This window comes from Streptodolium elevatio, from assembly GCF_053592165.1.
In genome coordinates, this window is the sequence record NZ_JBSFVE010000004.1 from 1 (window position 1) to 57,671 (window position 57,671).

Here is a 57,671-nt window from a genome sequence, read left to right on the forward strand (position 1 = left end):
CCGCCCGCGATGCGCGGGCGGCCGGGACGGTGAGCAGGACGGCGGGGCGGGCGGATGCCCGCCCCGCCTCGTTCGTGTCACCGGAATTCCACCACCGAGGTGGGGTGTCCGGTCGCTGTGGTGTGCGCCTTTCCGGCGACGGTCGCCGCATGCGCCGAGCGGTACCGCTGACGGTCCCGTGCTCGATTGGCCGTGCAGGACGAGTTCTGACACTTCCAGCCCCAAGTACTCACGGGGACACCTCCGTGTGCGTCGAACGGTGTACCTCTTCCTCACTCGATCGAGGAGGTCGAGATACCGCACACAACATCAGCGGGGGTTCCGGGGTGTCGGTCGCCGGGGGCATCGAGATGGAATACGCACCGAATCAAGACGGAACAGCGAAATTCGCAACCATTCCGTGAGCGACGGAACCTCAGAATATCACGCAGTGCATTCGCGCGACTACACAGCGCGAAATCGGAGGAACCCGGGGGCCTATCCTGCCCCCGGGCTCCGGAGTGCCACCGAATTGCACATCCCGATACGTTTAAGAAGGCGGGTCATCCTGAGGTCGCCGTGTCTTCCCTTTGGACCATCCCCGCACGGAGAGCGGGGAACGGGAATCGAACCCGTATCCGACGATGACCGCCCGCCCCCGGTCGACCCGGGAATCGGTGGCGAATACTCAAACTGGAGCAGGACGTTGAGGCTGACCGCGGCTGCCTCTGCCATTTGGGCCACCCCGGCACGGAATGCCGGGGGAGGGACTCGAACCCCCACTTGACCGCGTCGTCACGACGAGTCTCAGATTGAGCTTGTGCTCCCGGCCCGCCTTTCGGCAGGGCCGGCGCGTCCCCCCGGACGTCGCCGGGGGGAGATTCGGAGACTACCCGAGCAGGTAGTCGAACACCACGGCGCCGATGGTGCGGTCGGTCACCTCCGCGCTGTTGGCCTCTTCCCGCGCGAACTTCACCGCGGTCTGCAACTTCTCGACGCGGCCCAGGAGTTCGTTGATGCGCCGGGCGGGCAGCGCGCCGGAGAACTTGACGGTGGTCCAGTAGCCGACCGGCACGTCCTCGAAGTACATCTCGACCTGCGCCGGGTGCTCGGCGGTGGCCTCGGCCTTCACGTGGTTGCGCGGCACCTTCTTGGTGCGCACGGTACGCACGGGCTCGGTGCGCCAGGTGTCCGTCGACGGGTCCTGCGACCACGACTCGGCGGCGTCGAGCACCGGGAGCTTGCGGATGAAGGTCGCGAGGTCGACCAACTGCTTCTCCAGGAACAGCAGGTACGACACCGGCACGTCGCGCAGCAGCGTGGTCCCCGCGACCACGACGTCCGCGTGGGCCTCGGTGTTCGCCCAGTCCTTCGTGGCGGTCACGTCGAAGAGCCTCGTCAGCGTCGCCGCGGTGGAACGCAGCACCTCCTCGGCGTTGACCTGCACCCGGGTGGACTCGGGCGGCAGTTGCTCGCCCTCCTCGTCCTTGGGCTGGTAGGTCCGGGCGATACCGGACAGCAGGGCCGACTTCTGGAGGTCCTGGTGAGCCTGCGTCAACTCCTGGAAAGCCTTGGACTTGACGCCCTTCTCGACGGCGATGATCTGATTCAGCTTGGTCACACGGAAACCCTAGGTGCGGTACGACGAACCGACCTAATGGTTTTCGGAAATTCCGCGCGCCGGGGTTCAGGCGCGTACCCGTTCCCCGCTCGGGTCGTAAAGGACGCGGGCCCCGACTTCTGCCGCGTACCGCTCGCCGAACAGCTCGACCTCGACGGGCGTCCCGGCCGTCGCGCGGTCGGCGGGCAGGTAGGCGTACGCGATCGACCGGCCGACGGTGTGCCCGAAGCCGCCCGAGGTCACCCCCGAGACCACCGCGCCGTCCAGCCACACCGGCTCGCTCCCCAGGCACACCGCCCGCGGATCCGCGAGGACCAGGCAGGCGAGCCGCCGGGTCACCCCTTCCGCGCACACCCGCAGCAGCGCGTCGCGGCCGAGGAACCCGCCGGGCTTGTCCGCCTCGTCGAGCCGCACGCAGAAGCCGAGGCCGGCCTCGAACGGGTTCACCTCCGGCGTCAGGTCGCTCCCCCACACCCGGTAGCCCTTCTCCAGGCGCAGCGACTCGATCGCGCGGTATCCGCCGGGCGTCACCCCGGGCAGTTCGGCGAGCGTCCGCCACAGCGCCGCGCCGTACTCGGCCGAACACGCGATCTCCCAGCCGAGCTCGCCGACGAACGTGACGCGGCTCGCCCGCACCGGGACGTCCCCGACGGTGGTCTCACGCGACGTCAGATAGGGAAACGCCGAGTTGCCGAGGTCGTCCGGGGTGAGCGGGGCGAGCAGGTCCCGGGCGCGCGGCCCCCACAGCGCGAAGCACGCGTACGCCCCCGACACGTCGGCGATCCGGACCGATCCGTCGCGCGGCGCGTGCCGCCTGAGCCACGCCAGGTCACGGGTCCCGCACGCGGTGCCGGTGTAGACGAGGAAGGCGTCCTCGGCGGTGCGGGTGACGGTCACGTCCGCCTCGATCCCGCCGCGCGCGTTGAGCATCTGGGTGTACGTCACGTCCCCGACGCCGCGGGCGACCCGGTTGTCGCACAGCCACTCGACGAGCCGCGCCGCGCCGGGCCCCGAGACCTCGATCTTGGCGAACGACGACTCGTCGAACAGCCCGGCCGAGGTGCGGGTCGCGGCGTGCTCCGCCGCGACGGCGGGCGCGTGGTCCCGCCCGGCCCAGCCCCTCGGGCGTCCTTCATCCGCTTCTCCTTCCGCACCCTTCCTCGCTCCGTCTGCCGCCCCCGGGGCAGCGCCGTGGGCCGGAGAAGGCTCCGGCCCGGCGGTGCCGGCATAGAAGTTCACTCTCTCCCACCCGGCCTTCTCACCGAGCACCGCGCCGTGTGAGACGTGCCACGCGTAGGCCGGCGAGAGCCGCAGCGGGCGGCCCGCGCGGCGTTCCCGGCCGGGGTACGGAATGTCGTAGTAGCTCTCGTAGTTCTCGACGGTCCGCTTGCGGGTGTAGCCGGGAGAGCGGTAGTGCGCGGCGAAGCGGCGGATGTCCATGTGGTGGACGTCGAGGCCGGGTTCGCCGTCCAGGATCCAGTCGGCCATGACGCGGCCGATGCCGCCCGCACCCGCGATGCCGTGCGCGCAGAAGCCGGCCGCGACGAAGAACCCGCCCACCTCGCTCTCGCCGAGGCAGAACTCGTTGTCGGGGGTGAACGCCTCGGGTCCGTTGACGAGTTTGCGCAGCCCGGCGTCCGCCACCACCGGCACGCGGCGCACGGAGTTGGCGGTGATCTCCTCGAAGCGCGGCCAGTCCTCAGGCAGCAGACGGCCGTTGAAGTCGGCGGGCACCGCGTCGCGGTCGCCGCGGACCAGCGCCCAGGGCGCGGAGGTGCGCTCGTAGCCGCCCATCAGCAGGCCGTCGACCTCTTCCCGGAAGTACACGAGGTTGTCGGGGTCGCGCAGGGTGGGCAGGCGGGTGCCGTCGCGCGGGCGGAGCGGCTCGGTGACGACGTACTGGTGGGACATCGGCACGAGCGGTACGCGTACGCCGACCATGCGGGCGATCTCCGCGGCGAACATCCCGCCGCAGTCGACGACCACTTCGCACTCGACGTCGCCCCGGTCGGTGCGGACCCGGGCGACCCGGCCCTCCGCGGTGTCGATGCCGACGACGCGGGTGTGGGTCGCGACGGCCACACCGCCCGCGCGGGCGCCGGCGGCGAGCGAATAGGTCAGTTGGGACGGGTCGACGTACCCGTCGGTCGGCAGGTACGTCGCGCCGAGCACGCCTTCCGTGCTCACCAGGGGAAACAGGTCGCGTACTTCGGCCGGCGAGATCTCGGTGAGCGGCAGGCCGACGGTACGCGCCCAGCCGATCTGGCGGCGGATCTCCAGGACCCGGTCCGGCGTGCAGGCCAGGCGGATGCCGCCGCACTCCACGAACCCGGGCGGGTGGTCGCCCTGTTGGAGTTCGCGGTACAGCTCGACGGAGTAGGTGTTCATGCGGGTGAGCGTCGGGTCGGCGCGCAACTGGCCGACCAGGCCCGCGGAGTGGAAGGTGGAGCCGCTGGTGAGGTCGGCGCGGTCCACCAGGAGCACGTCGCGCTCGCCGCGGGCGGCGAGATGGTAGGCGACGCTTGTACCGCCGACACCTCCCCCGATGACGACGATCCGGGCACGGGACGGGAGTTCACGGGTCACGGGGTGGTTCCCTCCGATGCGTGGCCGGTCCACACGACGACGCGGGTGCGGTCGCCGCGGAAGAGGTCGTCGGCGTGCTCGACCGGCGTCCCGGACGCGTCATAGGCGACACGTTCGACGGCCAGCAGGGGTGTTCCGTAGGGGATTTCCAGGAGTGCGGCGATCTCGTCGTCGGCGGCCACCGGCTCGATCCGCTCGGCCGCGCGCTCCGGCGCGCGTCCGTACCGGGTGCGCAGCAGGTCGTAGACCGAGCCGCCGAGGGCCTGTTCGGCGAGGTCGGGGAACAGCCCGGCGGGGAAGCGCGAGCGCTCCAGCGCGATGGGTTCGCCGTCCGCCAGGCGGACCCGGGTGACGTGGACGGCGAGTTCCGCGGGTCCGATGCCGAGCGCCGCGGCGGCGCGCGGGCCGGCGGGGGCGAGTGCGACCGCGAGGATGCGGGCGCCGGCCTCCAGCCCCTGGCGGCGTATGTAGTCGGCGAGTCCGCCGAAGGCACCGAGGTCGCGCTCGACCTTGGGGGACGCCACGAACGTGCCGCCGCCGCGTCCCGGACGGCGCACCACGAACCCGGACTGCTCCAGGTCGTGCAGGGCCAGGCGCAGGGTGGAGCGGCTGACCCCGAGCCGGTCGGCGAGTTCGCGTTCCGACGGCAGCCGGTCGCCGGGCCGGTAGCCGCCCGCCCGGATGGTGTCGGCGACACCGCGCCAGGCGCGGCCGCGCAGCGACGGATCGGCCGTACGGGTGGGCTCGCGGTCTCGGTCGACGGGCATGCGCCGTTTCCTACCACCACAACGCCTCTGAAGGACATACCAATTGGTGAATCGGACGGACCGAAAACTTCTCGGCGCCCTCTTGACGCCACCGGCCGGGACTCGCAGACTTCCGGAGCACCGCACGTCAGCACTCTGCCCACCCGCCCCGCGAATCACCTTGACCGCGCCCGTGTTTCAAATGGGTTAAGGGCAACCCATTGAGTGGCTCCGACTGCTTGGACACACCGTGACGGCTGCTCCCGACGCATCCGGGAACCCGGAAGACCTGTTCGCCGACCTCCTTGTCCGTGCGGGGATCGACCCCGGCCCGGACGCCGTCTACACGCCCCTGACCGGCGGTCTGAGCCACCGCGTCGTGCGGGTCGACGCGGGGGCGGACCGGCGCTGGATCCTGCGCGTGCTGGACCCGGCGGTCAACGCGGCGGGACTCGGCGTGCCGGCGTGGCAGGAGATCGACAACACGGTCCTCGCGGCGCGTACCGGCGTCGGCCCGCGCGTGCTGGGCACGGTCGGGCAACCGGCGGCCATGGTCCTGGAGTTCATCAACGGCACCACGCTCACCGCGGACGACCTGGGACGGCCCGCGACGCTGGTGCGGGTCGCCACGGCGTGCCGTCGTCTGCACGGGCGGTCCCCACGCTTCGCCAACGACTTCGACATCTTCCGCAAAGCCGAGGAACTCCTCGGCCTGTGTCTGCGGCACGGGTTGCCGATCCCGGCGGACTACACGGACCGCCTCCCCGACCTGGACGACCTCGAACGGGCCCTGGCTTGCCACCCGTTGCCGGCCCGGCCCTGCCACAACGACCTGCTGCCGGCCAACCTGGTGGACGACGGCCGTGCCGTACGCATCATCGACTACCAGCTCTCCGGCATGAACGACCCCGCGTTCGACCTCGGAGACATCGCCGCCGAGGCAGAACTGCCGCCCGACGCCGTGGAGATCCTCGCGTCCGCCTACTTCGGCCGCGAGATGACCGCACGCCACCTCGCCCGGGTCCGGCTGCACCGCATCGCCTCCGACATCGCCTGGACCCTGTGGTTCTCGGTCCACCACGGACTGCTCGCGGACTCCGCCGCCTCACCCGGGTTCGACTACCGGGCCGAGGCCGCGGGCAAGTGGGCACGGGCCGTACGCGCCTTGGACGCCGACGACTTCGGCCGGCTCCTGGACCGTGCGGCGGGACGTACCGCACCACCGGCCGGACCTGCCGGGGCCCGGTCGACCGGCCCCTGACCAGTTCACCCCACCGCCACTGGAGGTGTCATGGCGACCACCGTGCCCGACGAGGCCCCGCAGGCCGCACCCGAGCCGCACGACGCGGACGCGGAACGGCTCGCGCAGCTCGGCTACAAGCAGGAGCTGTCGCGGACGTGGAGCGGGTTCTCCAACTTCGCGATCTCGTTCTCCATCATCTCGATCCTGTCCGGCTGCTTCACCACGTTCGGCCAGGCGTGGAACAACGGCGGGCCGGTCGCGATCGCGTGGGGCTGGCCGATCATCTCGCTGTTCATCCTGGTCATCGGGTTCTGCATGGCGGAGCTGGTGTCCGCGTACCCGACGGCGGGCGGCATCTACTGGTGGGCCGCGAAACTCGGCAGACCGGTGCACGGGTGGTTCACCGGATGGCTCAACCTCATCGGCCTGATCGCGGTCACCGCGTCGGTGGACTACGGCTGCGCGACGTTCCTCAACATCCTCATCAAGATGTACGCGCCGGGCTGGGACGGCGACCTCAACACCGTCTTCCTGCTGTTCCTCGGCATCCTCGCGCTGCACGCCGTCATCAACATCTTCGGGCACGGCCTCATCGCGATGCTCCAGAACATCTCGGTGTACTGGCACGTGTTCGGGGTCGCGGCCGTCGTGCTGATCCTGGTGTTCGGGCCCGACTCGCACCAGGACGCCGGGTTCGTGTTCACCGAGCAGATCAACAACTCCGGCTTCGGCGACGGGATTTACTGGTTCTACGTACTGCCGCTGGGCTTCCTCCTGACGCAGTACACGATCACCGGCTTCGACGCGTGCGCGCACGTGTCCGAGGAGACGAAGGACGCCTCGGTCAGCGCCGCCAAGGGGCTGTGGCGGTCGATCTTCTACTCCGCGATCGGCGGCTGGATCCTGCTGCTGGCCTTCCTGTTCGCGGCCGACGACGTCGAGGCGGTGAACGAGGGCGCCGGGGCCATCGACGCGCTGCTCACGTCGGCGCTCAGCAGCGAACTCGCCAAAGCCGTGGTCCTGATCTCGGTCGCCGGACAGTTCCTGTGCGGCATGAGCTGCGTCACCAGCCTGTCGCGCATGGGCTACGCGTTCAGCCGGGACGGCGGCATACCGGGCTCGCGGATCTGGGCGCGGGTCGACGCCAACCGTACGCCGGTCAACGCGGTCCTCGGCGGCTGCACGGTCGCCGCGCTCATCACGCTGCCCGCGCTGTACAAGAGTTCGACCGGTGCGCCGACCGCGTTCTACGCCGTGACGTCGGTGGCGGTGATCGGCCTGTACCTCGCCTTCCTGATCCCGATCTGGCTGCGGCTGCGGCAGGGCGAGGCGTTCCAGACCGGGCCGTGGAACCTCGGCGCCCGCTACAAGTGGATGTGCTGGGTCGCGGTCGTCGAAATCGCGGTGATCTCGGTGTACTTCGTCATGCCGTTCACCCCCTCGGCCATCCCGTGGAACGACGACTTCGAGTGGACGTCGGTGAACTACGCGCCGATCGCGGTCGGCGGCGTGCTCCTCGCGATCACCGCCTGGTGGTACCTCGGGGCCCGCACCTGGTTCACCGGCCCGCGCCGCAACATCGACGAACCGGCGGCCGGCGAACCGGCCGTCGGGGCCGGGGAGAAGACCGCCGCCGCCGACTGACGCCGGGCGGGACGGAATCCGGACCGGGTCAGAACCGAGTCGGGACCGGGTCAGGACGTCGCCGCCCGTGCGGTGGCGAACAGTTCGGGCAGCGTGCCGGAGAAGTCCCGGAACATGCGCACCGCCACGACCCACGCCTCCGGTTCGTCCCCGAGCAGGTCCGCCGCCAGCGCCCGGGCCGCCTCGCACGGCTCCACGACCGCGGAGCGCGACGGGGCGGCTTGCGGGGTGCGGGCGATCAGGTCCAGGAACGCCACGGGAGACGTGCCGTACGCGAGCAGGTCCTCAGAGGTGAGGACGCCCGCGCGCAGCATCCGTTCCAGGACGGTGCGCTTCGGCGGCGTGACGGGGCGGCCGTGCCGGGCCCCCGCACCGAGCACCGCCATCGCGAACTCGCGTGTGCATCCCGGCTGCTCGCACAGGAGACCGGCCATCTGCCCGTCCAGGCGCCCGTCGAGCACCGCGTCGGTGAGCTCGGGCCAGGGCAGCGGTACGCCTTCCTGGACCGCCCTGCGCAGGTTCTCCTCGGCCGGTCCGCCCTTCTTCGCGAGGTACGCCACCACCTGCCCGGGCGCCATTGCCGCTGCCTGACGCTCGCGCAGCCGCGCGAGGCCGTCCTCGGCGGGGAGCAGGGCCCGCACGGTCTTGACCGTCGCGGCGGGCAGGCGCCCGAGATCGAGCAACTCCTCGACCTCGGTGGGGCCGTACCGCTCCCACACGGACACGAGCAGGAGCAGACGGCCGGCCTCGGTGCCCAGGCGCAGGCGCCGCAGGATCACCGCGGCCACCCCCGGGTCACCGCCGCCGAGCCCCGCGGTCAGGCGGGCGCGGTAGTGGCCGAGGTTGATGTCCTCCAGAACGTCAAGGACTTCGGGCGCGACACGCCCGCGGCTGCCGTCGGTGCGCACCCCGGCCAGGATGCGCACGCGCTCCTCGTCGGGCACCTGGGCGTGGGCGAACAGCGAGGCGTCGATGGCAGGTTCGTCGTACGCGAGCAACTCGGCCACCTCCTCCTTGGACAACCAGCCGCTCGCGGCGCGGGACGCCAGCGCGGGCACCCCGTGCTCGTCGACGAGAGCCTTGCGCACCTGCGGCGACAGCGCCTGGTAGTGGAAGACCAACAGGTGCTGAACCGCGCGGGCGTCGAAGTACGGGGCAAGCGCGACGGTCACCGAATCCGGCAGCAGGCGCAGCAGGTTCAGGAACAGGGCACGGGTGTTCTCCGGCTCCGTCGCCGGGAAAACCGCGGCGAGCGGCCGGGGCCACGTCGTGCTCCGCTTCGAAACCGGGGACGCGGCGACGCCGGCCACCATGTCCACCACCGAGCCGGCGAAGCGCGGCAGTCGGGCGTAGAACGTCAGCCACAGATGCGGGTCGTCGCCCAGCGGCGCGAACGCCTCGGCCAGCGCGGACCGTACCTCGGGGATGTCCGGCAGGGTCGGCAACATGCGGTTGGCAGGCGCGGCCTCACCCAGAACGCGGTCGAGGGGCATCCAGCCGGCGGCTATGCCGCGGCGCATCGCGTCGTCGAACTCGGCGGCAGCCAAAGCCCCCTGATTGGACACGATGTCGAAGGGCAGCCACACCGCGTGCTTGAGCGCGACGCGCGGGCGCGCCGCCTTCAGCGCCTCGTGCACCAAGTCCTGGGGGCAGCCCTCCCAAGACGTCAGCCAGCCCAGGGCGGTTTCCCCGAGCCGCTTGCGCGCGTGCTCGCGGCGTACCAGGTCCCAGTCGAACTCCGGCCGGTCCTCGAGGCCGCGCGGATTCTCGGTGGACTGCCGCAGATGCAGGAAGGTACGCGCGGCGGCGGGGTCGAGCCATTCCTCGGGCGGGCGGCGGTCGGCCAGATACGCGGACGGGTCCGGCGCCTGGGCGGCCTCGACCAGCATCGCCGCGAGGCCCGGATGGCCGAGCGGCTCCTTGGCGAGGTCCAGGAGGTCGGTACGCGTGCAGCGGTCCGCGACCGCCACGCAGAGGTCGACGGCGACCGCGTACGGCACGTCCGCGCACCGGTCCGCCGCGGCCTGGCGGACGACGACCGAGAAGGGCATCGTCGCCGCGCTCAGCGGGTCGCGGCGTGCGATCTCCCGCAGCGCCTGGACGAGGCCGTACTCGGCGTGCCAGCCCTCGTCCTCCTCGTCGTCGACGTGCGCGAGAACTTCGGCGAACACGGCGGGATCCGCGTGCTTCCGCCGCCGGTACAGGCTCGCCGCGATCGCGGGATCCCCCAGGCGAGCGGCGCGCATCAGGATTTCGTGCGCCTGCGGCCCACCGGACCACCCTTCGGCGAAGAACGCCGCGAGGTCGATGCCGTCGTCCGCGAGCACCCGCTCGACGGCCTCCTTGGGCAAGGCCGCGTAGCCCTCGACCATCGCCATGATCTCGACGCGAAACCGCTCCCGCAGCGCCGCGGCCACGTCGGGCCCGGCCAGACGCAAGGCGGTGGCCAGCTCAATCACGAATGCCCATCCCCGAGATCCGACACCGTTGGAAGGGCTCGATCCTGGCACAACCCGACGACAGCGAGCGGAGACGGTACGGCGGCCGACGTACCGCAAGTACCGCACGCGACGGCCCCGCCCCCGAAAGCACCCGTGCGGGCGTGGACCCGGCGCCGGGCCCCGTCACGCCCCGTCAGGCGCCCTGCTCGGCGCCGCGCTTCTTACGCCAGGCGATCACGCGCCGGATGAGTTCGATCAGCACGGTCATCACGGCGGCGGCCACGAGGCCGGCGATGATGCCCTTGAACGGACTGTCCTTGAACGCCGCGCCGCCCCAATACCCGAGCAGCGTGGCGTACGCCGCCCAGGTGATCGCCCCGATGGCCGACCACTTGCGGAACCGGGACCACGGGTAATCCACGATCCCGGCGGTGAGCGAGATCGCGGTGCGTCCGCCGGGGATGTAGCGGCCCGCGATGATCATCATGCCGCCGTACTCGCTCAGCCAGCGCTCCGCCTGCGCGCGGGCCTTCTTCCCACGCTCACCCGACAGCATCCGACGGGTGGCGAACGGCTCGGCCCAGCGTCCGATGGCGTACGCCGTGTTGTCCCCGGCGAAGGCGCCCACGGCACCGACGAAGATCAACAGGAAGAGGTTCGGCGACCCGGTGGCCGTCGCGAAGACGCCGCAAGCGATGAGCGACGTCTCACTCGGCACGATCGGCAGGATCGCATCGAGGAAGGCCATGACGCCCACGAGCAGATACGACCACGGCGAGTCGGCGAACCGCATGAACGGGTCGAACCAGGCTTCCACGGCGCATCCTCACGGCTGACGGTCACGGCACACACGCCTGTGCTGCTACCCCCGAGGTGGCCATACCTCACGTACCCGGCCCCCCACCTGCACTTTTCCCCCACACAACGTCGCCAGGACCGCCCTTTCGGATCTCGTCCAAAGACCACGTCGCGCCGGCCCTGGACGCCCCCTCCGCCATGCGTCGGCAATCGCAAAGCAAGCCCGCACCTCGCCCCCGCCCGCGCGCGCTCGCCACCGCGCGCACCCATCCCGACGCGACACGCGCGGACAAGGCCTGGTCCTACCGCAAAAGGCCTCGCCTGGAAGACAGCCCTGGCCGACCTCGGCGCCACCGGCAAACTCACCCGCCCACCACCGCCCGCAGGCCAACGGCAAAGTCGAGCGCTTCAACCGCACTCTGCTCGACGAATGGGCCAGCGCCCCTCCACCACCAACCAGAAACGCACCGACCAACTCGGCGCGTTCCTCCACGCCTACAACCACCACCGCTGCCACACCGCACGCCGAGCCAAGCCACCGATATTTCGCGCGAACAACGTGGCACGTCAAAACAGCTAGCCCGCAGGACTCGTGATCGCAGCCGTTCGCATCTGGGCCGCGCGATGATCCGAAGGAAACTGCCTAGTCCCCCTGGCGGGGGGAGGGGGCACGGGGGGCTGGGGGCGGGTCTGCGGAGTAGGGCATGCCGGAGGCGGACGGTGGGGGCGGGGGCGATGGCTGGGAGTCGAGCCAGCGCGGGGAGCGCAGGGCCGGGCCGCCGCCGGAGCCACCGGAACCGCCGCCCGATCCACCGCCGGAACCGCCGCTGGGGGCGGAGTCGTAGCCGTGTGCGGACATCCCGGAGGCGACGCCGCCCGCCGCGCTGCCGGCGCTGGAGGAGCCGGTCGAGGCGGTCGCGGTGGCGGTCGTACCGCGACCGGCGTGCACGCCCATGCCGGCCTTGACGTACGACGCGGTGCCGCCGGTCAGGGCCGCCTTGGACCCCGCCGCCATCTCCATGCGGCCGGCGCGCAACTGGCCGATGTCGTCGCCGAGAGCCGGGATGAAGCGGTAGACCATGACCGACGCGAAGATCGCCAGGAACATGATGGCGAGGCCCGTGAGCACCCCGGCGAGCGCGTCGGAACCACCGCCCGAACTGGCCGCCATGGCCAGGCCGAGCACGATGACGATGATGGGCTTGGCGAGCAGGATCGCCACCATCATGCCGACCCACCTGCGGACATGGCCCCACAGATCGCGGTCGACCACACCGGCGTAGACGATCGTGCCGAGGATCGCCCCGACGTACAGCAGCGCGGCGCGCACCAGGAGTTCGATCCACAGGATCATCGCCGCCAGGATGGCGAACATCGACACGAAGATGAGCGTCACCGGGCCGCCGCCGAGGCTCTGCGGGTCGAGGCCCTTGGAGAAACCCTCCATGAACTGGTCGGTGTCCTGTCTGGTGCCGCTGGCGATGGCCGCGGTGATCGAGTCGACGAGCGACACCGACAGATGCAGGGCCAAAGGAGTGAACGCGGACGCCATGACGGCCAGCCACAGGTAGCCGACCGCTTCACCGATCGCGGTGCCGAGCGGTACGCCGCGCACCGCGCGCTTGGTGACGGCGACCATCCAGACGATCAGGGTGAGGAACGCGGAGGCCGCAAACACGACGGCGTACTGCCGCAGGAACCCGGGATTCGTGAAGTCGACCGCAGTCGTCGCGTTGATGGCCGTCGTCAGTTTGCTGATGAACCACACGGCGGCTTCGGCGGTGGACTTCGCAATCGCCCCGAGCGGGTCCGCCGCGAAACTCAGCGGGCTGCCGGTTCGGGTACGGCACTGCTCCTTCTCAGGACTCGGCAGTTGGTCGCAATACGCCGCATAGTCGCCCCCGTTGGACGTCGAACCGCTGGGGCTTGGTGTCGGGGTCGTCGGTGTAGGTGACGGCGAGGGAGGCTGGGTCGCCCTCGGGTGGAGTCCGACCGCCGCGGGTGCCTCGTACGGGTGCGCGGCCGGCTGGGCGGATGCGCGTTCGCCGGTGAACAGCACTGCGGCGAGCATGCCGACGACGATGGGGACGAGGACCGCAAGGAGGCCCGTGACGGCACGGAGGTGCCTCCGCGGACGGCGGCGGATGCGGCGTACATCGTCCCGGTCGGACGGCGGAACTGCGGAGGGGGTGCGGGCATGCCGCGGAGGGCCCCCGCGGCGGAAGGGGCGTGTGGGTGGCCAGGAGGCCGGGGGTGGGGCGGTCGGGTCGGCGTCGGGGGTGTGGGGGGCGTCTTGCGGGCCGGTTGCCCGGTCCGCGGCCACACCTGTGCGCATGTCCGTCGTCGGGGCCCCGGCCGTCGGCGGCGCCGGGGAGACGCGGACCGCGACACCGCGACGCACCCCGGTCTCCACTGCCGTGCCCGCGTGCGGCACCGCAGCCCGACGGGGTCGAGCGTCCGGCCTTACGGTCATGCGAACTCCTGCGTTGGTGTGGCGCTTCGTCGATCTTTCCGGGCGTCCGGCCCGCTACGCCAGCGGGTTGGCGGACAGTGGCTGAGACTGCGTCGTAGGAGCGGGTTTTGTGGGTGCTGCTGGTACGTCCTGCGAGTCTTGTGCCGCCTGCGGGTCAATCTTCAGGGAGGACGGACCCACCTGGCCCACGATCGTCACGGGCGGGGGTGACGAAGGGGGCTTCTCTTGCGGCGGGTTGGCGGTGGACGGCGGTACGGGGGCGGGCTTGGGCGCCGCCGGCTTGGGGGCGGGCTTGGGCGGCGGAGTCGGGTCCGTGGCGGCCGGGGCGGGGACCGGTTTGACGGGCGGCTTGACCGGTTGCTCGGTCGGTTGTTCGGAGGGCTGCTCTGCGGGCTTTTCGGATGGTGGTGCTGCTGGTGGCTTCGGCTGGGGAGCGGGCTCGGCCGGGGCGGGCGCCGCCTTGCCGGGCTCCGGGGCCTCGGGGGTCTTCGGGATCTCGGGGACCTCGGGCTCGGGCTGCTCGGGCTGCTCCGGGGCGGGCGGCGCGGGCGGCGTCTGCGGGCTCTGCGGCTTCTGCGGCACCGGCGTTGGCGTGCCCGGTGGCGTGCGTGGCGGCGCCTGCGGCGCGGGTGACTCCGGTTCGGGCCGCGGGAGAACCGGGGCAGGAACCGGGACGGGGGCAGGGACGGGATCCGGGGGCGGCGGCGCGGGCTTGGTGACGGCGGGCACGACGGCGGGTTTGGGCGCGACGGGTTTCGGTGCGGACGGCTTGGGTGCCGAGGGCTTCGGCAACGACGGCAGGACCGCGGCGATCACCGGCCGTTCCGGCTTCTTCGGCTCGTCCGGCGGCTTCGGCTTCGTCGACGGCGGCTCCTGAGAGTTGTCGACAGGCGGTACGACCGGGGTGACCGGTGCGGGAAGCGGCTCCACCGGCTTGGGGGCGGGCGGCAGTTCGGGGACCACGGGTACGGACGGACCGCCCGGCTCCCGCGGACCACCGGACGGCAGGTCCGCGGCGGCGGGCGGTAACGGCAGGTCGTACGGGGCGAACGGGCCCATTGCCAGGACGCCTTCGGCAACCGGACCACTCAGCCCGGCAGACCCGCCCGGGCCACCTGAGCCGCCCGGCCCGTCGCTGTCTGTGGCGGCGTCAACCACCGGTACGACGCGCCCGTCGGTTCCGTTGCCGGACGAGGCCGCGGGCGGTGGGAACTCCTGTGCCGGCGGCGGCAACGGCAGGTCGTCCACCGCGACGGGTCCGAGCGCGGCGCTCGGGCCGCCCGTGTCCGGCGCCATGGGGCCGTAGACGCCGGGGAGTTGGCCGCTGGTGGCGCTGACGGGGCGTACTCCACTGTCTCCCGCCGCCGTGTCCGGTACCGCGTCGCGCGCCGCCGGGGCCGGGAGTTCGCGGGCCGGTCGCGGCAGCGGCAGGTCCGCGGGTGCCTCCGGCTCGGACCCGGCACCGCGTGCGGCGACATCGGTGGCGGTGTCGGCGTCCGTGTCCGGCGCGGACGCCGGGGTCCCCCGGCCCGCGGGCTCCCCCGCACCGGCCCCTCGGATCTCCTCCGCGTGCGCCGCGCCCGCCGTCGAGAACGCGGCGACGGTCAGCGATACCGACACCGCTGCCGTGATGAGTTTGCGTCGCAGGTCGTGGTCCATGCGGAGACTCCTTGTGGCTATACCGACCAACCCTCTTACGTCGTCGTTCCGGTGCTGCCTGTGGTGCCGGTGCCCGCCGGTCCCGGGGACGAGCCCTGTCCCGGTGAACCCGGCGGCGTGCCTTCGCGGGTGAGCGCGTACAGGGTCGGTGCGGTCGACGGTGCGGTGTCCAGGATCAGGATGAGCCGTCCGGTCGGGCCGCCCCAGGGCAGGGGTACGCCGGTCCCGAGCGGTACGGGCGCGCTCTTCGGGTCGGTGCCGTCCAGGACTACGGCGGTCTGCGGGTCGGCGGCGGTCTGTCCGTACAGGAGGTTGCCCCAACCGATCACCGGGCCGAACCCCGAACGTACGGCGGCTTTTCCGCCTTTCAGGTCGAACACCAGCGGGCCCAGTGCGGCCACTTGCCCGTCGGTGCCCCACACCCACGCCGTTTTGCGCATCTCCTCGAGCGGCGCGTCCGCGGTGATGCGGGCCTCGCCGGTGGTGGCGTCGTACAGCACGACGGTGACCGTGGCCGCGTCCGGGCCGGTCCACACCACGGCCACGCGGTTGTGTCCGGCGGCGGCGATCCGGAAGAGCGTCGCACCGGGGCGCGGCGGTGCGGGGGTGATCGCGGTGGCCTCCCGGCCCGGTGCGGCGTTCCACCACGGGCCCACCGGGACCGCCGCGATGACGTTCGCGCCGTCGGCCGCCATCGCCGTGGCGCCGGGCGGGAGTTGGACGGCGGCCAGCCTGCCGTCACGCACCACCTGGACGTCGGTGCCGTTGACGACGAGCGGCGAGTCGCCCGCGTAGCTGACGACGGCACCGGCGGGCACGTCGAGGGTCGTGGGGGCGGCGGAGCCGTCGGCGGGGGCGTACGCGAGCACGTCGCCCGCATGCACGAGCACCGACATGGTGCCGTCCACGGCGCCCAGCTTGACGCCGCGGTGTTCGCCCTTGGGCAGGTCGAACGAGCGTCGTACGCGGCCGTCCGCGGGATCCAGGATCGCGACCTGTTTGGCCGGGGTGATGACCGCGACGGCCGTCGTCCCGGAGGCGATGGTGGCCGCCCGGGCCGTCGGCGGGGCGACCACGGCGGTCCAGGCGGCGGTACGCGACCATCCGTTCGGCGCGGCGGCCGGCAGTACCGCGGGGCGCGCGGACGTCGACGCGGCGGGCGGACTGGGCGAGTTCGAGGGCGGCGGCTCCTTGTCGCCGTCGTCGCCGCGCTTGACGAAAGCGAGGACCACGAAAGCCGCGACCAGCACCGCGAACACCACGGTGATGATGACGAGTCGCCGGAACAGCGGGGGTCGCCGCGGGGGTTCGTCCCAGGCGTCCTCGCCCTGGAACCGGATGACGTGTGCGGCACCGGAATCCGCGGGGGGCGCGTCCTGCCGCCAGGGCGCGTCCGGCTGCGGTTGCCACGGGGCGTGGTCCTCGCCCACGTAGGCGGCCGGCGGGAACGGGTCCGGTTCCAGGTCGGGATCCGGTTCGCTGCCGTGGCGCGCGGCCGGTCCCCCGGCGGTGGACGCCGGGTCCGCGGCCGTGTCTCGGCCGGGGACGAAGCCGAACGGCGGTTCGCCCGGCCCTTCCCAGACGGGACGCCGCGGCGGAGGCGGAGGTGACGACGGCGCCGCAGCCGGTTCCGCAGCCGTCTCCGGGGCGGGAGCCGGAGCGGGAGCCGGGATCGGCACCGGCCGGTCGCCCGATGCCGGAGGCGGCAACTGGGCGGTCGCAAGCGGTCGGTCGTCGCGCAGGTCGCGGGGCGGCGGGGCGGGATGCGGCCACGGGTCGCCTTCGGGAGGCGGCGGGCCGGCCGCGGCATCGTTGCGCTGCCACGAAGTCTCCCCGGTACGCGGAGGCCCCAGGTGTGCGGCGGCGACGTCACCGAGCAGCGCGGACACCCCGTGCCCGGGCTCGACAGGCGGCACACGCGGCGCGGGGCGCTCGATATCCGGTGCGGGCACTGCCGGTACGGGCCCCGGACGAACCGGCCCCGGACGTACAGGTCCTGGAGGTACGGGCCCCGGAGGCACGTGCCCCGGCGGAACCGGGCCTTGACGTACGGGTCCTGGAGGCGCCGGGAGCGCGGGCGGAGGGGCGGAGGCCGCCGGGAGCACGGGTGCGGGCCGTTCCACCTGCGGCTGGTGGCCCGACTGCGGAGGCCGTCCGATCTGCGGCGGACGCTCGACGTGCGCGGGCCGGTCGACACGTGGCGGCGGAGTCTCCGCGCGCGGCAACGGTGCGGCGGCGGACGGCGCAACAGGGCCGTCCTTGGGGCGCTGCGGCGGTCCTATCCGCGGCCCGACTCGCGGGGGCACCGAGGGACGCGCGGGCGGCCCTGGGAGGACCGGTCCGGCCGCCTCCGGTCCGGCGGCCAACGCGGGCGGCAGACGGGTCGCGGGCGGCTCGACGCGCGGCGCGGGCCGCTCGACCTCGGGGGCGGGAACGGCGGCTCGCCGGCTCACCGCAGGGGCGGCCGCGGCCTCGTCCGGTACGACCGGTTCATCGGCGACGTCGGACACCCTGGAGGAACCGGGCTCTTCGGGCTCTTCGGACCGATCGAATACACCGGGCAAGTCACGCCCAGGCGGCTCGGGTTGTCCCGATGGCCTCGTCTCCCCCGACGCGCGCCTGTCCGGGAACGCCTGTTCCTCGGCCCGTTCGGGCACCTCGGGTTCACGAACCGGGCCCGAATCCGGGCCCGAAACCGGATGCGGGGCCGGACCCGAAACCGGGCCCGAAACCGGAGCCGAAGGAGGCGCTCCGGCCTCCGCAGGCGTCACGGCCGCCCACTCGCCGGAGTCCTCGACGGTCGGTTCCTGCGGTCCGTCCGCGTCCGGTTCCGACTCCCCGAATGCGTCCGGCTCTTCCGCCGACCCGTCCCGCTCGGCCGTCTGCCCAGTCGCCTCTCCTGTCGCCTCTCCTGTCGTCTCCCCTGCTGTCTCCCCTGCCGTCTCCTCCGGTGCTTCCCCGTCCGCGTCCTCGTCGAGTTCCGCCAGCCAGGCCGGGGTGGGCAGGTCGTCGAGCGGCCCACGGCCGGGATCAGCCGAGGGCTCCGCGTGACCGTACCTCTCGCCGGACAACTGGTGGCCTCCCTCCGCCAAGTCGGTGTCCTCGCCTTCGGCGCCCGTCCCCGCGCCGCCGTACTCCGTGCTTCTTCCCCGCGACACCCGCTCACGACCTCACGAGCATGTCCGAGACACGCCACGGATCCGCCGCGGACTGACGGGTGAGGAGCGCGAAGACCACCACGGTGACCTCGGTCCCCTTCCAACCGTCACGCCCGGTCGGCGTGTAGCGCACGAGCCACTGCCGATACGCGGTCGTCGCGGTGTCGGTCGGCGCCTGGTCCCGCCCGCGTTCCAACACCGGAGCGGTGTACGCCCGATGCTCCGTCCACGTCGTCCAGTCCGCGCCCGGCGGACTGACCGACACGTGTTCCCGCTGTGTGGCCGCGTATTCCTCGGTCAGCCATGGTTGCGCACGCAGCACCGCGTCCTGCGACGTGGTGTCGGTGGTCGTGTCGTACGTGAACATCACGGTGAGCGCCGCCGACGAGACCGCCGACGCGTCGCTCTGCGCGACCTTCGCGGTACTCGGCAGCGGCAGCGTGGGAGTCGCCGTTCCGCGCGGGATCGGCTGCGCGGGAGGCACGGTGGCCGGTGCGGTCCTCGACGGGGAGGACGACGCGGCCGGTGTGTCGTCCCCCGCGCCGGACGTCTTGCCCGCCTTGCCGATGAGGCCGCATCCGCCGAACAGTGCGGCGCCGACGATCAGCGCGAGAAACGTGAGCAATGCCACTGTGCCGCGCAGCCCTTGGGCCGCCCGCATGCCGGGGCCGTCGGAGCTCATCCGAACCTCCGTACCAACCAGGCCGAGTTCGCGTAGTAGGACTCCGACAAGTCGGACACCTTCACCACGTCCCCCGTCTTGGGGGCGTGGACCATCTGCCCGTTGCCGATGTAGATGCCGATGTGGCTGTAGTCGCCATTGCGGTGCGGGTCGAAGCCGATCACGTCGCCGGGCAGCATCACCGCGAAGTCGCGCGGCACCGGCTGACCCACCGTCACCTGCGCCTGGGACACGCGCGGCAGCATGAGTTTGCCTCCCGACGCGTGGTACACCGCGTACTGGACCAGGCTCGAACAGTCGAATCCTTCGACGCCCGCGCCGTTGCCGAAGCCCTCGGACGGCCCCGACGTGTCGCCGCCGCCCCACGAATAGGGCACGCCGCGATGGCGCATGGCGAACTCCACGACCGCCTGGCCGAACGGCGTCCCGGCGGCGATGTCGGGGATGACGTCCTGGTACTTGTCCATGAGGCTGCGGATGACGCGCACATAGTTCTGCGTCTCGGTGTACTGCGGAATGCCCGCGTACTTCAGCACTGCTCCGGGACCCGCGTTGTACGCCGCGAGCATGAGGTCCTGCACGTCGCCGCTCGCCCGTCCCGTCTCGATGTACCCGCGCACCAGCGCGGCGAGCTCGCAGTCGTACCGCGCCGCCGCCATGATCGCGTCACCGGGATGGTACGGGCTCGCGCCGCCGCCGTCCTCGTCTTGGCCGTAGTTCGGCCACGTGCCGGGCATGAACTGGGCGATCCCCATCGCGCCGACGGGGCTGACCGCGTTGGGGTTCCAGCCCGACTCCTGCTCCAACTGCGCGGCGAGCAGCTGCGGGGTGACCTCGGGACACATCTGCCCGGCCCGCGTGACCCACTCGCGGTACTGCGCCGGAACCTGCGCCCCGTTGAAGGTCGCGTTGAGCCGCGCGCCCACCGGCCCCGTCGAAGGCAACCCGCCGGCCAGCGCCGCGATCACCAGCAGTGCCGCCACCATGAGGGCGAACGGCAGGACCAGGAACCCGGCGATCGCCCGCCCGGGCTTCACGCCGCACCTGCTCGGCGGACCCGGTCAACGCGTTCGCTCCGCACGGAACTTGCGCTCGGTGCGCGACGCACCGCACCGCCGTTCGCGCGCGCGACCCGTGCCGCACCCGCCTGTTCGCGGGGATGGACCGGCCCCACCTCGGTACCCGGTCGTCCGACGACCGTCGTCTGCCGCATGGTGCCCCCGATCCCACGGCGGTCCGAACTGGGCGGTGCCCGGGCCACCGAAAAGCGTCGCGCCCGATCTCGGTCATGCCATCCTGCCCCGACGCCACCCCTGCGTGTCCAGCCGCGGCCCCTCCGTAGCCACAACTGCGTCCACAACCACGCATGCGCGTTCGGGACCTAGGGCATTGTCCCTTCTATCCGGCCAACTCGCGCCCACTACCGGAAGGTTGGAAAGCTCCCGCGGTAGGCGTGGGGCGGCCGGGGCATACCGGGTGCATCGGGACGTGCGGTAGGTTCCCGCTGCTGGCCGGAATCGCGTCATCGCGCGGGGGTAGGCATGTCCAGGGAAAGCACGCCGCAACAGGCGAATCAGCCATTCGAACCCATGGAAACCCCGAGGGGGTTCGTACTGCTGGTGGCCGGAGTCGGCCAAGGGCGGCGCAAGAGCCGCGCGTTGGCCGATTCGGAGGCCGCGCTCGCCGGTTGGGTCGGCCTGCCGCCCCAGATCCTGGTCCCGGACGCTCCCGCCGACGTCGTCCAGTTGCCCGCCGGGTCCGGACCGCAGACGGTACGCGGCTACCTCGAGCGCTCGTCGGTCACCCCCGGACCGGTCATCGTCTACCTGACCGGTCATCTGATGCCGGACCGGCGTGGCGAGTTGCATGTCACACTGCGCGACTCGTCGCCGGGCAGCGTGCGGTACGACGGGCTCCCGTGGGCCTGGCTCGCCGAGACCCTGCGGATCCGCGACCCGCGCAACACGCTGGTGATCGTCGACCTGACCGCGTCGGCCGACCTGCGCGCCGAGGTGACCGTCGCCCCCGGGACGCTGGCCGACCGCCTGCCGCTGTGGGGCGTCCTGACCCCGCCGGCCACCCACGACGACCCCGCGCACGCGTTCACCCGGACCCTGACCGTCGCCGCGCGCCGCGGCTTCGCGGGCTGCCCGGCGACCGTCGACCCGGCGACGGTCCACCCGGCGATCTTCGGCCGGGCCCAACTGCCGGAGGGCACGGTGCAGATCGTGCCGCCCGCCGACACGACGCTGCGGCTCGCGAACCGGATGCCCGCCGAGGGCTCGTACGCGATCTCGTACGGCGGCACACGCAGCGAGGCCACCGGCCGGCACCGCGCCGTCCCGGGCCGGGCCCCGCGCGATTCCGCGCCGCCCGCGCCCGAACCCGAAGTCGCGGTGCCCGCACCGGCACCGTTCCTGCAACCGGAACCGGGAGAGGCGCAGGACTGGGGCGCGGGGGTGGCGGCGGGGGTGCCGACCACCGCGCAACTGCGCGTGACCATCCCGCACCTGCTCCCGCAGGCCGCCGAGGAGGAGCGGGCCGCCGGGCCGTACCTGTACCGCGAGCGGGTGGGCAGCCTTCGCGCGGCCGTGGCGGCCGGGGACTTCGACGAGGCACTGGCACTCGCGCGGGCCATCACCCACGACATGGAGACGCGGTACGGCCTCGGCCCGGAACACCGCGACACCCTCGACGCGTTGGAGACGTGGGCCTGGCTGACCGCACGGGCCGGGCGCATCGACGAAGCGGTGACGCTGTACACCGAGACGGCGCGCCGCAGCGCGCGGATCCACGGCCCCGGGCACGCCACCACCCGCGCCGCCGCCGACGCGGCGCACACCCTGTGGCTCGACCTTCCGGACGTCGCACAGGCCCGCGAGCTGGGCCCCGCGGTGGTGGCGCTGCGGGAGTTGGTGCTCGGCAGCGGCGCGCACACGCGTGAAGCCGCGGCCGCGCACCTGGAGGCGCTGTCCGCGCCTCGTGCCCCCTCCGAGCAACCGCTGCCGCCCCCGCCCGAGTTGCGCGAGGCGCTCGCGGACGTCGCGGCCATCGCCGCCGAGGGACGACACGACGAGGCGCTGGGCGCGGCGGACGCCATCGTCGACGCCCTGGTCGCCGACCTGGGTTGGGAGCACGCGCACACCCTCAACGTGCGCGAGGTCCGGGCGTATCTGACCGCGGAGTCCGGACGGTTGGCCGATGCGGTGACGGCCTACCTGGACATTGCCGAGTCCCGGCTCCTCGCACGCGGGCCCGAGCACCCCGACACCATCTCCGCGGCGGACAACGCCCACGCGCTGTGGCTGCGCCTGCCCGACGACGACACCGCGACGGTGTCGACCGGCGTACGCCTCATCGCGGTACGCGAGCACATCCCGGGACCGGGCGGGCGGGCGCTGGTGGGGGCGCGGGCGCGCGTACGGGAGCTGACAGCTCGTCAGGCCGAACCGTACGCCGAGCCCGCGGGCCCGTTTCCGTTCCCGACGCGCGCCGGGGACGCGGGCGACGCCCCCATCGACATCTGGGCCGACCCGCCGACCATCGCCGAGACAGAAGCGGAGATCGGCGCGGAGACCGGGCCGTGGTCCGGTCCTTGGCGGGGACCGACCGAACGGTTCGAACCGGTCGAACCTGTCGAGCCGTTCGAACCCGGCACGCCGACCGATCCGCTCGCCGGCACGGCGCCGACCGGTCCGCCCGGTCAGTCCGAGCCGCCCGGTCAGTCCGAGCCGCCCCGTGCAACCGAGCCGGGCGCTCCGACCGCCCAGGCCGCGCAAACCCCGAAGACCGCGCAGACCCCGCAGACGGCTCCAGTACCCCCAGCACCTCCCGCAGTGGCCCCAGTCGCGGCGAGCGAGCCCCCGGCACCGACATCCGACCCGTCCGGCGAACTGGTGCGTCCGCGCGCGTCGATGCCCGCGCCGATCCCTCCCCCGCCCGTCGCGACCGCCGCCCACCTCGCGCCGCCGCCCCCGCCGGCACCCCCGTCCCCGGCCCCGCCCGGCCACGCCGTCCCGGCCCGGAACGGATCCGCCAACACGACGTCCGCCGTCGCACCCCGCAAAGCGGCCCGGCCACCGGCGGAGCTACGCGCGGCGCTGCACGCCATAAAGGACGCCGCGGCGCACGACAACCACGTGGAAGCCCTCACCCTCGCCGAGGAGTTGATGCGCGGTGTCGAGGCCCGGCACGGTCCCGCCCATCCGTTCACGCTCAACGCGTACGAAGTACGCGCCCATCTGACGGCGTCAGCCGGTCTGTTCGCGACCGCGGCCCGGCAGTACACCACCCTCGCGCACCGGCTCGCCGAGGCCGGGGACCCGGACGACCCGGCGGCCCGCTCCGCGGCGGACGCCGCCCAGGCACTGTGGCTGCGGCTGGGACGTACCGAGGCGGCACGCAACCTGGGACCGGGGATCATCGACCTCCGCCGCCGCGTACCGGGCCCGGACGGCACCGCGCTGCTGGCCGCCCGCGACCACCTCAGCGGCCTGACGACGGAGCCGCGTCCGTGACGGCCCGGGCCGCCGCGAGGGCCGCGACGCCCCGCACCCCGTCGGCGCCCCTGACGGGAACGGGTGCGCGCGGCAACACGCGTCCGCCCCAAGGGCGGACGGATCACCATCGAAATGACACCGAATCAGGTAAGCGGACGTTCGCGTTGCGTGAACCCGCCACGGCTGTCGGATGCGACGGGCATCCTGGAACCGGGCAGGACGATCACGACAGGCTGGAGACCCCGATGCTGGACACACTGGTCGAGCGCTACCGGTGGGCCGAACAGGACGGACTTGTCGCCCTCACCATCTCCGTCGCCACCGGCCGTACGGAGGAGGAGGTCGTCGCGGCTTTCGGCGGAGCCCAGGCGCCGCGCCGGATCATGACGTTCCGTCAGATAGGCGACGTCCTGGCCCTGCCCGAGGCCGGCTCCTTCCACCCCATGCTGATCGTGTCGACCGACTCCTGCGTCGTGACGATCGAGAACACCGGCTACCACGGCAGCATCCCGGAGATCGCCCGGCGCGCGTCGGCGCAGGGCGGCCGGTTCTTCAGCGCGTACTGGGACATGCACGGCGACTGCCAGGTGATGTACGCCGAGGACGGCGACGTCCAGGTGGTCTTCGACCCGGTCGACACCAGACGCGTCCCGGCCGGTCTCGCCGTGCCCCTGCCGCGCTGGGCGGAAGGCGTACGCCCGGACGCCTCGGCCGCCGGCGCCTCGTGCCTGGCCCTCCTGGAACGCGTGATGTGCGTCCGAATCGACCGGGATTGGATGCACAAGCCGCTGAGCGCGGTCATTCTGGCCGACCCGGCTACGATGTTCGACGATCCGGAGGCGGCCTGGCGGCCGTGACCCCAGGCGGTACCTCGGCACCCCGGCAACACCCCGGCGGCATCTCCGCGAACCGCGGTCCGGACGGCGCCGGGACGGGACCGGCGGAAGCAGCGAAGGGCGTGGCGACGTGCAGGCGACCATCGACCACATCGTGATCTGGGTGGAGGACCAGCTCAGGTCACTGGACTTCTACGAGCGAGTGGTCGGGTTCCCCGGCGTACGCGCGCAAGAGTTCCGGGACGGCACGGCCCCGTTCCCCAGCGTCCGCGTGTCCGAGCACGCCATCATCGACCTCGCCGCGAAATCGAGCGCGGCCGGGGTCGACGCGAGCTTCAAGGTGCCGGGTGCCTCCGGACACCGGGTGAACCACATCTGCGTCGCCCTGGCACAGGCCGACTTCGCGGCCCTGCGCGAGCGGGTCGAGGCCGAGGGCGGCGACACGTCGGTGGGCCTGGAGAACTCGTTCGGCGCCCGGGGCTACGCCCCCAGCACGTTCTACTTCACCGACCCGGACGGCAACGTGATCGAGGCGCGGTACTACGAGTAGGCACGTCGCAGGTGGCGCTCGGGCCAGGTCGAGCCGGGTCCGCACGCCGGGGCTGAAGCCACCGCGCGCCTGACCGAAGTCACCCCTTCGGGTCACCGTTCACCCCACCGGCCGATACTCGACGGGCGGGCTCCCGTACCAGGACCAACGCTGGTGCCATGGGCCAGCCGCGTACCGCCGACCGCCGGGGCCGCCGTGCGCCGTGGTGGGGCCCGCCGACCGTCGTGGCCGTGATGGCGCTGCTCGTCGCAGGCTGGCCCTTCCTCGCCTCGCGGCTGTCCGACGACCGGGTGCTGCCCGGCGGAGCCGTCCTGCGGGTGGGTCCGGGCAACGGCGACCACGCGTGGTTCACGGTGGTCGGGGACGGCTGGACCGTGGCCGAGTCGGAGACGGTGCCGTCGCAGGAGTACGTACTGACGCGGGGCGACACCGAACTGACGGTGGCGTACCTGAGCCTGATGTCGTCCGACTACGCGGACCGGCTGTGGGACGGCCTGCGCCGCAGCGCCCGCGTCTCGGCGTCGGACGCGCGCGTCGGCCCGCCGACACCCGTGGTCTCGGCAAGCGGCGCCCGGGGCAGCATCGGCGACCTCACCCAACGCGGCGAGCGCGGCACCGCCGCGATCTACCCGGCGCCGGACGAGAGCTTCGCGATCCGGATGGTCGCACTAGGGCCGACCGACGCCGCGTCCGCTTCCGCATCGACGTCCGATTCCGGTACGCGCGACGACGCGGACCTGGCGGCGGCGCTCTCGGTCATCCGCTCCCTCACCTTCACAAGGCCCGCGTCGTGACGGGGGCGCTTTCCGTCCGGTCCTTCTCCCTGTGGGTCGGCCTTGCCGCGTGCGTCTTCGGGGCGGTCTCGCTCGGCCTCAACTACTTCGACGCCGTCCGGGTGTTCCCCGCCGCGACGTTGCTGGCGGCGGGGCTGCTGGTCCCCACACTGGTGTTCGGGTACGCCCTGGCCCGCCGCGTACGCCCCGTGCGCCCGCCGCCCGGCCCGCCTTCCGTCGCCTGCGTCGTATGGGGCATGACGGCGGCGACCGGCTGCGCGGTCATCGCCAACACCGGTCTCGGCGCCATCTGGGCGCGTACCCGCGGCGTTCAGTTCGCGGACGACTGGAGTGCCGCCCTGACCGCCCCGTGGAACGAGGAGACGCTCAAGCTCTGCGGCGTCGTCATGCTGACCTTCGTGGCGGCGCGTGCGGTACGCGGGCCGGTCGACGGCTGGGTCTACGGCGCGCTCGTCGGCCTCGGCTTCCAGGCGACCGAGAACCTCATGTACGCCCTCAACAACATCCTTCTGCAAGGCGCCACCTCCCCCGGCGGCTCGGTCGTCGGGTCGTTCGTCGTCCGCGTGCTCCTCACCGGCTGGGGCTCACACTGGGCGATGACGGCGGTCGCGGGCACGGGCATCGGCTTCCTGGTGGCCCGGAACGGCACACCGCTCGCCCGCCGCATCGGCATCGCTGTGGTGTTCTGGGCGCTGGCCATGGCAATGCACTGGCAGTTCAACGCGCCGATCCTCGGCTTCCCGGGCGGCATAGTCGTCAAGGTCGCGGTGAACCTGGTCGTCGCGCTCCTGGTCTTCCGGGCGGTGCGGCGGGGCTACCGGGCGAGGCTGCGGGAGGTCGCACAGGAGGAGGCGGCGTACGACACGGTCCGGCCGTCGGAGGCCCGCACCCTGCTGGGCCGCCGAAGCCGCGTGCGGGCCAGACGGATCGCCCGAACCCCCACAGTCCGGGCCCGCATCGCCGACGTACAGGAACGCCAACTAGACCTCCTGGAAGCCCGCCTGCCAACCGCAGACCCGGACACCCCGGAGATCGCCGCCGAACTGCGAGCCGAGGTAGCCGCAGCCCGAGCACGGCTGTAGGCGCGCGGGGCTCGGGGCTCCCGGAAGAATTACCGGTCTGAACAAGCCTTCACGGGCGACCCACCCCACGAATGAGGGCCCCAGTGCGCCTACGCCCGCGTGCCGATCGGCGTCTCCGGGGTGTCGAGCCACTCCGTCTGGCCGGACTTGCGGATGGTGACTCCGAGGCGGGAGCGGGCGGGGGCGCCTGCGGCGTGCCACCAGCGCAGGGCGGCTTCGGCCTCGGCGAGGACGTCGCGGGGGCCGGCCCGCTCGGCGGCGAACTCGGTACGCCCCGGGACGTGTTCGATGCGAGCCCAGGAGCGCGTTTCGGGGTCGGTCAGGTGGAGGGTGAGCGAGTCGAGTGCGGCAACGCCGGACGTGCCGGCCGTGCGGTGGATGTGCGAGCGTACGCCGGGCACCAGCAGGCCCACCGCGAAGGCGGCATCGCGCGAGCCGGAGAGCACGCGGGCGTCCAGCGTCGTGGTCGTGGTCGTGGTCACGATCGTGGGTGTCCCGGCGCCGACTACGCCGAAGCCGAAGTCCGGCGCCGTGCCCTGGCCGCGTTCCCACATGAACGCCGCGTCGCCGACGACGCGGCCGGTGGCGTAGCGTCCGTCGGCGTCCTCCGCGACCTCCAGGTCGAGCAGCACACCGTTGTAGAGCCCCGTGCCCCACGGCGTCAGGACGTGGCCGCCGGGGCGCGTCTGGGCGATCCAGGCCCACGGCACCGTGCGTACCGAGCACGTCGACAACACCCGGTCGAACGGGGCGCGTTCCGGCACGCCGGTCATGCCGTCGCCCACCGCCAGGTACGGGTGCCGCCCCGCTCGGTCGAGTGACCGGCGGGCTCCGGCGGCCACGACCGGGTCGACCTCGATCGAGGTGACGGCCGAGTCGCCGAGCCGCGCGCTCAGCAGCGCCGCGCCGATGCCAACTCCCGTGCCGATTTCCAGGACGCGGTGGCCGTCGGCAACGTCGAGCGCCGCCATCATGCCGGCCACCATGCGCGGCATCATGGCGCTGCTGGTCGGCCACGAGGACACCTCGGGCTCGGTCGCCCCGCCCTCGACCTGCGTGACGAGAACGGTGTCGGAGTAGACCAGGGCGCGCCAGCGGTCCGGGTCGTCGGCACGGTCGAAACGGCGGTACCCCTCGGGGTCGGACACCCACACACGCGCGGGTACGAAGTCGGCGCGGTCCACGGCCCGCCAGGGCTCGACCCAATCTGGGGTGAGGTGGCCGGCGGCGGTCAGTTCGGCGGCCAGCCGCTCGGCACTCGGCTCCCCCACGCGCCTCAGCCTTGCCGGCGGGAGGACGACGAATTCGCCGACGAAGCTGACGATGCCGACGGCGCGGAGGGCACTGTCTCCGTGTCCTGCCCGGCGTCGACGTCGACGTCGGCATCAGTCGCCGCCGCAGGCGTCACGCCGCCGGCCAGTCGGGTCAGGTACGCGTTGTACGCGTCCAGTTCCGCGTCGCCGTCGCGATCCGCGGCGCGGTCCTTGCGGCGGGCGAGGCGTTCCTCCGAGCTCATCCACTGGGAGAAGATCACCAGCAGCACGATGACCGTCGGGACCTCGCCGAAGGCCCACGCGATGCCGCCGCCCATCTGCTGGTCGGCGAGGACGTCCGTGCCCCACGAAGGCGGCGGCTGCTCGAAGGAGTCGACGATCAGCGACGACGACATCATGACCGCGACGCCGAAGAACGCGTGGAAGGGCATGCCCGCGAACAGTTCCAGCATCTTCATGACGTAGCCGTGCTTGCGGGGCGCGGGGTCGATGCCCATGATCGGCCAGAAGAACAGCAGGCCGACGGCCAGGAAGTGGAACGTCATCCAGCGGTGGCCCCACATGTTGCCCATGGCCAGGTCGAACAGCGGGGTGAAGTAGAGGACGTACAGGCTCGCGATGAACAGCGGGAGGGTGACCCCGGGCGACGACATGACCGCCGCGAACCGGCTGTGCAGCACGGTCAGCAGGATCTCGCGCGGCCCGCGCCCCGCCTTGCCGTCCGCGCCCTTGCGGGCGGGCCGGATGGACCGCAGCGCGAGGGTGATGGGCGCGCCGAGCAGCAGCAGGATCGGCGAGAGCATGCTCAGGATCATGTGCTGCACCATGTGCACGCTGAAGAGCGCGGTGCCGTACACCGCCACTCCGCTGGACGTCGACAGCAGCACCGTGCCCACACCCGCGAGCCACGCCAGCGTGCGGCCGATCGGCCACTTGTCGCCTCTGCTGCGCAGCCGCCACACCCCGGCGCCGTAGAACAGGACGGCGGCGATGCTGCCCGCGAGGAACAACGGTTCGGGGTACCAGCCGAACATCCGACCGAACGTCGGCGGGCCCAGCGAGGCGGCCATGTCGGCCATGCCGCTGGTCGATCCGCCGCTGTGGTGGCCGCCGGACCCGTGCAGGTCGTCCATGCTGTCGCCGAGCATCAGCGCGCCGAGGAACAGGGCGATGCCGAGGGCGATCAGCGCGACGGCCCGGAACGCGCCCGGGCCCGGCGTGCGAGGAGATGGAGCCATGGCATCCACTGTGACGTACGGCGCCCGGCGTTCGGGCACCGGGTCGGGCCCGGCTCTGGTGGAGTCGCCCGGACAGGTGATATATCGGCGCGCCTGCGCGGGACGGCTCTGCGCACGGACGCCTGGGGTCGGGCGGGTGCCCACGGGCCCGACCCCGTCCCAGCCCTCAGTGCGCTCCGACGCCCGTGAGGGCGCGTACCTCCAGTTCGTCGAACGCCGCGTCGTCCTCGTCGGTCCGGCGCTTGTCGGTGAGCAGGGTTCCGGCCGCGGCGCACAGGAACCCGACCGGGATCGAGATGAGGCCCGGGTTCTCCAGCGGGATCGGCGCGACGGTGGTGCAGGACACGAGAGCGGTCGGGTTGCCGACGCTCCGCGAACCGTCCGCCACACCGCATTTGTCGGCCTGCGCGGCGGTGAGGGTCACCGCGGGCTTCGTCTCGCTCGCGCCGCCCCACACGATGGGCGACAGCGCCACCACGACGATCGCCGAGATCAGGCCGCCGAAGACACCCGCGATTGCGCCGGCCTTGGTGAAGCGCCGCCAGAACAGCGCGAACACGATGGCGGGCAGGTTCGCCGACGCGGCGATCGCGAAGGCCAGTGCCACGAGGAACGCGACGTTGAGCTCGCGCGCGAAGACGGAAAGGGCGATGGCCACGCCGCCGATGACGATGGCGGCGATCCGCGCGACCCTCACCTCCTCGGCGTCGGTGGTCCCGCCGCGCTTGAGGACCCCGGCGTACAGGTCGTGGGCGAACGACGAGGACGAGGCGAGCGTCAGGCCCGCGACCACGGCGAGGATCGTCGCGAACGCCACGGCGGCGATGAACGCGAGCATCACCGCGCCCCCGGTGCTGCCCGGCCCGCCGCCGAGGTGTTCGGCCAGGCGCGTCGCGGCGGTGTTGCCGGAGGGGTCGGCGCCCCTGATCGTCTTGCTGCCGACCAGCGCGGCCGCGCCGAAGCCGATGACCAGGGTCATCAGGTAGAAGGCGCCGATGATGCCGATCGCCCAGTTGACCGACTTCCGGGCGGCCTTCGCGTCCGGCACGGTGTAGAAGCGTACGAGGATGTGCGGCAGTGCGGCGGTGCCGAGGACCAGGGCGATGCCGAGGCTGATCATGTCCAGCTTGGACCAGCCGTCGGTGGCGCCGTACTTGAGGCCGGGCTGCAGGAACGCGTCGCCCTTGCCGGACTGGCTCGCGGCGGCGCCGAGCAGGTCGGACACCGCGAAGTCGAACTTCGCGAGCACCCACACGGTCATGACGCAGGCCCCGATCATGAGCAGGACCGCCTTGACGATCTGCACCCAGGTGGTGCCCTTCATGCCGCCGACCGTGACGTAGAAGATCATCAGCGCGCCCACCGCGACGATCGTCCAGATCCGCGAGGCGTCCGAGGACACCCCCAGCAGCAGCGAGATCACCGACGCCGCCCCGACCATCTGGGCGAGCAGGTAGAAGATCGACACCACGATGGTGGAGATCCCCGCCGCGACCCGGACCTGCGGCGAGCGGAGGCGCTCCGAGATGGCGTCGGCCATGGTGAACCGCCCGCTGTTGCGCAGCGGTTCGGCGACCAGGAGCAGCGCGACGATCCACGCCACCAGGAAGCCGATGGAGTAGAGGAATCCGTCGTAGCCGGACAGCGCGAGGATGCCCGCGATGCCGAGGAACGACGCGGCGGACATGTAGTCCCCGCCGATCGCGACGCCGTTCTGGAGCGGGGAGAATGATCGGCCGCCCGCGTAGAAGTCGGCCGCGCTGCGGGTGCGGCGGCCGGCGACGACGGTGATGGCGAGTGTCGCGACGATGAAGACGGTGAACAGCGCGACCGTCAGCGTCTTGTGATCACTCATGCCGCCACCTCGCTTCGCTCGGCGGCCGCAATCGCGAAACGCATCCTCTTATTGATTCGCTCGCTCCGCTCGCTCATGCCGCCACCCCGCTTCGCACGGCGGCCGCAATCGCGAAACGCATCCTCTTATTGATTCGCTCGCTCCGCTCGCTCATGCCGCCACCCCGCTTCGCACGGCGGCGGTTGCGCGCAGTTCGGCGGACAGCGGGTCGAGGCGGCGGTCCGCGTACCGGGAGTAGATCCAGGCGGTCAGGAACGTCGCGGCAAACTGGCCGAGTCCGAACACGAGGGCGACGTTGATGTTGCCGGAGATCTTGTGCGCCATGAAGTCGCGGGCGTACGCGCACAGCAGCACGTACAGCAGGTACCAGCCGAGGAAGACCGCGGTGACCGGGAACGCGAACCGGCGGAACCGCCGCTTGAGTTCGCGGAACCGGGGGTCGTCGTGCAGCGTGCTCTCCGTCGGCGCGGCGCCGGGAGCCGGGCCGGCGGTGGTCCCGGCAGTCGTGGTCGGGGGCGTCATCGGCACCCCGCCGAAGACGTGCGGGCAGGGGTCATCATGAAGGGGTACTCCCGGAGACAAACGGAGGAATGCGGCTGTTCAGCCAGACAGCCCAACGACTGCGGGCGGCGATAAACACGCATTGAACGGCGGCACCCGAGCCCTCCGGAAGCCGCCGTACGGCTGACGTTCCGGCGCGTCACCCCTTCGTGGGAACCGCCCGGCCGGACGGTTGGCCCTCTCCGACCAGGGAAGGAGCCGCGGCATGCGACTCGACCACGTCTCCTACGCCGTCTCCCCCGGCGAGTTCGTCTCGACCGTCGGGCGGCTCGGCTCGATGCTCGGCGCGCCGTTCCAGGACGGCGGCGTGCATCCGCGTTTCGGAACACGCAACTTCGTCCTGCCCCTGGCGGGCGGCATGTACATGGAGGTGGTCACGACGCTCGACCACCCCGCGACCGACGCCGCGCCCTTCGGCCGCGCGGTCAAGCGCCGCGCGGAACTGGGCGGCGGCTGGCTCGGCTGGGTCGCGCGCGTCGACGACATCGCGCCGGTCGAGGAGCGCCTCGGGCGCCCGGCCGTGGACGGGCACCGGGTGCGCCCGGACCGGTACGACCTGAAGTGGCGTCAGATCGGCGTCCTGGATCTGATGGACGACCCGCAGCTGCCGTACATCATCCAGTGGCTCGACATGGCGCAGCACCCGTCCGCCGACGTGCGCACGGCGGTACGCATCCGCAGGCTGGCGATCGCCGGCACCCCGTCGACGGTCTCCGGCTGGCTCGGCGAGCCGGAGAACCACCCGCTCGACGACGTGGACGTCGACTGGAGCCCGCCCGGCGAGGACGACGACGCGGGCCTCACCGCGGTGTACTTCGAGACGGACGACGGCACGGTCCGGATCGACTGACCACCCGTGGCGAGCCTGTGTCGATCGACTGGGTTCGGCACGCCTCAGCGCGTGCCGAGCCGCAGTACGAGGGCCGCGACCGCAAGTGCCTCGACGAGGAGCGGCGTGCCGATGGTCCGCAGTACGCCCGCCCGTACGTGCACCGCGACGGCGCCGAGGAAGTAGACCGCCAAGCCCGCGGCCGCCGCGGCCCCCATCGGCCACCAGGCAAGGCCCACGAGCAGCCCGCCCGCGCCCGCGAGGAGCAGGACCGCGAGCTGGTCGAGCCGGTCCTCGGGGACGCCGAGCCGGGCGTACTGCTGCACGATCTCCTGGTTGTGGGTGAGCTTGAACCCCGCCGAGAGCGCGACCACGGCGGCGAGCACACACGAAACGATGACGGTGGCCACGAACACGACGCGCCTCCCACGAGGTGGGGACTCGCATGGTTTTAGCGGGCCATATCCACTTTGCCGCTCCGATGCGGGGGACGCCAGGGTGGGGGCGGGGCGACCCGACGCGGGAGTGGGGGCAGGTGCGGAAGCAGCAGCGGGTGCAGAAGCGGGAGCAGGCGCAGGAACGGGCGCCGGTGCCGGCACCGCCGTCGGCCGTATCCGCTTCGATCCGTGCCGACCGCGAGGGGGCGCGCGTACGGTAGGGACCAAGACACCGGCTCGGGGGCTTCACCTACAGGTGGTGGGGCATGAGCGCACCAGTGCACCGCCCGTCTGACAGGCCCGCGGACAGCACCACTGACAGCACCACGGGCACGACCGCCCGCGACCCGGCCCGCGCGGAGGCGCAGGCGCCGCGTTCCCTCGTGGACTTCGAGGCCGTCTTCGAGGCGCTGCCCGCCGGGGTGGCGCTCCTCACCCCCGATCTGGTGTACATCGAGGCCAACCCCGCCTATCTGCGTCTCGCGCAACGCAGCCGCGACCAGTTGCTGGGCCGCTACATCTTCGATGTGTTCCCCGACAACCCGAACGACCAGACGGCCACCGGCACCCGCAACCTGGAGGCGTCGCTGCGCCGGGTGGCGACCACCGCACAGCGCGACGCCATGGCCGTGCAGCGTTACGACACCCAGCGGCCGAGCCGACCCGGTACGTGGGACGAGCGGTACTGGAGCATCCTGAACACCCCGGTCTTCGACTCCGGCGGCCGGCTGCGCTGGGTGCTGCACCGTGTCGAGGAAGTGACCGAGCTCCTGCGCGCCCAGGCCGGGAGCGGCGACGACCAAGCCCGGTTCCTGCAGGCCGAGGTCTACACGCGGGCCCGGGAACTGCAAGAGGTCAACAATCGCCTGCGCAAGGCGCACGCGCGCGAGCGCGAGGTGGCGCTCGTCCTGCAGGACGCGATGCTGCCCACGCCGGTGCATCGCGCCGGACGGCACGCCGCCGCCGTGCGGTACAGGCCCGCGCTGGGTGCGCTCAACGTCTGCGGCGACTGGTACGACCTGGTCGACCTGCCCGACGGCCGTACCGCGGTCGCGGTCGGCGACGTGGTGGGGCACGGTCTGCGCGCGGCCGCGGTCATGGGCCAGCTGCGGAGCGCGCTCACGGCCGCGGTGCGCATCGCCCAGGGGCCCGCGCACGCGCTGACGGCACTCGGGCTGCACGCCGCCTCCGTATCGGGTGCCGAGTCCGCGACCGCCGCGGTGGTGCTCATCGACCCCGTCCGACGCGTTCTCGACTACAGCAGTGCGGGGCACCTTCCGCCCGTACTGGTCGGCCCGGACGGCACGGTGGCGTACCTGGACCGGGCCACGGACCCGCCGCTCGGCGTCCGGGCCGAGCACGGGAGGTCTCCGCAGGCGAAGCACCCGTACCGCGAGGGCTCGATTCTGACGTTGTACACGGACGGCCTCGTCGAGCGACGCGGGGAAGACATCGACGTCGGTCTGACCCGACTGGCGGACGCCCTCACCCTCCACCGCGACCTGGCCCCCGAGCAGTTGGCCGATGCCGTCCTCGCCGACCTCGTCCCGTCCGACAGCGCCACCGACGACATCGCCCTCGTCGTGTTGGGACTGTGATCGGATTTTTCCGCCGCGGTTGTCGATTTCGGCGGTGCCCGTTCGCCGTCCTGGACGAGGGCGCCGACCGGAGCCCAGGACAACACCCGTGGAGGTACGGCCATGCGCAAGCTCATGGTGATGGCGTTCGTGTCGTTGGACGGCGTCGTGCAGGGCCCCGGCGGCCCCGACGAGGACCGGGAGGGCGGTTTCACCCAGGGAGGCTGGGCCGTGCCGTTCTTCGACGCGGCGATGATGGGCCTGATGGCCGAGGGGGCCGCCCGCATGGGCGCGCTGCTCCTGGGCCGGAAGACGTACGACATGTTCGCCGCCGCGTGGCCGTTGACCACCGCGGACGACCCGATCGGTGCGCGGCTGAACGCGGTCCCCAAGTACGTGGCGTCGCGGACGTCGCCCGCGTTGTCCTGGCGCAATTCCACGCTCCTGGACGGCGACGTCGCGGACGCGGTGCGGAAACTGAGGCAGGAGGAGGGCGGCGAGATCCAGGTGCACGGCAGCGGCGACCTGGTCCAGACCCTGCTTGCCCAGGACCTCGTGGACGAGTTCCACCTGCTGACGTTTCCCGTGCTGGTCGGATCGGGCAAGCGTCTGTTCGGCACCGGGACGACACCCGGCGCCTTCAAGATCACCGGCTCGACGGTGTCGGACACCGGTGTCGTCATCAGCTCCTACGTTCGCGACGGTGCGCTCACCCACGGCCTCCTGGGACCCGAGACCGGGAACTGGTGACCCGCGCCTCGACGGCAGCGGCCGCGCACCCCGCGGGCGCGATGTGCAGAAACGGATCAGCCCATGCCGAACTTCGCAGTGCTCATCTATGAGAAGGAGACGCCCGGAGGCGTCGCCGACATCCCTCCCGACGTCATGGAGGCCAACCTCGCGGCGGGCGAGAAGATCGCCGCCATGGGCGTGCGGGTCGTGCACGAGCACGGCATGCAGCCGAGCCGGACCGCGCGCACCGTCCACAAGGGCGGGATGGTCACCGACGGCCCGTTCCTCGAGAGCAAAGAGGTCATCGCCGGGTTCTTCGTCGTCGACGCCGCCGACCTCGACCAGGCCCTGGCCGTCGCCAAGCTGCTCCCCATCATGGACGGCGCCGTCGAGGTGTGGCCGCTCATGGGGCCATGAACCTGGTACGCGAGGCGATCGCCGACGCGCACCGTCGCGAGTGGGCCATCCTGCTCGCCGCGACGGTGCGCGTCACCCGCGACCTCGACCTGGCCGAGGAATGCGTGCAGGACGCGTACGCCGCCGCGCTCGAATCGTGGGCACGCGACGGCGTACCGGACCGGCCGGGGGCGTGGCTGACCGTCGCGGCGCGGCACAACGCCATCGACGCCCTGCGCCGCGCCAGGACCCTGGAGGCCAAGCTCCCCCTCCTGGTCGAAGGCGAGACCGATGCGCCGCACCCGGAGGCCTTGAGCTCCGACGCCTTGGACTCCGACGCCTTGGACTTCGACGCGGTGAAGCACAGTGCGGTGAACTCCGGTGCGCTGCCCGGTGCCCGAGCGCTATTGGACGACCGACTGCGGCTGATCTTCCTGTGCTGCCACCCGGTGCTCCCTCGTGAGGGGCAGGTCGCGCTCACGCTGCGGCTTGTGTGCGGAGTGCCCACCGGGGACATCGCCCGAATGCTGCTCGTACCCGAACCCACGCTGGCGGCGCGGATCACCCGCGCGAAGAAGAAGCTCCGGGCCGAGCGCGTCGCCTTCCGCCTGCCGAGCCCCGGTGAGCTGCCGGAACGGCTGGACGTCGTGCTGACCGTCGTACATCTGCTCTCCACGGCAGGCCATGCCGCTCCCAGCGGGCCCGAACTGCTCGCCGACGAACCGGCGCAGCGCGCCCTCGATCTCGCCCGGATGCTGCACGCGTCCCTGCCGCAGGAGCCCGAGGCGTCCGGCCTGCTGGCGCTCGTTCTCGCCAACCATGCGCGACGCGCAACGCGCACGGCACCGGACGGACGCCCGTCGACCCTTGCCGAGCAGGACCGCTCGCTCTGGGACCGCACGGTTATCGCAGAGGCCGAGCGCCTGGTCGACGCCGCCCTGCGCGCCGGTCCGGCCGATCGCTTCACCCTGCAGGCGGCCATCGCGACGCTCCACGCCGCGGCACCGACGTACGACGAGACCGATTGGCCGCAGATCCTCGCCGTCTACGACGCGCTGCTCGCCATCTGGCCGTCGCCGGTGGTCGCACTCAACCGGGCGGTGGCCGTCGCCGAAGTCGACGGCCACGCACCCGCACTCGAGGAGATCGCACGGCTCGAACAGGACGGCCGTCTCGCCGCGTACCACTACCTGCCCGCCGTCAAGGCCGAGCTGCTGCGCCGGTCCGGCGACCTCGGAGCCGCCGCGGAGGCCCTTGAATCGGCGATCGCCCTTTCCGGCAACGACGCCGAACGCGCGTTGCTCCGCGCACGCTTGGCGGAACTCCGCGACCCGGCCGCCGGATGACGCCGGGGATTCACAAGAGGGGCCTTACAGTCCCAGACCCTTGCGCACCGCACTCGCGCGCGTGAACACCGAGAGGGGCTGTTCGGCGCCGCAGTACTTGTTGCCGGACGACACGATGCCCACGAGCTTGCCCTTCTCGATCAGCGGGCCGCCGGAGTCGCCGCGGCAGATGCTCGTGCCGGGGTTGTTCGCGGGCGGGAGGCCGCACACCTTGGTCGCGGCGGTGTCCCCGGGGAACGTGTAGGGCTCGCAGGCGGCGATCTTGCCGAGGACGAGCGTGGTGCGCTGGAGACGTGTGGTGGGCTCGCCGCCGTCGCGTTGGCCCCAGCCGTACGCGGTGGCCTTGTTGCCCGTCTTGTAGAGCGCGTTGTCGCGGGCGCCGGCGATGGGCGCGGTGGCGTACGGGAGCGGGCGGTTGAGGACCAGGACGGCGGCGTCGTACGTGAGGGTGCCCTGCTCGAACTGCGGGTGCACACGCGCCCGTGTCACGCGCCGCTCCTGCCCGCCGGTGCCGGTGTAGTCGGTGCGGCCCGCCACCACGCGGATGGCCGTCGGGTCGTCGACCGCGGTGACGCAGTGCGCCGCGGTGAGGACCTTGTTCGGGGCCACGAGGGTTCCGCCGCAGAGGAGTTCCCCGTCGGCGGTGACCAGCGCGACGACGTAGGGGGTACGGCCGACCGGGGTGTCGGTGCCGTTGCGGACGGCGCTCGCGGTCGGAGCGAGAACTCCGACCAGGGCGAGCGCGAGGCCGAACGCGAGCGCGAACGACGTGCGGCGGGTACGGGGCATGGAGGCTCCTCTGCGTACGGGTGGTGTGCCGATACCCGTGCTACGCGTGAGGCGGGCCGCTCGGACGCGCGAATCAGGCGCGGGTTCGCAGAAATTCACCGGTGGGGCGAACACGAGTCGGGAAAAACGGTGATCGCAGGCCCCCTACCCACCCAACGGGCAAGGGGGGATGGGAGGTTCCGGGGAGGGAGGTCGGGGGTCACGAGGGTTCGAGACAGGAACACGAGACCTGCGGACACGAGACCGACAACCGCGAGACCGACAACCGCGAGACCGACAGGCACGAGACCCACAAGCACGAGACCCCAGACGCGAGACTCCACAGCCGACCGATGCCGCGGCGCGCAGGGCGGGCGACGGTCCCGTGCCCGTGCTCAGGCCGTGGTGCCCGACGTGCCCGGCGGGCGCTGCGCGGGCGACGGGTCCGGCGCCGTGGGCGTCCGCTCCTCGGTCCCGCCGGCCCGGCGGCGGAGGCGGGACGCGGCGCGCGGCCAGTCGACGCCGCTCAGCACGCCGAACGCGGCGAGCAGGCAGATCGCCAGTTCGGGCCAGTAGCCGACGCGGTCGGCCAGGGTCGTACCGTCCCGCAGCGGGACGGTCTCGACCAGCACGCCCGGTTCCCACAGGTCGGTCCGCGACAGGACCGATCCGTCCGGTGCGACGACCGCGCTGATGCCGACCGTCGAGACGACGACGGTGGCGCGGTCGTGCTCGACCGCGCGTATGCGGGCCATGTCGAGCTGCTGCTCGCTCTGCCCGAAGCTGATGCCGCGCTCGTACGTCGCGTTGTTGGTCTGCACGACCATCAGGTTCGCGCCGGGCGTCACCGTGCTGCGCACGTTGCCGTCGTAGCCGACCTCGTAGCAGATGGTGTCCGCGAGCACGATCGGCCCGGTGCGGAACAGCACCGGCTTGTCCTGGCCCGGTTCGAAGTCGCGCGGGATCAGCTGGAGGTCGCCGAGGCCGCCCAGCACGTCGCGCATGGGGATGTACTCGCCGAAGGGCACGAGGTGGCGCTTGGCGTACCACTCGCCGGGCCCGGGCTGCGGGTCGGTGCGCGGCCGCCACATCAGGCCGGCGTTGTACGGCCGTCCCTCCGGCCCGCCGTCCAGGATCGCGCCGACCAGCACCGGCACGCCCACGTCGTTGACCGCCTCGTCGACGAGCGCCCCGAGGTACGGGTCGACGCGCGGGTCGTCGTCGGTCGCGTTCTCGGGCCACATGACCAGGTCCGGCTTCGGCACCCGGCCCGCGCGGATGTCGTCGGCGAGTTGGTGGGTGGCCTTGACGTGGTTCTCGGTGACGTTGCGGACGCGCGTCTGCTCTTCGAGATTGCGGGCGCGCGGCACGTTGCCCTGCACGGCGGCCACCGTGACGGTCTGGCCGCCGCCGGTCGGCTCAGGCAGCAGCAGCGGTCCCATGCCGACCAGGGCGAGCGATCCGACGAGGCCGGCGACGGCCGGGCGGCGCCGGCCCGGGCCGGCGAGCACCAGCCACGCGAGGGCGACCGGCACCAGCACCACGACGAGGCTGAGGCCGGGCGCGCCGGCCACGGTCACCCAGCCGAGGGCCGGCGAGTCGGCCTGGCTGAAGGCGAGGCGCCCCCAGGGGAATCCGCCGAGGGGTTCGCGGCCGCGGATCGCCTCGACGGCGATCCACCACGCGGCGATCCACACCGGCCAGGCGCGCCGCCGCAGCAGCGCGGGCACGGGCATGGCGAGCAGGCCGAACAGCGCCGACTCGGCCAGCGTGAGGGCGGCCCAGGGCAGCCAGCCGAGGTTGCTCAGCCACAGCACGAGGGGTGCGAAGAGGGCGACGGCGAAGATGAAGCCGTACCAGAACGCGGTCCGGGGGCGGCGGCCCTTGAGGGCCACGATCAGCAGCGCTGGACCGACGAACGCGAGGGGCCAGAAGTCGACGGGCTCGAACCCGGCGAACAGCAGCACGCCGCCGAGCACCGCGAGCACGGCCCCCCAGCGGCCGGGGACGAAGGGCGGCGCCGCGATGCCTTCGGGCGCGGGCGGTACGGAAGCCTCGGGCGCGCCGCTCACCGGCTCGGCCGCCGGCTCGCCCGCCGCGTCATCCGCGGCCGCGCCGACGGCACCGGCCGCGCTGACTCCCTTGCTCCTCATCCGGGTATCTCACCACACCGTCGTACGACCCCTCCAGTGTCCCCGCGACCGCGCGGCGCGGGCCGCGCTCCCGGGATTCTCCGCAGGTGGCGACATCCGACGCCGGGCGGGCGGGCAGGTCGGGCGCTACCGGTGGTCGGCCTTGACCACCGGCAGGCGCAGGGCGGCCGGGGCTTCGGACGGGACGGCCGGGGTGCGCGGGGCGACGTACGGAATGCGGCGATATCCCCGGCCCAGGGGCGGGCGGCCGTCCGCATCCCCCTTGTTGGGCCACAGGGCCATCGCGCGCTCGGCCTGGGCGGTGATGGTCAGCGACGGATTCACGCCGAGGTTCGCGGACACCGCGGCGCCGTCGACGACGTGGAGGCCGGGGTGGCCGTACAGCCGGTGGTACGGGTCGACCACACCGGTCTGCGGGGAGTCGCCGATCACGCAGCCGCCGAGCATGTGCGCGGTCATGGGCACGTTGAACAGGTCGCCGACCGTGCCGCCCGCCTGACCGCCCAGGCGTTCGGCGAGGATCTCCACGGCCCGGTGGCCCGCCGGGATCCAGGTGGGGTTGGGGTCGCCGTGTCCCTGCCGGGTGGTGATGCGGGTGCGGCCGAACAGCCCGCGCTTGCGGTAGACCGTCAAGGAGTTGTCGAGCGACTGCATGACCAGCGCGATGATCGTGCGCTCCGACCAGTTGCGCACGCTCAGCATGCGGATCTTGCCCGGATTTCGTGCGAGTTGCCCGAACAGCTGGCGCAGGCGCGGCCGGTCGCCGTCGGTGAGCAGGGTCTGCATCAGGCCCATCGCGTTGGAGCCCTTGCCGTAGCGCACGGGTTCGATGTGGGTGTTCGCGTCCGGGTGCCACGACGAGGTGATGGCCACGCCGACCGACGCGTCCACGACGCCGGTCTCGAAGGCGGCGGCGCCGAGCAGGGCCTCGGAGTTCGTGCGGGTCAGCTCGCCGAGGCGCCGCGACAGCCGGGGCAGCGTGCCCTCGGCGACCATGCGGTGCAGCAGGCGCTGGGTGCCGAGCGTGCCGGCCGCGAAGACGACGTGCTCGGCGGTCCAGGTGCGCATTTCGCGGCGGGCCGCGCGCGGGGTGGCGGCGCGGGTCGGCACGGTCTCGACGGCGTACCCGCCGCCCGCGAGCGGCCGTACGCGGCGCACCGTGCGCTCGGCGTGCACCTCGGCGCCGGCCTGCTCGGCGAGGTACAGGTAGTTCTTCAGCAGCGAGTTCTTGGCGCCGACCCGGCAGCCGGTCATGCACGAGCCGCACTGGGTGCAGGTGGTGCGCTCCGGTCCCGCGCCGCCGAAGTACGGGTCGGCGACCCGCTGCCCGGGCCGCTCGCCGTCGCGCGGGAACAGCACGCCGACCGGGGCGAGATGGAAGCTGTCGCCCACGCCCATCTCCTCCGCGACCGCCTTCATGTGCTCGTCGGCGGGCGTGGTGTACGGGTTGACCACGACGCCCAGCATTCTGCGCGCCTGCCGGTAGAACGGCTCCAGCTCGGCCTGCCAGTCGGTGATGTGGCCCCACTGCGGGTCCGCGAAGAACGGGGCGGGCGGCTGGTACAGCGTGTTGGCGTAGTTGAGCGAACCGCCGCCCACGCCGGCGCCGGCCAGGACGACGACGTCCTTGAGCACGTGGACGCGCTGGATGCCGTACAGGCCCAGCCGGGGCGCCCACAGGTAGTCGCGCAGCTGCCACGAGGTCCTGGGCAGGTCGGCGTCGGTGAACCGGCGGCCGGCCTCCATGACGCCGACGCGGTAGCCCTTCTCGGTGAGGCGCAGCGCGGTCACCGACCCGCCGAAGCCGGAACCGATCACGAGGACGTCGTAGTGGTGGCGCGGTCGGCGCCGCCCGGCCGAAGCGCCCGCGGATTTGGCCGCCGAGGCTCGCAAACTGTCCGGAACGGTCCACTGCTCGCTCGTCATGGCGGCACATTACTTTCCGGTAACCCGCGGGGGAAGACCCCGCCCGAACCCGGCCGGCGGCTGCTCCCGGGGGCCGTCTGAACCCGGTGCGGCGCGCGTCCGTGGAGGTGTCCTGGGACCTGGTCCGCGGTGCCCGGTGCGGGCCTACCACGGCTGAATCCGGGTCATGCGATCCAAATGCGTCCAACTTGCGGGTCGCAACTGCCCATATTTGCCGCCGAATTGCCGATCAGGTCACAGTGGGGACACCCTCGGTAATTCACCGGCATAAGAACCTTGCGGGTGGCTTTCGGCCAGGGGTAGATGGTGATGCGGGCCGTGGAATCCATGGTTCGGCGGCTCGGGTGGGAGCCGGGGCAACGTGTCACCGGCTGAGTCGGGACGGAGAAAATAAATGCCGCAATCTGTTCACTTTACGATCCCTTTCGCCTCGCGGGTGAGCCCGGATCTTGACCGGGCCCGGCTGCGCAACCTCGACTGGACGTGGGAGCACGGGCTCGTGCGGGGCGAGGCGGGCCTGCGCGAGTACGCGTCCTGGGACCTCGCCCAGGCGGCTGCCCGGACGTATCCGAACGCGGTCGGCGACGACCTCGAGATGCTGATCAACTGGTTCGGCTTCGCCTTCCTCTTCGACGACCAGTTCGACGCCTCGGGCGACCGCCCGTCGCAGGTGTCGGCGGTCGCGCGCGAGATGATCGCGATCCCGTTCCGGCCGGTCGGCACGGCGCCGGACATCGTCTGCCCGGTGACCCTGGCGTGGGTCGAGATCTGGCCGCAGATGTGCGCCGGGATGTCGGAGACCTGGCAGAACCGGTTCGCGAGCAACTGGGCCCGGTTCATGGCCGCCGCCGTGTGCGAGATCCACTTGGCGGCGCACGGCGAGGTCATGGACCTGGCGGGCTACACGGCGCTGCGCCAGCACACCGTGGGGCTCCAGCACTCGCTGGACGCGGTCGAGCGCATAGGCGGGTTCGAGGTACCGCCGCAGGCGCAGGCCCACCCGGTCATGCGCCGGCTGCGGCACGCGACCACGGACTGCATCGCGTACATGAACGACGTGCACTCGCTCGACCGCGAGGAGTCGCGCGGCGACCGGCACAACCTGGTCACCGTGCTGAAGCGGCACCTGGGCTGCTCGCGGTCGGCGGCGCTCGACGAGGCGATCCGGATGACGTACGGGCTGCTCGACGAGGTCGTCGAACTGCACGCACGGATCCCGGACATGTGCGACGAACTGCAACTCACCGACGAGGAGAGGAAATCCGTTGAACTCGGCGTCGTGGGCACCGGCGACTGGATCCGGGGCAACTACGAGTGGGGCCTCGACAGCGGCAGGTACACGGTCGCCGACACGACTCAGATGACCGGCCCTGCCCCCTACTTGGAGAATTTTGAGGCGCTGCCTCAGGCCGGCTGACCGGAACGTTGGCCACCCCGTGCCGGAGCAGGTCCTCGTACAGCCGGTCGAGGGCCCGCTCCGGCGGCGTTCGCAGGCGCCGCCGGCGGGTCGGTGTCGCCGTCCGGTCGGGGCCACCGATCGGGCGCATCTCCCGAGGCGGTGACCGTGGATGTCCGCGAAACGCGGTCCTACCCTGGGAGTGGCGTACAGCCGCATCGGGATATCGCCGCGGAGCATCGGAGCCTGCCATGGCCGTCCTGCTCGTCGTCCTCATCGTGGGCCTCGTCGCGCTGTTCACGGCCGCGCGCGGCGCGAGGGTCATCCAGCAGTACGAGCGTGGCGTGGTCTTCCGGCTCGGCCGGGTGCAGCCGGAGACGCGACCGCCGGGCTTCACCATGGTCGTTCCGGTCTTCGACCGGGTGCACAAGGTCAACGTGCAGATCGTGACGATGCCGGTCCCCGCCCAGGAGGGCATCACGCGCGACAACGTCACGGTCCGGGTCGACGCGGTCGTCTACTTCAAGGTCCGCGACCCGGTGCGCGCGATCGTCGAGGTGCAGGACTACACGTACGCGATGTCGCAGGTCGCGCAGACCTCGCTGCGCTCCATCATCGGCAAGAGCGACCTGGACGACCTGCTGACCAACCGCGAGCCGCTCAACCAGGGCCTGGCGCTGATGCTCGACTCCCCCGCCGTCGGGTGGGGCATCGAGATCGACCGGGTCGAGCTGAAGGACGTGGCACTGCCCGAGTCGATGAAGCGGTCGATGTCGCGGCAGGCCGAGGCCGAGCGCGAGCGGCGGTCGCGCATCATCACCGCGGACGGCGAGCTCCAGGCGTCCGAGAAGCTGGCGCTCGCGGCCGACGCGATGTCGAAGTCGCCGAGCGCGCTGCAACTGCGGCTGCTGCAGACGATCGTGGAGGTGTCGGCGGAGAAGAACTCGACGCTGATCCTGCCGTTCCCGGTCGAACTGCTGCGGTACCTCGACAACGCGGCCGACGACCTGGCGTCCCGGCGCGGGGTGGCGTCGCGGATCGCCGACGCGATGGAGGCCGCGGCGGACAAGCGGCCCCTCGACGGCGCCGGCGCCGGCGGAACGTCCGCCGGAGGCACGGAACCGGGCACCGCCAGCGGGACCGACACCGGGACCGGCACCGGCGGTACGTCAGCCGACGGACCGGCCTGAGCCCGCGCGCCGGCCCGGGCGTACCGTCGCCAGCGCGCCCGCGATCGCTCCCGCGACCAGCAGCGCGGTGGCCGCGGTCCGCGCCGGGTGGCAGCGCGGCCCCGAGGCGTTCGTGTCCATCCGGCCGCCCGAGGAGCGCCACGACATGATCGACCAGCGCGACTGCGCCGACAGGGCCGAGCCGACGCTGAGCCACGAGCCGATCGACAGCGCGGACAATGCGGAACCGACGGAGGCCACCGAACCGGCCGAGCCGATCGAGCCGATGGACAGCACCGATCCCTCCGAGGCGATCGACAGCACCGAGCCGCGCGACCACAGGGAGAGCACCGAACGGTCCGACCCGACGGACCACTTCGAGGTGGAGCGGCAGTCCGCACGGCCGGAGCCCGCACAGCAGCGGTTCGAGGCGCCGTGCGCGCGGTGCCGGGAGTACGGGGCGGAGGCGGTCATGGCGTCTTCCATGGGGCCATCGTGCCGCACGCGGGCGGCGAGCGTCGGAGCCCGCGGCGCACATCCGGGCGCGGCCACGGGTGTTCGGGACGTGCGACGGCCCCCGCGTCCACGGAAGAATCACGCGGGGGCCGTCGGGTTTCGGGTCATGGCGACCCGAGGTGTCAGCCGTTGTAGCAGAAGTTCCCGAAGGCCGGGTTCAGCGCGCCGATGACGTTGACGCTGTTGCCGCACACGTTGATCGGGACGTGGATCGGCACCTGGATCACGTTGCCGGACAGCACGCCCGGCGAGCCCACGGCGACACCGTTCGCCCACGAGTCCGCCTGCGCGCCGCCCGCACCCAGCGCCAGAACCGCACCGGCCGCGGCGATGGTCACGGCCGTCTTCTTGATCCAGCTGGTCACATGATCTCCCTATGACAGTCGAAGACCGCCGTACGGCGGTCCAGAACCACGGTCGGGCCGCCGCCCCGGTGGTGGCAACCCGCATACGGGTGATTCACGGAGAGTGATGAAAATATGGGCGATTTCGGGCATCTTTCCCCTGAACGGCCCAACACCCCGGGGGACCCGGGGGCGCGGCCATGTGGTCCAGCGCGTGCGCCGGGGAAAGCCGCCCGCGCGGCTCAGAAGCGGTCGACGCCGGTCACCCGGACGACCGCGCGGCCCTCGGCGTCGGACGCGGCGAGGTCGACCTCCGCGCTGATGCCCCAGTCGTGGTCCCGCTCGGGGTCGTCGAAGATCTGGCGCACGCGCCAGCTCCACTCCTCCTCCTCGACCAGCAGCATCTTGGGCCCGCGCGCGTCCGGGCCGGTGCCCAGCTCGTCGTGCTCGGCGTAGTAGCCGCCCATGGCCTCGGCCCAGCGGTCGGCGTTCCAGCCGGACTCCGCGTCCAGCTCGCCGAGGTCGAAGTACTTGCGCAGCGCGGCCAGTTCCACCCGGCGGAACAGCGCGTTGCGGACCAGCACGCGGAACGCGCGGGCGTTGGAGGTGACCGGACGGGTCTTCTCGTCCAGGACGTCCGGACCCTGTGCCACCGCGTCCGGGTTGGCCAGTTGCTCCCACTCGTCGAGCAGGCTGGAGTCCACCTGCCGCACGATCTCGCCCAGCCACTCGATCAGGTCGAGCAGGTCGTCGGTCTTCAGGTCGTCGGGAACGGTCTGCTGCAGGGCCTTGTACGCGCTCGCGAGGTAGCGCAGCACGATGCCCTCGGCCCGGGCCAGCTCGTAGAAGTTCGTGAACTCCACGAACGTCATGGCCTGTTCGTACATCGTGCGGACGATCGACTTCGGGCTCAGCTCGTGGTCGCCGACCCAGGGGTGGCCGGTGCGGTAGACCTCGTAGGCGTGGTCGAGGAGGTCCTCCAGCGGCCGGTCGTACGTGATGTCCTGGATCAGCTCCATGCGCTCCTCGTACTCGATGCCGTCCGCCTTCATCTGCGCGACCGCCTCGCCGCGCGCCTTGTTCTGCTGGGCGGCGAGGATCTGGCGCGGGTCGTCGAGGGTGGCCTCGACGACCGAGACGAGGTCGAGCGCGTACGAGGGCGACTCGCGGTCCAGCAGCTCGAAGGCCGCCAGCGCGAACGTGGACAGCGGCTGGTTGAGCGCGAAGTTGTCCTGGAGGTCGACGGTGAGGCGCACGACGCGGCCCTCGGCGTCCGGGGCCTCCATCCGCTCGACGATCCCGCCGTCCAGCAGCGACCGGTAGATAGCGATCGCGTCGCGGATGTGCCGCCGCTGCGCGGACTTGTCCTCGTGGTTGTCGGTGAGCAGCCGGCGCATCGCGCGGAACGCGTCGCCCGGGCGCCCGATGACCGACAGGAGCATGGCGTGGCTGACCTTGAACCGCGAGGTGAGCGGCTCGGGCTCGGCGGTCTGCAGGCGGTCGAACGTCTCGCCGCTCCACGACACGAAGCCCTCGGGGGCCTTCTTGCGCACGACCTTGCGGCGCTTCTTCGGGTCGTCGCCGGCCTTGGCGAGCGCGCGCAGGTTCTCGATTTCGTGCTCGGGCGCCTGGACGACGACGTGCCCGACGGTGTCGAACCCGGCGCGTCCGGCCCGGCCGGCGATCTGGTGGAACTCCCGGGCCCGCAGGCGGCGCACGCGCACGCCGTCGTACTTGGACAGCGCGGTGAACAGCACCGTGCGGATCGGGACGTTCACGCCGACGCCGAGCGTGTCGGTGCCGCAGATGACCTTCAGCAGCCCGGCCTGTGCCAGCCGTTCCACGAGGCGCCGGTACTTGGGCAGCATGCCGGCGTGGTGCACGCCGATGCCGTGCTTGACCCAGCGCTCCAGGTTGCGGCCGAACTTGGTGGTGAAGCGGAAGTGGCCGATCAGGTCGGCGATCTGCTTCTTCTCCTCCTTGGTGGCCAGATTGATGCTCATGAGCGAGGCGGCGCGCTCGACGGCGGCGGCCTGCGTGAAGTGCACGACGTACACGGGGGCCTGGCCGACCCGCATCAGCTCTTCGAGGGTCTCGTGGATGGGCGTGGTGACGTACTGGTACGTCAGCGGCACCGGACGCACCGCGGACCGCACCACCGCGGTCGGACGGCCGGTGCGGCGCGTCAGGTCCTCCTCGAAGCGCGCGACGTCGCCGAGGGTCGCCGACATCAGCACGAACTGCGCGTGCGGCAGCTCGATGATGGGAATCTGCCAGGCCCAGCCGCGGTCGGGCTCGGCGTAGAAGTGGAACTCGTCCATGACGACCTGGCCGACGTCGGCGTCCTCGCCGTCGCGCAGCGCGATCTGGGCCAGCACCTCGGCGGTGCAGCAGATGATCGGCGCGGTGGCGTTGACGCTGGCGTCGCCGGTCATCATGCCGACGTTGGAGGTGCCGAACGCCTTGACCAGGTCGAAGAACTTCTCCGACACCAGGGCCTTGATGGGCGCGGTGTAGAAGGTGCGCCTGCCGCGCGCGAGGGCGTAGTAGTGCGCGCCGAGCGCGACCATCGACTTGCCGGACCCGGTGGGGGTGCTCAGGATGACGTTCGCACCGGAGACGACCTCGATGAGGGCTTCCTCCTGCGCCGGGTACAGGCTGATCCCGCGCTCCTCCGTCCAGGCGGAGAAGGCCTCGAAGAGGCTGTCGGGGTCTGTGTCGGAGGGGAGCCGGTCGATGAGGTTCACCCCACCATCCTGCCTGCTCGCGGGCCCGGCGTGGGTCAGCGGGTCAGAACAACCACCCGGTCGTCGACGTTGACCACGTGCCCGGCGCCGAGCCGGGCGAGCGGGCGGTCCCAGTGCAGGTGGCCGCACACCGTCAGGGTCGTGCCCGCGTCGAGGAGCCGCTCGCCGATGACGGGGTTGCCGTGCTGCTCGCGGCGCGCGCCGGGCGGCCCCTCGTGCAGCACCAGGACGTCCGGCGCGGCCCGGGCGACCTTGTCGAGCGCGGCCAGAAACTCCTCCTCGGCACGGCGGTCGGTGCGGCGCGGGTCGCCGATCACGCCGCTGACCCCGCCGAAGCGCACCCCGCCGTACTCCACCACGTCGCCGTCGAGCAGCGCCGCGACGCCGCCGAGCCCGGCGACCTCCTCGGCGGTGACGAGGTCGTGGTTGCCCGCGACGCCGACGATCCACGCGCAGCCGGCGGCGGCGAAGGCCAGCCAGACATCGGCGACTTCGCCCGACGCGCCGCGCCGGTTGGCGCGCGGCGCGGAGTAGAGGTCGCCCGCGAGGACGACGCCGACGCGGTCCGGGGCGGGCAGCAGGCCCGCGGCGGCCCACACGGCCATGTGGTCGGCGAGCGCGATGCCGAGCAGGACGTCCTCGCCGCCGTACGGCGACGGCGCGATCCCCTGGAGGTCTCCGGTCAGCACGACCGCGTCGACGCCCTCGGGCAGGGAGTCGACGCGCAATGCCTCGACGGCGAGCAGCGCGGTCTCGGTTCCGCCGCCGCGGCGGGCCCGCCGGTATCTGACCTGGGTGACCGGCTCCACTTTCCCATTGAGAACGCGCATGTCTCCAAAGGTACGGCGTAGCCTCCCGCGGGCGCCCGAGTGGATCTTGCCAAAACGCCGGTCCGCGGGCCGGCCCGACGCGTCGGGATGCCGGTCAGGTGCCGGTCAGGTGCCGTTCGCCCGCGGGTCGCTCACGCAGAGCGATGCATCCGGTGCGCGAAGTGCCGGACCCGGCTCTCGTGGCCGCTGCCGTCCCGTTCGGCCTCCTCGGTGCGGCCGGCGGGGTGGCCCGGGTCGTCGCCGCGGCCGTGGCCGCGCACCCAGGCCAGCAGCATCACGGACGTCACGGCGGCGAGCGCGCACCAGGTCGAGGCGAACTCGCGCGTCCAGATCCACGCGCAGATCGCCGCGCCCACCGCGCCGACGGCGCCGAACCAGACGAGGACGCGTTCGCCGGACGCCAGCAGCGAACCGAGCGTGGCCACCAGGTAGCCGGCGATGACGATCTGGGGGTGGTCGATGCCTATCGCGTACTGGACGGTGTGGCCGCGCACGGTGGCGTTCACCGGACCGGTCGCGAGCGCTTCGCCGAGATAGGCGGCGACCAGGACGCCGATGCCGAACAGCGAGCCCAGCACCACGCGGCGGTTGCGGCCGGCCGCCGGCCAGACGGCCAGCAGCACGCCGAGCGGCACCAGGAAAGGCAGGAGCGGGAAGGCTATGAAGGCCCAGATGCCGCGGGCGAGTTCCGCGGCCTGCTCGGTCGCCTTGCCCTCTTCGCCGCGCCACACGACCGCTTCCACGAGCTGGTGGAAGCCCAGGATCAGCGGTACGGACGCGAGCACGACGTCACGGGGACGGCGTACCGAGACGAGCGTTGCTATCCCGACCGCGCTGATGGCGGTGCCGCCTATGGCGTCGGCAGTGGCGCTCCAACACATACGACCTGTCGCTCCTGTTTCGTTCGTTCCAGCGTGGCACGCCCCGCCGGACCGCGCTCGGGCGGAATGGCGTAGACCTGTCGGTCTGTTGTTACCACCGCCGTAGGACGAACGCATCGACCAGGAGGCCACCGATGGCACCGCACTCCCGCGAACACCGCTACAGCGTCGAGGTCGAGTGGACCGGAAACACCGGCGACGGAACCGCCACCTACCGGGGCTACAGCCGCGACCATGACGTGCGCATTCCCGGCAAGCCCACACTGCTCGGCTCGGCGGACCCCGGGTTCCGCGGCGACGCCGCGCGGTGGAATCCCGAGGACCTGCTCGTCGCGTCGCTCAGCGAGTGCCACATGCTGTGGTACCTGGCGCTCGCGGCCCAGGCGGGCGTGGTGGTGACGGAGTACCGCGACCGCGCCGAGGGCGTGATGGCCACCGAGGCCGACGGCGCCGGGCAGTTCACCGAGGTCGTGCTGCGGCCGACCGTCACCGTCGCGGACGCGTCGATGGCCGCGAAGGCGGAGGCGCTGCACGAGACCGCGCACGCCAAGTGCTTCATCGCGCGGTCGGTGAACTTCCCGGTGCGCAACGCGCCGACCACGCACGCGGCGGTCTGAGCCAGGGGCGTTGCGGCGGCCCGAGCGGCGGTCCGGGTGAGGATCCGGAAGGCTGTACGGGGGGCGGCGAAGGCCACAGGAGGCCGGCGAGGCCGGGGAAGATCCAAGGAAGATCCGGGAAAAGTCCGGGAATAAGGGGCGCGGGCGCACCGGGTGGGGGTGGGTACGCCCGCGCCAAGGGGAGCAAGTCCCCTTGATGGCACAGACCCTGGGGGGTTGGGTCGAGCCTGGGCCGCCGGAGGGGGGGAGCCCCATGTCTTCCGGTCGGCCTGCGGAGCAACGTTAACGAGATCCGGGGCCGTTGAACACCTGATCCGGCCGATTTAAGGAAGGCTTAAGCCGGATGCGGTGACGAATGGGCGCACTATGCCCTTCCTGTGACGGATCGTCAGTCCCAATTGCGGCGCTGTTCAGCGCACATCGGCTGTTCGGCGGCCCTTGCGGGCCCGGCGGCCACGCCGGGATACCGCGACATTTCCGGCACCGAACCGCACCGAGACCTGCGCGCCGCCCAGCACCGAGCGCTCCAGGCGCACTTCCCCGCCGGTCGACTCGGCCACCCTACGCACGATGTCCAGGCCCAGACCGGTGGAGCCGGCGCCGCCGTCGCCGTGCCCGCGGCGCAGCGCGGTCTCCGGGTCGGCGATGCCGGAACCGCCGTCGGCGACCAGCAGGATCACGGTGTCCCCGGCGGCCGGTCCGCCCACGTGCAGGGTGACGGCGAACGGCGTGCCCTCGGCGGTGTGCCGGAAGACGTTGCCGAGCATCGCGTCGACGGCGGCGGCCAGTTCGGCGCGCGGCACGGGTACGCGTACCGGGCCCGCGGCCTCCTCGGCGCCGTCCAACCGCCAGTCGCGGTCCTCGTCCTCGGCCAGCGCGGACCAGAACGCGATGCGGTCGCGCACCACTTCGGCGATGTCGCTGCCGACCGGTTCGACGACGGAGGTCTGCCGCCGCGCGGTCAGGATGATGCGGTCGACCTCGCGTTCCAGTTGCGCGACCGCGTCGCGCGTCTGGTCGGCCACCGAACTGTCGCCCAGCGACGCCGCGTTCAGGCGCAGCGCGGTGAGCGGCGTGCGCAGCCGGTGGGACAGGTCGGCGGCGAGTTCGCGCTCCGCGGCCATCAGCTTCTCGACGTGGTCCGCCATGCTGTTGAAGGCTGCTGCCGCGTCCCGCAGTTCGGTGGGGCCCTCGGGGGTGATGCGCACGGTGAGGTCGCCGCCGCCGAGGGTTCCGGCGGCGCCCGCGAGGCTCTTGGCGGAGCGTACGACGCGCGCGCCGAGCCGGTCGGCGACCACCAGCGATCCGCCCACCAGCAGGACCGCGACGCCGGTGAGCACCAGCCATGCGGTGCCGACGCCGCGCGACGTGTCGCCCTCGGGCACGTAGACCTCGATCACCGTCACCGGGCCGTGCTCCAGCGCGACGGGCTGGAGCAGCGACCAGCCGCCCTTGGTGCGCACCCGGAAGGCCTGCGCCCGGTCGCGCGCCTTCTGCAGCGTCGCCGGGGCGGCGTGCGGGGCGCCGAGCACGCCGCCGTCGGGCAGGTGGACCGCCATGCGCCCGTCGGCGCCGGCCGGGACACTCGCCAGCGCGCGTTCCAGGGCGGACCGGTCGGTGGTGATCACCAGGGCCGGCTGGAGGGCGGCGGCCTGCCGTTCGGCGTCGGAGAACGCCCGGTCGCGGGCGATCTCGCGGACGACCAGGCCGAGGGGTATCAGGAAGGCGAGCGCGACCATGGTCGTCACCGCGAGGGCGACGCGGACCAGGGTGCCTCTCACGCCGGCGCCTCCAGCTTGACCCCCACGCCGCGCACGGTGTGCAGGTAGCGGGGCTGCCGGGCGGTCTCGCCGAGTTTGCGGCGCAGCCAGGACAGGTGCACGTCGATGGTCTGGTCGTCGCCGTAGGCCTGGCCCCAGACCTCGGCCAGGATCTCCCGGCGCGGCACGACGGTCCCCGCGCGCGACGCGAGGAAGGCGAGCAGGTCGAACTCGCGGCGGGTGAGGTTGAGCGGGGTGCCGTCGAGATCGGCCTCGCGGCGGCCGACGTCGATGTGCAGGCCGCCGGTCTGGAGTGCGTCGCCCCCGGTCCGCCCGCGTGCGCGCCGGAGCACGGCCGACATGCGCGCCCCCAGGTGTTCGCCGGAGAACGGCTTGGTGACGTAGTCGTCGGCGCCCGCGTTGAGCAGCCGGACGATCTCGGCCTCGTCGTCGCGGGCCGTGGCGATGATGACCGGGACGTCGGATATGCCGCGGAGCATCTTGAGGGCCTCGCTGCCGTCGAGGTCGGGCAGCCCGAGGTCGAGGATGACCACGTCGAAGGGGTGCTGGGCGACCTCGCGCAGGGCCTCGAGCGCGGTGCCGACGCTCCGGACGCCGTGCGCCTCCTGGGAGAGGTAGCGGATCAGCGCCGAGCGTACGAACTGGTCGTCCTCGACCACGAGCACCTGTGCCATGAGCCGAAACCGTATCGTCAGGCCCTGCGGGCGCGGGCCGGTACGTCCGAATTCCGGAACCCGCCCCTACTCGTGCGTATCGGCACGGCAGGATGTGCCCGTGCGACGAACGACGACCCGGGTGGCGGCGTGGCTGGCGGTGACGGCCGCCGCCGTGGCGCTGTCCTGGTACGCCGTGCGCACGGTCCTGCGTGACACCGTCTTCGAACCGCCGCGCGCCCCGGCGCTCGCCGCCGACGCCGTGCGCGGTCCCGCGCCCGACCCGGCCACTGTCGTGGCCGACGACGCCACGATCTCCGCGACCTCGCTGCCGGCACCGCCACCGACCACCCGGCCTCCGGCGCCGAGCAGCGCGCGACCGACGTCCGGGCCGCCGTCCGGGTCACCGCCCGCGAGCAGCGCGGCCGCGCCGACCCGGCCGTCGCCGGACCGGGACACCGTCGGCGGTCCCGGCCAGACCCGCAGCTTCGAGGTCAGGGGCGGCCGGGCGTCGTTCACCTTCCACGCCGACTCGGCGTCGCTCATCGCCGCCACCCCGGACTCGGGGTGGGCGGTCAAGGTGTGGCCGGGCGACCGCTGGCTGCGCGTCGACTTCACGCGCGGCGACCGCACGTCGTCGGTGTTCGTGACGTGGAACGACCACCCGCCGATCGCGGAGACGTACGAGGCCTGAGGCCGATCCCTACAAAACAGGGCCATTCGGGCGATACCGCCGCGGTCCGGTCATAGGTATGCCCCGCTGTGTCGACACCGCCGACTCACCTGCCGTTCGGACATATGTCCGAATCTGGTAAGCATGCCGACTCCGGGCAACGGGTAGGCGGCTCCTGGATCGTGTTCCGATCGGCTCATTCCTCCCAGGAGGCGGCAGATGTCCCAGGCCCACGTACACGCACGCGGCGGACCCGACCTGCCGTCACGCATATCCCGCGGGGCCCCGCCCGGCACCGGCCCCGCGACGACCCCGCGGAATCCGGGCACCCCGGACGCGCCGAACACGCCGGACGCCCCCGCCCCGGACACCCCGGACACCTCGCCGGCCGACGACCGGCCGCTCACCGAGTACGAGGCGGAGAGCCATGCCGCCGAGTCGTCCTTCCGAACCGGCCCGCCCACCCACGTGGGTGTCGAGATCGAGTGGCTGGTCCGCGACGAGTCGGACCCCGCCTGGCCGGTCACCGGCGAACGCATCAGCACCGCCCTCGAACCCGGGCCGATGCCCGGCGGCGGGCGCATCAGCCTCGAACCCGGCGGACAGATCGAGCTCAGCTCCTCCGCCCAGCCCTCCCTCGACCGCTGCATCGAGGCCGCCCGCATGGACGTCGCGCTGCTGCGCGACACGGCCGCCGAGGCGGGCCTCGTCCTGGCCGGCGCCGGCGTCGACGCCTACCGGGCCCCGCACCGCGCCCTCCAGCACCCGCGCTACGTCGCCATGGAGCGCTATTTCGACCGGTCCGGGCACTGGGGCCGCGTCATGATGTGCAGCACCGCGTCGGTGCAGGTGTGCCTGGACTCGGGCGACGAGACCGGCGGCCCGACCGGCATCCGGCACCGCTGGGCGCTCGCCCACCGCATCGGCCCCGTACTGCTCGCGATGTTCGCCAACTCGCCGCACCACGGCGGCCGGTCCACCGGCTGGGCGTCCACCCGGCAGTTGGCGTGGTCGCGCCTGGACGCGTGGCGCACCCGCCCGCCGGAGCACGGCCCGGACACCGATCCGCGCGAGGCGTGGTCGCGCTACGTCATGGACGCGCCGGTGATGTGCGTACGCCGCGACGAACCGGCCGACTGGACCGTGCCGGAGGGCATGACCTTCCGCGACTGGACGCGCGGCGCGCTCGACCCCGCACCCACCGCCGCCGACCTCGAACTGCACATCTCCACGCTGTTCCCGCCCATCCGGGCGCACGGCACACATCTGGAGCTGCGCATGATCGACGCGCAGCCGGACGACGGCTGGACCGTCGCCCTCGCGGTCACCACCGCCCTCCTCGACGACCCGGTGGCGTCGGCGCGCGCCTGGGAGCACACCGAGCAGCTCGCCGCCTCGGCCGCCTCCGCACCGCCCTACGCGTGGTGGCTGCGCGCGGCCCGGTTCGGACTCGCCGAGCCGCTGCTGCGCACCACGGCCCGTTCGCTGATGGCCGCAGCCCTGGACGCGCTGCCGGGAATGGGGGTTTCGCCGCAGGTGTTCACGGATGCCGTGGAGTTCGCATACCGCTACACCGACCGGGGGCGGGCGCCGGGCGACGACCTGATACCGGCTGCCGCGCACGAAGGGGCCCGCGATGCCGCAACCGTCCGCTGAGGCCGCCTGGCGGGCCTTGGACCGCGCCAGGACGCGCACGACCGCGCTGACCGACGCCGTCGACGACGCCGACCTGGTGCGCCAGCACTCGCCCCTGATGTCCCCGCTCGTCTGGGACCTCGCGCACATCGCGAGCCAGGAGGAGATCTGGCTGCTGCGCGCGGTCGGCGGGCAGGAACCCATGCGCCCGGAGATCGACGACCTGTACGACGCCTTCCGGCACCCGCGGTCGACCCGCCCGCAACTCCCGCTGCTGGGACCGGCCGAGGCCCGCGCGTTCGCCCACGACGTGCGAGGACGCGTACTCGACCTGCTCGACCGGGCGCCCGCCGACGACCCGCTCACGCGCGACGCCTTCGCGTTCGGCATGATCGCCCAGCACGAGCAGCAGCACGACGAGACGATGCTGGCGACCCACCAGCTGCGCGCCGGCGCCCCCGTCATCGACGCCCCGGACCCGCCGGGCGCGACCGACCTGCCGCCCGACGAAGTCGTGGTCCCCACGGGCCCGTTCACGATGGGCACCGCCACCCACCCGTGGGCACTGGACAACGAGCGCCCCGCACACACCGTGCACGTCGGCGCGTTCGCCCTCGACACGACCCCGGTGACCTGCGGGGACTACCTGCGGTTCATGGCCGACGGCGGCTACGACGACCCGCGCCTGTGGTCCCCGGAGGGCTGGGAGCACCGGATGCGCGACGAACTCGTGGCACCCGCCTTCTGGGTCCGCGACGGCGACGGCTGGCTGCGGCGGCGCTTCGGCGTCCTCGAACCGGTGCCGCCGGGCGAACCGGTCGTGCACGTCTCGTGGTTCGAGGCGGACGCGTACGCGCGCTGGGCCGGGCGGCGCCTGCCCACCGAGGCCGAGTGGGAGAAGGCCGCGCGCCACGACCCGGCCACCGGGCTCTCCCGCACCTACCCGTGGGGCGACGACGAGCCGACCGCGGCGCACGCCAACCTCGGGCAGCGGCACCTGCGTCCGGCCGCCGCGGGGGCGTACGCCGCGGGCGCCTCGGCGTACGGCGTGCGGCAGATGGTCGGCGACGTGTGGGAGTGGACCTCGTCGGACTTCGGCGGCTACCCCGGCTTCCGGGCGTGGCCGTACCGCGAGTACTCCGAGGTGTTCTTCGGCCCCGACTACAAGGTGTTGCGCGGCGGTTCGTTCGGCACCGACGCGGTCGCCTGCCGGGGCACCTTCCGGAACTGGGACTACCCGCAGCGCCGCCAGATCTTCGCCGGCTTCCGCACCGCCCGCGACGCGGAGCCCCACTGATGTGCCGTCACCTGGCGTACCTCGGCGCGGAGACGAGCATCCACCGGCTCGTCGTCGCACCGCGGCACGGCCTGTACGAGCAGTCGTGGGCGCCGCGCCGCCAGCAGCACGGCACCGTCAACGCCGACGGGTTCGGCGTGGGCTGGTACGCGGAAGGCGACCCGGTGCCCGCCCGCTACCGCCGCGCCGTCCCGATCTGGGCCGACCCGTCGTTCGCCGACGTCGCCCGGGTGACGCGTACGACCGCGCTGCTGGCGGCCGTTCGTTCCGCCACCCCCGGCACCGGCCAGGGCGAGGACGCGGCGGCCCCCTATACGGACGGCATCCACCTGTTCAGCCACAACGGACGGCTCGACGCCTGGCCCGAGGGGCTCGGCGCACTGGCCGCCACCCTGCCGCCCGCGGACCTGCTCGCACTCGAAGCGCGCTGCGACTCGGCGCTGTTGTGGGCCCTGCTGCGCCGGCGGCTCGCGGACGGCGAAACCGCCGACCGGGCCGCCGCGGCAGTGGTGGCGCAGGCCGCCGCACACAGCCAGGGCCGCTACAACATCCTCGTGACGGACGGCCGCACCATCACGGCCACCGCCTACGGCGACACCCTCTTCCACGGAAAACTGCCCGGCGGCGTCGTCATCGCCTCCGAGCCCGACGCGGACGGCGACTGGACCGAAGTCCCCGACCGCACGCTCGTGACGGCCACTCGGGAAGCCGTGCACCTGCACCCGATACCCCACGCGATGGCGGACAGGAGCTGACTGACCCGTGACCGGAACGACCAGGTTCAGCGTGCGCGGACACCTGCCCGAGGGCTACATGACCGACGCCCTGCGGCGCGACGTCTCCCTCGGCCTGACCGCGGAGCCGAAGTGGCTGCCCCCCAAGTGGTTCTACGACGGGCGCGGCAGCGAGCTGTTCGAGGAGATCACCCGCCTCGACGAGTACTACCCGACGCGCGCCGAGCGCGAGATCCTGCGGCGCCACGCGGTCGACGTCGCGGCCACGCTGCCCGCGCATACCCTCGTCGAACTCGGCTCCGGTTCCTCGGAGAAGACCCGCCTGCTGCTCGACGCGCTGCGTGACCTGGGCACGTTGGAGCGGTACGTGCCGGTCGACGTCAGCGAGTCGGCGCTGCGCGCGGCCGGCGAGGCGCTGCTCGCCGACTACCCCGACCTGGCGGTGGACGCGGTGGTGTCCGACTTCGACGCGCACCTGGGCATCCCGGAGGAGCCCGGGCCCCGGCTGGTGGCGT

Annotated in this window: 45 protein-coding genes and 1 pseudogene (1 of these 46 running past the window's edge); 21 read left to right on the forward strand and 25 right to left on the reverse strand. The window is 72.5% G+C overall.

Annotation, left to right across the window (positions count from 1 at the left end; translation table 11 throughout):
* Positions 1-868 precede the first annotated feature (868 nt).
* From ACWD12_RS09735 to ACWD12_RS09745, 3 genes are all read right to left on the reverse strand, one after another.
* Positions 869-1,600, reverse strand: coding sequence for a DUF7873 family protein (locus ACWD12_RS09735; RefSeq protein ID WP_358361258.1), 732 nt, complete (start codon positions 1,598-1,600; stop codon positions 869-871).
* Positions 1,601-1,666: 66 nt separating this feature from the next.
* On the reverse strand, positions 1,667-4,186 hold the full coding sequence (locus ACWD12_RS09740) for a GcvT family protein (RefSeq protein ID WP_450099073.1): 2,520 nt from the start codon (positions 4,184-4,186) through the stop codon (positions 1,667-1,669).
* Positions 4,183-4,953 (reverse strand): GntR family transcriptional regulator, encoded by a 771-nt coding sequence (locus tag ACWD12_RS09745; protein WP_450099074.1) that lies wholly within the window; start codon positions 4,951-4,953, stop codon positions 4,183-4,185. The genes ACWD12_RS09740 and ACWD12_RS09745 overlap by 4 nt, the downstream gene beginning before the upstream one ends.
* A 229-nt stretch (positions 4,954-5,182) precedes the next feature.
* Between ACWD12_RS09745 and ACWD12_RS09750 the strand changes: the two genes are divergently transcribed.
* Together ACWD12_RS09750 and ACWD12_RS09755 are read left to right on the forward strand one after the other, a co-directional pair.
* Positions 5,183-6,193: a phosphotransferase gene (locus ACWD12_RS09750; RefSeq protein WP_450099075.1), complete on the forward strand. Its 1,011-nt coding sequence runs from the start codon at positions 5,183-5,185 to the stop codon at positions 6,191-6,193.
* Between the two features lie 30 nt (positions 6,194-6,223).
* Entirely contained in the window at positions 6,224-7,819 is a 1,596-nt protein-coding gene (locus ACWD12_RS09755) for an amino acid permease (protein ID WP_450099076.1), read from the forward strand.
* A 50-nt stretch (positions 7,820-7,869) separates the two neighbouring features.
* Here the strand turns inward: ACWD12_RS09755 and ACWD12_RS09760 are convergent, their stop codons facing one another.
* Both ACWD12_RS09760 and ACWD12_RS09765 read right to left on the reverse strand, forming a co-directional pair.
* Positions 7,870-10,278 carry a hypothetical protein gene (locus ACWD12_RS09760; RefSeq protein ID WP_450099077.1) on the reverse strand — a complete coding sequence of 803 codons (2,409 nt, stop codon included), beginning with the start codon at positions 10,276-10,278 and terminating at the stop codon, positions 7,870-7,872.
* Positions 10,279-10,453: 175 nt separating this feature from the next.
* Positions 10,454-11,077: a DedA family protein gene (locus ACWD12_RS09765; protein WP_358361276.1), complete on the reverse strand. Its 624-nt coding sequence runs from the start codon at positions 11,075-11,077 to the stop codon at positions 10,454-10,456.
* Between the two features lie 336 nt (positions 11,078-11,413).
* Between ACWD12_RS09765 and ACWD12_RS09770 the strand changes: the two are divergent.
* Positions 11,414-11,638, forward strand: a pseudogene (locus ACWD12_RS09770) (integrase core domain-containing protein); the annotation flags it as partial.
* Between the two features lie 63 nt (positions 11,639-11,701).
* Here the strand turns inward: ACWD12_RS09770 and ACWD12_RS09775 are convergent.
* The 5 genes from ACWD12_RS09775 to ACWD12_RS09795 all read right to left on the reverse strand — a co-directional run bounded on the left by ACWD12_RS09775 (position 11,702) and on the right by ACWD12_RS09795 (position 20,067).
* Positions 11,702-13,129, reverse strand: a complete 1,428-nt coding sequence (locus ACWD12_RS09775; RefSeq protein WP_450099078.1) for a hypothetical protein — start codon at positions 13,127-13,129, stop codon at positions 11,702-11,704.
* 456 nt (positions 13,130-13,585) lie between these two features.
* Entirely contained in the window at positions 13,586-15,190 is a 1,605-nt protein-coding gene (locus ACWD12_RS09780; RefSeq protein WP_450099079.1) for a hypothetical protein, read from the reverse strand.
* Between the two features lie 35 nt (positions 15,191-15,225).
* Positions 15,226-17,142: a hypothetical protein gene (locus ACWD12_RS09785; RefSeq protein ID WP_450099080.1), complete on the reverse strand. Its 1,917-nt coding sequence runs from the start codon at positions 17,140-17,142 to the stop codon at positions 15,226-15,228.
* Between the two features lie 1,210 nt (positions 17,143-18,352).
* The gene (locus ACWD12_RS09790; RefSeq protein ID WP_450099081.1) at positions 18,353-19,030 is read right to left on the reverse strand and encodes a hypothetical protein; all 678 of its coding nucleotides are present in this window, start codon (positions 19,028-19,030) and stop codon (positions 18,353-18,355) included.
* Complete coding sequence (locus ACWD12_RS09795) at positions 19,027-20,067, reverse strand: bifunctional lytic transglycosylase/C40 family peptidase (RefSeq protein ID WP_450099082.1); 1,041 nt, start codon at positions 20,065-20,067, stop codon at positions 19,027-19,029. The genes ACWD12_RS09790 and ACWD12_RS09795 overlap by 4 nt, the downstream gene beginning before the upstream one ends.
* A 552-nt stretch (positions 20,068-20,619) precedes the next feature.
* Here ACWD12_RS09795 and ACWD12_RS09800 point away from each other — a divergent pair.
* The 5 genes from ACWD12_RS09800 (at position 20,620) to ACWD12_RS09820 (ending at position 26,791) form a co-directional block, all read left to right on the forward strand.
* Positions 20,620-23,547, forward strand: a complete 2,928-nt coding sequence (locus ACWD12_RS09800) for a hypothetical protein (RefSeq protein ID WP_450099083.1) — start codon at positions 20,620-20,622, stop codon at positions 23,545-23,547.
* Positions 23,548-23,774: 227 nt separating this feature from the next.
* On the forward strand, positions 23,775-24,386 hold the full coding sequence (locus tag ACWD12_RS09805; protein WP_358361295.1) for a hypothetical protein: 612 nt from the start codon (positions 23,775-23,777) through the stop codon (positions 24,384-24,386).
* Positions 24,387-24,495: 109 nt separating this feature from the next.
* Positions 24,496-24,915 (forward strand): VOC family protein, encoded by a 420-nt coding sequence (locus ACWD12_RS09810; protein ID WP_450099084.1) that lies wholly within the window; start codon positions 24,496-24,498, stop codon positions 24,913-24,915.
* A gap of 158 nt (positions 24,916-25,073) precedes the next feature.
* Positions 25,074-25,709 carry a hypothetical protein gene (locus tag ACWD12_RS09815; RefSeq protein ID WP_450099085.1) on the forward strand — a complete coding sequence of 212 codons (636 nt, stop codon included), beginning with the start codon at positions 25,074-25,076 and terminating at the stop codon, positions 25,707-25,709.
* Complete coding sequence (locus ACWD12_RS09820; protein ID WP_450099086.1) at positions 25,706-26,791, forward strand: PrsW family intramembrane metalloprotease; 1,086 nt, start codon at positions 25,706-25,708, stop codon at positions 26,789-26,791. Before ACWD12_RS09815 ends, ACWD12_RS09820 begins: the two co-directional genes overlap by 4 nt.
* Positions 26,792-26,880: 89 nt before the next feature.
* Here ACWD12_RS09820 and ACWD12_RS09825 read toward each other — a convergent pair whose 3' ends face one another.
* The 4 genes from ACWD12_RS09825 to ACWD12_RS09840 form a co-directional block, all read right to left on the reverse strand.
* The gene (locus tag ACWD12_RS09825) at positions 26,881-28,062 is read right to left on the reverse strand and encodes a hypothetical protein (RefSeq protein ID WP_450099087.1); all 1,182 of its coding nucleotides are present in this window, start codon (positions 28,060-28,062) and stop codon (positions 26,881-26,883) included.
* A gap of 5 nt (positions 28,063-28,067) precedes the next feature.
* Entirely contained in the window at positions 28,068-29,144 is a 1,077-nt protein-coding gene (locus ACWD12_RS09830) for a cytochrome c oxidase assembly protein (protein WP_450099372.1), read from the reverse strand.
* A 325-nt stretch (positions 29,145-29,469) separates the two neighbouring features.
* Positions 29,470-31,158 (reverse strand): solute symporter family protein, encoded by a 1,689-nt coding sequence (locus tag ACWD12_RS09835; protein WP_450099088.1) that lies wholly within the window; start codon positions 31,156-31,158, stop codon positions 29,470-29,472.
* Positions 31,159-31,308: 150 nt separating this feature from the next.
* A complete protein-coding gene (locus tag ACWD12_RS09840; RefSeq protein ID WP_450099089.1) occupies positions 31,309-31,680 on the reverse strand; it encodes a DUF485 domain-containing protein in 372 nt (123 codons plus the stop codon).
* Between the two features lie 244 nt (positions 31,681-31,924).
* Here ACWD12_RS09840 and ACWD12_RS09845 point away from each other — a divergent pair, with 244 nt between their 5' ends.
* Positions 31,925-32,569, forward strand: a complete 645-nt coding sequence (locus ACWD12_RS09845; RefSeq protein ID WP_358355955.1) for a VOC family protein — start codon at positions 31,925-31,927, stop codon at positions 32,567-32,569.
* Positions 32,570-32,613: 44 nt separating this feature from the next.
* Here ACWD12_RS09845 and ACWD12_RS09850 read toward each other — a convergent pair whose 3' ends face one another.
* A complete protein-coding gene (locus tag ACWD12_RS09850; RefSeq protein ID WP_358355957.1) occupies positions 32,614-32,964 on the reverse strand; it encodes a DoxX family protein in 351 nt (116 codons plus the stop codon).
* Positions 32,965-33,251: 287 nt separating this feature from the next.
* Between ACWD12_RS09850 and ACWD12_RS09855 the strand changes: the two genes are divergently transcribed.
* The 4 genes from ACWD12_RS09855 to ACWD12_RS09870 all read left to right on the forward strand — a co-directional run bounded on the left by ACWD12_RS09855 (position 33,252) and on the right by ACWD12_RS09870 (position 37,036).
* Positions 33,252-34,583, forward strand: a complete 1,332-nt coding sequence (locus ACWD12_RS09855) for a PP2C family protein-serine/threonine phosphatase (RefSeq protein ID WP_450099090.1) — start codon at positions 33,252-33,254, stop codon at positions 34,581-34,583.
* 102 nt (positions 34,584-34,685) lie between these two features.
* The gene (locus ACWD12_RS09860) at positions 34,686-35,312 is read left to right on the forward strand and encodes a dihydrofolate reductase family protein (protein WP_450099091.1); all 627 of its coding nucleotides are present in this window, start codon (positions 34,686-34,688) and stop codon (positions 35,310-35,312) included.
* 63 nt (positions 35,313-35,375) lie between these two features.
* Positions 35,376-35,711 (forward strand): YciI family protein, encoded by a 336-nt coding sequence (locus ACWD12_RS09865; RefSeq protein WP_450099092.1) that lies wholly within the window; start codon positions 35,376-35,378, stop codon positions 35,709-35,711.
* Complete coding sequence (locus ACWD12_RS09870; RefSeq protein ID WP_450099093.1) at positions 35,708-37,036, forward strand: RNA polymerase sigma factor; 1,329 nt, start codon at positions 35,708-35,710, stop codon at positions 37,034-37,036. Before ACWD12_RS09865 ends, ACWD12_RS09870 begins: the two co-directional genes overlap by 4 nt.
* Before the next feature lie 24 nt (positions 37,037-37,060).
* Here ACWD12_RS09870 and ACWD12_RS09875 read toward each other — a convergent pair whose 3' ends face one another.
* The 3 genes from ACWD12_RS09875 to ACWD12_RS09885 all read right to left on the reverse strand — a co-directional run bounded on the left by ACWD12_RS09875 (position 37,061) and on the right by ACWD12_RS09885 (position 41,883).
* Entirely contained in the window at positions 37,061-37,825 is a 765-nt protein-coding gene (locus ACWD12_RS09875; RefSeq protein ID WP_450099094.1) for a S1 family peptidase, read from the reverse strand.
* A 374-nt stretch (positions 37,826-38,199) separates the two neighbouring features.
* Positions 38,200-39,957: an apolipoprotein N-acyltransferase gene (gene lnt / locus ACWD12_RS09880; protein ID WP_450099095.1), complete on the reverse strand. Its 1,758-nt coding sequence runs from the start codon at positions 39,955-39,957 to the stop codon at positions 38,200-38,202.
* Between the two features lie 126 nt (positions 39,958-40,083).
* Entirely contained in the window at positions 40,084-41,883 is a 1,800-nt protein-coding gene (locus tag ACWD12_RS09885; RefSeq protein ID WP_450099096.1) for a GMC oxidoreductase, read from the reverse strand.
* Between the two features lie 436 nt (positions 41,884-42,319).
* Here ACWD12_RS09885 and ACWD12_RS09890 point away from each other — a divergent pair, with 436 nt between their 5' ends.
* Positions 42,320-43,300 carry a terpene synthase family protein gene (locus ACWD12_RS09890; RefSeq protein ID WP_450099097.1) on the forward strand — a complete coding sequence of 327 codons (981 nt, stop codon included), beginning with the start codon at positions 42,320-42,322 and terminating at the stop codon, positions 43,298-43,300.
* Positions 43,301-43,530: 230 nt separating this feature from the next.
* Positions 43,531-44,469 carry a slipin family protein gene (locus tag ACWD12_RS09895; RefSeq protein WP_450099098.1) on the forward strand — a complete coding sequence of 313 codons (939 nt, stop codon included), beginning with the start codon at positions 43,531-43,533 and terminating at the stop codon, positions 44,467-44,469.
* Here the strand turns inward: ACWD12_RS09895 and ACWD12_RS09900 are convergent.
* From ACWD12_RS09900 to ACWD12_RS09920, 5 genes are all read right to left on the reverse strand, one after another.
* Positions 44,449-44,934 (reverse strand): hypothetical protein, encoded by a 486-nt coding sequence (locus ACWD12_RS09900; protein ID WP_435839082.1) that lies wholly within the window; start codon positions 44,932-44,934, stop codon positions 44,449-44,451. The two genes, ACWD12_RS09895 and ACWD12_RS09900, sit on opposite strands and share 21 nt — an antisense overlap.
* Before the next feature lie 152 nt (positions 44,935-45,086).
* Positions 45,087-45,329, reverse strand: a complete 243-nt coding sequence (locus ACWD12_RS09905) for a chaplin (protein WP_358355974.1) — start codon at positions 45,327-45,329, stop codon at positions 45,087-45,089.
* Positions 45,330-45,550: 221 nt separating this feature from the next.
* Entirely contained in the window at positions 45,551-48,094 is a 2,544-nt protein-coding gene (locus tag ACWD12_RS09910; protein ID WP_450099373.1) for a DEAD/DEAH box helicase, read from the reverse strand.
* A complete protein-coding gene (locus ACWD12_RS09915) occupies positions 48,091-48,885 on the reverse strand; it encodes a metallophosphoesterase family protein (protein WP_450099099.1) in 795 nt (264 codons plus the stop codon). The genes ACWD12_RS09910 and ACWD12_RS09915 overlap by 4 nt, the downstream gene beginning before the upstream one ends.
* Before the next feature lie 131 nt (positions 48,886-49,016).
* Positions 49,017-49,766 (reverse strand): DUF6629 family protein, encoded by a 750-nt coding sequence (locus ACWD12_RS09920; RefSeq protein ID WP_358355979.1) that lies wholly within the window; start codon positions 49,764-49,766, stop codon positions 49,017-49,019.
* A 134-nt stretch (positions 49,767-49,900) separates the two neighbouring features.
* Here ACWD12_RS09920 and ACWD12_RS09925 point away from each other — a divergent pair, with 134 nt between their 5' ends.
* Entirely contained in the window at positions 49,901-50,383 is a 483-nt protein-coding gene (locus ACWD12_RS09925; RefSeq protein ID WP_358355981.1) for an OsmC family protein, read from the forward strand.
* A 410-nt stretch (positions 50,384-50,793) separates the two neighbouring features.
* Here ACWD12_RS09925 and ACWD12_RS09930 read toward each other — a convergent pair whose 3' ends face one another.
* Both ACWD12_RS09930 and ACWD12_RS09935 read right to left on the reverse strand, forming a co-directional pair.
* Positions 50,794-52,164 (reverse strand): sensor histidine kinase, encoded by a 1,371-nt coding sequence (locus tag ACWD12_RS09930; RefSeq protein ID WP_358355983.1) that lies wholly within the window; start codon positions 52,162-52,164, stop codon positions 50,794-50,796.
* Positions 52,161-52,838 (reverse strand): response regulator transcription factor, encoded by a 678-nt coding sequence (locus ACWD12_RS09935; protein ID WP_358355985.1) that lies wholly within the window; start codon positions 52,836-52,838, stop codon positions 52,161-52,163. Before ACWD12_RS09935 ends, ACWD12_RS09930 begins: the two co-directional genes overlap by 4 nt.
* A gap of 100 nt (positions 52,839-52,938) precedes the next feature.
* On the opposite strand from ACWD12_RS09935, the gene ACWD12_RS09940 reads away from it, so the two are divergent.
* The 5 genes from ACWD12_RS09940 to egtD all read left to right on the forward strand — a co-directional run.
* Positions 52,939-53,511: a hypothetical protein gene (locus ACWD12_RS09940; RefSeq protein WP_450099100.1), complete on the forward strand. Its 573-nt coding sequence runs from the start codon at positions 52,939-52,941 to the stop codon at positions 53,509-53,511.
* A gap of 198 nt (positions 53,512-53,709) precedes the next feature.
* Complete coding sequence (gene egtA / locus ACWD12_RS09945; protein ID WP_450099101.1) at positions 53,710-55,146, forward strand: ergothioneine biosynthesis glutamate--cysteine ligase EgtA; 1,437 nt, start codon at positions 53,710-53,712, stop codon at positions 55,144-55,146.
* Entirely contained in the window at positions 55,127-56,422 is a 1,296-nt protein-coding gene (egtB, locus tag ACWD12_RS09950; protein WP_450099102.1) for an ergothioneine biosynthesis protein EgtB, read from the forward strand. Before egtA ends, egtB begins: the two co-directional genes overlap by 20 nt.
* Positions 56,422-57,177, forward strand: coding sequence for an ergothioneine biosynthesis protein EgtC (gene egtC / locus ACWD12_RS09955; protein ID WP_450099103.1), 756 nt, complete (start codon positions 56,422-56,424; stop codon positions 57,175-57,177). Before egtB ends, egtC begins: the two co-directional genes overlap by 1 nt.
* 58 nt (positions 57,178-57,235) lie before the next feature.
* On the forward strand, positions 57,236-57,671 hold the beginning of the coding sequence (gene egtD / locus ACWD12_RS09960; protein ID WP_450099374.1) for an L-histidine N(alpha)-methyltransferase. Its footprint extends 494 nt past the window's final position; the window shows 436 of its 930 coding nt (coding positions 1-436); it begins with the start codon at positions 57,236-57,238; its stop codon lies beyond the right edge, outside the window.

Coding starts and splice junctions, on each gene's coding strand:
- ACWD12_RS09745 (WP_450099074.1), bottom strand. CDS start 4,953: ATGCCCGTCGACCGAGACCGCGAGCCCACCCGTACGGCCGATCCGTCG.
- ACWD12_RS09755 (WP_450099076.1), top strand. CDS start 6,224: ATGGCGACCACCGTGCCCGACGAGGCCCCGCAGGCCGCACCCGAGCCG.
- ACWD12_RS09775 (WP_450099078.1), bottom strand. CDS start 13,129: ATGCTCGCCGCAGTGCTGTTCACCGGCGAACGCGCATCCGCCCAGCCG.
- ACWD12_RS09780 (WP_450099079.1), bottom strand. CDS start 15,190: ATGGACCACGACCTGCGACGCAAACTCATCACGGCAGCGGTGTCGGTA.
- ACWD12_RS09790 (WP_450099081.1), bottom strand. CDS start 19,030: ATGAGCTCCGACGGCCCCGGCATGCGGGCGGCCCAAGGGCTGCGCGGC.
- ACWD12_RS09800 (WP_450099083.1), top strand. CDS start 20,620: ATGGAAACCCCGAGGGGGTTCGTACTGCTGGTGGCCGGAGTCGGCCAA.
- ACWD12_RS09805 (WP_358361295.1), top strand. CDS start 23,775: ATGCTGGACACACTGGTCGAGCGCTACCGGTGGGCCGAACAGGACGGA.
- ACWD12_RS09815 (WP_450099085.1), top strand. CDS start 25,074: ATGGGCCAGCCGCGTACCGCCGACCGCCGGGGCCGCCGTGCGCCGTGG.
- ACWD12_RS09830 (WP_450099372.1), bottom strand. CDS start 29,144: ATGGCCGACATGGCCGCCTCGCTGGGCCCGCCGACGTTCGGTCGGATG.
- ACWD12_RS09835 (WP_450099088.1), bottom strand. CDS start 31,158: ATGAGTGATCACAAGACGCTGACGGTCGCGCTGTTCACCGTCTTCATC.
- ACWD12_RS09840 (WP_450099089.1), bottom strand. CDS start 31,680: ATGACGCCCCCGACCACGACTGCCGGGACCACCGCCGGCCCGGCTCCC.
- ACWD12_RS09845 (WP_358355955.1), top strand. CDS start 31,925: ATGCGACTCGACCACGTCTCCTACGCCGTCTCCCCCGGCGAGTTCGTC.
- ACWD12_RS09855 (WP_450099090.1), top strand. CDS start 33,252: ATGAGCGCACCAGTGCACCGCCCGTCTGACAGGCCCGCGGACAGCACC.
- ACWD12_RS09860 (WP_450099091.1), top strand. CDS start 34,686: ATGCGCAAGCTCATGGTGATGGCGTTCGTGTCGTTGGACGGCGTCGTG.
- ACWD12_RS09865 (WP_450099092.1), top strand. CDS start 35,376: ATGCCGAACTTCGCAGTGCTCATCTATGAGAAGGAGACGCCCGGAGGC.
- ACWD12_RS09870 (WP_450099093.1), top strand. CDS start 35,708: ATGAACCTGGTACGCGAGGCGATCGCCGACGCGCACCGTCGCGAGTGG.
- ACWD12_RS09875 (WP_450099094.1), bottom strand. CDS start 37,825: ATGCCCCGTACCCGCCGCACGTCGTTCGCGCTCGCGTTCGGCCTCGCG.
- lnt (WP_450099095.1), bottom strand. CDS start 39,957: ATGAGGAGCAAGGGAGTCAGCGCGGCCGGTGCCGTCGGCGCGGCCGCG.
- ACWD12_RS09885 (WP_450099096.1), bottom strand. CDS start 41,883: ATGACGAGCGAGCAGTGGACCGTTCCGGACAGTTTGCGAGCCTCGGCG.
- ACWD12_RS09895 (WP_450099098.1), top strand. CDS start 43,531: ATGGCCGTCCTGCTCGTCGTCCTCATCGTGGGCCTCGTCGCGCTGTTC.
- ACWD12_RS09900 (WP_435839082.1), bottom strand. CDS start 44,934: ATGGAAGACGCCATGACCGCCTCCGCCCCGTACTCCCGGCACCGCGCG.
- ACWD12_RS09915 (WP_450099099.1), bottom strand. CDS start 48,885: ATGCGCGTTCTCAATGGGAAAGTGGAGCCGGTCACCCAGGTCAGATAC.
- ACWD12_RS09920 (WP_358355979.1), bottom strand. CDS start 49,766: ATGTGTTGGAGCGCCACTGCCGACGCCATAGGCGGCACCGCCATCAGC.
- ACWD12_RS09925 (WP_358355981.1), top strand. CDS start 49,901: ATGGCACCGCACTCCCGCGAACACCGCTACAGCGTCGAGGTCGAGTGG.
- ACWD12_RS09935 (WP_358355985.1), bottom strand. CDS start 52,838: ATGGCACAGGTGCTCGTGGTCGAGGACGACCAGTTCGTACGCTCGGCG.
- egtA (WP_450099101.1), top strand. CDS start 53,710: ATGTCCCAGGCCCACGTACACGCACGCGGCGGACCCGACCTGCCGTCA.
- egtB (WP_450099102.1), top strand. CDS start 55,127: ATGCCGCAACCGTCCGCTGAGGCCGCCTGGCGGGCCTTGGACCGCGCC.
- egtC (WP_450099103.1), top strand. CDS start 56,422: ATGTGCCGTCACCTGGCGTACCTCGGCGCGGAGACGAGCATCCACCGG.